This window comes from Pseudomonas sp. ASL7 (genome assembly GCF_056680375.1).
On record NZ_CM155279.1, the window covers coordinates 2,633,089 to 2,690,046 of the forward strand.

Consider the following 56,958-nt stretch of genomic DNA (forward strand, 5'->3'; position numbering starts at 1 on the left):
TCCCAGCTGCGTGGCATAACCTCGATCCAGACGTTCGATGAACGGCGCGGCCATGCCCTCCACCGCGGCTTCCTGCCAGCGTTGTTCATCGTTGAACGCCAGGGTATCGCCCACGCCAATGTTCTCGCCGACCGAGAACTGGTAGCGGATGTAATCCTGAAAAATCACGCCGATGCGCTGCCGCAGCGTATCTTCCTCCCACGCCTGCAAATCGCTGCCATCCAGCAGGATGCGGCCTTGATCGGGGCGATACAGCCGAGTCAGCAATTTGATGAGCGTGGTCTTGCCCGAGCCATTCTCCCCCACCAACGCAACACTATGGCCCGGCACAAGGTGCAGATCGATGCCCTCCAGCGCGGCGCGGCTCGCGCCTGGATAACTGAAACCGACGTTTTCAAAACGCAAACCGTCGCCAGGTACCGCCCCCACGGTCAGCTGTCCGCAGTCGGCAACAACCGGTTCGGCCAGGTATTCATAGAGGCTGGACAGATAGAGACCATCCTCATAAAGACCGCTGATCGCGCTCAGGCTGCTGCTCACCGCCGTCTGCCCCTGCTTGAACAGCACCAGATACATGGTCATCTGGCCCAGGCTGATGTTGCCGTAAACGGTATCAACCACGACCCAGGTATAGGCCAGATAGAACGCCCCCGTACCCAACAGACCGAGAGCAAATCCCCAGCCATCCCGACGCAACGTCAGCCGGCGATCTTCAGCGTAAAGACGGTCGAAGATCTCGCGATAGCGCTTCAACAGCAGCGGCGCGAAGCCGAACAGCTTGACCTCTTTGATGTAACCTTCATTGGAGAGCAGTGTCTCGATGTAACTCTGCTGCCGACTCTCCGGTGCGCGCCGGGTGAACAGCCGAAAGGCATCCCCGGAAAAATGCGCTTCGGCGAAAAACACCGGCAACGCGCCGACCACCAACAGCACCAGCGCCCAGGGCGAAAAATGGACCAGCAACACGCCGAAGCTGATCAACACGATCAGGTTCTGGATCAGCCCCAGCGACTTCATTACCAGCGCCAACGGCCGGGTCGACGCCTCGCGCCGTACCCGAACCAGCTTGTCGTAGAACTCGGAATTCTCGAACTGCACCAGCGACAAGGTCTGGGCTTTCTCCAGAATCATCGTATTGACCTGCTGCCCTAACTGCACCCGCAACAGCGATTGCTGAACCGACAGCGCACGCTGGGTCCCGGACAGCAAGGCAAGCACGCCCGCCTCGAATAAAACGTAACGCACAACCGGCCACAACGGCGCACTGCCCTGCTGCGCGTGCAACTGCATGGCGAAGACCACCGCATCGACGATGCGTTGACCCAACCACGCCGCCAACGCAGGGAGGACACCGGCGATCAGCGTTGCCAGCACCAGGCCGAGGAACAAACCGCGCGATGTGCCCCAGACCAGCAGAAGGGCACGCCTCGCCTGATCGAGCAATGATGAGAAGCGGGTAAGGACAGCGGGCATATTTATCTGTTGCGCCGACGCGGTCTCTCAGACTCTTTTCTTGAGGGCGGAGGACCGATTGGAAACACCAACCCGGGGGGAGGAGGACCGCCATTATCCCAGTCCTCCATTAACCGCCTAAGTTCTGGCGGCATTTCGTTCGGTGCTTTGCATGTCATGGGATCACCCTATCGATTTTGCGAATTCGACCAACTGAACTTTTGAAGCATCAATGACAACAACTCCCACCCTGCTAGGTAATGGTTTACCTTCATTATCAATCCAACGAGGGAATTCGAGTACAAATTGCCCTTTTTCAGGCTCCGATGGCCATGCAGTCGGCCAATCAAATAATCGCTTCCCATCAATTAAATTCAAGATGACGAATCCAGGTCTCGATGAAAAAGCACCGTACCACTCACAAGGGAATGAGTTTTGCGTGGTGATTTTCAGCCTTCTGAGCAAGGAGTGAAACTTGTCATTACTCGCGACGTGACAGGAGAGAAAACCCAGAACCACCGCAATCACCGCAGACCACAAAGCCTCCGATTTCTTGTCCCACAAGCCGACCGAAAAAAAGCGCTCTCCCGTCAAAAGCAACAACGCCCCCAAACCGGCTACAAGCGACTGAATCACAAAAGTAAAAATAAGGGCCTGGACTATCTGTCCAAATGTGTCTGGCCGCTTGAATGCTGTAAGGGAATAAAAAATCCAGGCAGCTAAAAACCCCGGGATCAAATACTGAAGCAACGGAATCACTTCCTTAACCAAATCATCCATGCAGTTTCAATCCATTGAACGCTTCAATCTGGAACAAACAAATACCTCATCACAACGCCGTATGTCATCCGCTGATGCGTCGCTGTCGTCACAAGAAATTTCAAGGTTAAACGCAGAGATTTTTCGTGCAAGCGACAGAGAATAATCGGACAAACACTCGACTAGAATCCCACGCTATTTACTCCTGAAACCGCGCCCGATACCGCCCCGGGCTCTCCCCCGTCCACTTCTTGAACGCCCGATGAAACGCACTCGGTTCCTGAAACCCCAGCTGCTCGGCAATGTCGCTGATGCTCGCCCGGCTCTCGCGCAGTTGCTCGAATGCGACGCCCCGCCGTACTTCGTCCTTGATCTCCTGATATGAACAACCCTCACGTTCCAGTTTTCGGCGAAAGGTGCTGGGGCTCAGGTGTTGTTCCAGGGCGAAAGCCTGCAAGGTCGGCCATTCGCTGTAGTGGCTGCGACGCAGGCGCTGATGGACTTGCGAGGCCAGACCATGCTGGTTGCGGAAGCGGATCACCAGCCACTGAGGGGCGGTGCGCAAAAACACTTTCAGCGATGCCAGGTCCTGAACCACCGGCAGGCGCAAGTAATGACTGGCAAATTCGATTTCGGTGCGCTCGGCACCAAAGGTCAGGTTGGGCCCCCAGAGCAATCGGTCATCGCTGAGAGACACGCGCTCATGCCGAAAATGCGCACGGTCGATGGGGATTCGCCGCCCGCCCAGCCAGCACAGCAAACTGATCATCAACACCAGAAACGTCTCTTCGCCAAACCGGCTGGCGTCGCTGTTCTGCGCGTGGGTTTCCAGGCTGATCACCGCTCGTTTGCCGCGCACGGCCAGCGTGCCGCGAAAATCCCGCAGGAACAGGGCAAAGTTGGCCAGGCATTGGCGCATGGCTTTGTGCAGATCAGGTTCCTGAATCAACGCCCGGCAGATCAGGGCGAAACTGCCGGGCGGCATGCCGTGGGAGTCGAGCCCGAAGAACTCGTCGTTCAGTTCGCGGATCTGAATCAACCACAGTGCGGCAAATGCGCTGGCCGGTATGCGCGCGGAGGGCTGCGCGATCAACGCCGGGTCAATGCCTGCCTGCTCAAGCGCAGCCCGCAGACGCTGAGGATTTTCCTCCTGCCCATGGATCATTGCCTGCACGAAGTAGGCGGCCACCGAGTCCTTTTCCCGCATGTGAACGTTTCTCTCCTCATCACCTGAAATGGCAAAAAACACCAGTGCCGTTGAACAGTTTCGGCATAGGACAACCTTCCGGCCGGCTCTAGACTCACGGCCAATAGTACGCCTTCGACCGTTGCGGCGGCCAAGGTATCGCAGGGTTTGACCGGAAGGACGGGAACATGAAGCTGCAAAACATTGGCGTGATCGGCGCGGGCACCATGGGTAATGGCATTGCGCAAGTGTGCGCCCTGGCCGGCTTCAACGTTACCCTGCTCGACATCTCCGAGAGCGCCTTGCAAAAAGCGGTCGCGACCGTCAGCAAAAACCTCGATCGGCAGGTCGCCAAGGAAACACTGACGCAAGAGCAAAAGCTCGGGGCCCTGGACAAGATTCGCACCAGCACTGACTACAGCAGCCTGCAGAGCGTGCAACTGGTGATCGAAGCCGCCACCGAAAACCTCGACTTGAAACTGCGGGTGCTGCAACAGATCGCCGCACAGGTCAGCGCTGAGTGCGTGATCGCCTCCAACACGTCATCGCTGTCGATCACCCAGCTTGCTGCCAGTGTCAGCCAGCCTGAGCGTTTCATCGGCCTGCACTTCTTCAACCCGGTGCCGGTGATGGGACTGATTGAAGTGATTCGCGGCCTGCAAACCAGCGACGCCACCCACACGCTGGCGCTGGAGATGGCAACCACGCTCGGCAAAACCGCCATCACCGCCGGCAACCGCCCGGGTTTTGTGGTGAACAGGATTCTGGTACCGATGATCAACGAAGCGATCTTTGTTTTGCAGGAAGGCCTGGCCAGCGCCGAAGACATCGACGCTGGCATGCGCCTGGGCTGCAACCAGCCTATCGGCCCGTTGGCCCTGGCGGACCTGATCGGTCTGGACACCTTGCTGTCGATTATGGAAGCCTTCCATGACGGCTTCAACGACAGCAAATACCGCCCCGCGCCACTGCTCAAGGAAATGGTCGCCGCCGGTTACCTGGGACGTAAAACGGGGCGCGGCTTCCATGCCTATGCCTGAGCGTTGCTCACGTTTCGCCGAATACCGGGACAAAGTGCTGGAATTGTTCGCCAGCAAGGGCTTCGGCCAGGTCGGCATGCGTGAGCTCGCGACGTGCCTGGGGCTCTCCTCGGGCTCGCTGTATCACCATTACCCCAGCAAGCAGCACTTGCTGCTCGACTTGATCGAGGAGTTCTACGAAGAGCTGCTGGCGACCCTCGGACGCATCGAACAAAAAGCTCCGGCGAAACGCGACAGACTCAACAGCCTTATTCGCGCGCATTTGAATCTGCATCAGGATATGCCCTGGCATTTTCGCCTGGTGGAACGTGACAGCGGCTGCCTGAATGAAGAGCAACAGGCACGGGTCCAGCAGTTGCGTGAGCAGTACGAACGCAAGGTGCTACAGATACTGGGCGTGCGCCCCCGCGTCAGTGAGCAGCGTTTGCTGGCCACTGGACACGCCATTACCTCCCTGCTCAACAGCGCTCCCGGTTGGTTGGCGCAACATTCGCTGGATGAACACGAACGCGATGACCTGCTGGAGAGTCTGGTGAGTGGCGCCATCGAGCGCTTGCTGGCGCCGCGGCGGGCGCTGGAAGCAATAAGCCTTGCCCACCCTATAGGAAAATCATCTAAAAATACGCCGACACCTACCACGATTTAGCGCTTTGCTACCCGGGTCAACACTCATCGGAATTCACTGACGGCCCCGACGTCAAACCGGTGTGTACCCTCAATGACTGGGAGCGCAACCATGAAAATCAATCCCTACCTCATCTTCAACGGCGACTGCAAAGCCGCCTTCACGTTCTACGCCCAAAGCCTGCCAGGCCAGATCGAAGTCATGATGACCTTCGGCGAAAGCCCTGCTCGCGAGCACGTTCCGGCAGACCTCCACAACCTGATCATCCACACCCGCCTGCTGGTGGGCGACCAGGCGATCATGGGCTCGGACACCACACCCGATCGTCCCACGGACGAGATGAGCGGCTGTTCAATTTCGTTGAATGTCGACAGCATTGCCGAGGCTGAACGAGTCTTCGCGGCACTGTCGGAAGATGGCAGCGTGCAAATGCCCCTGGAAGCGACCTTTTGGGCCGCGCGCTTCGGCATGCTGGTCGATCGGTTTGGTGTGTCGTGGATGGTGAATTGCGAGAAAGATCAGTGAAACTGACTATTTCAACGCGTTAAAAAGCCCAGCCCCGACAGGTTGGGCTTTCTGGCAACTCCCGGACCGTCTGCTAACGTCAACAAACCATTCTAGAACAGCTGTTCAGGAGGAAGCGCACCATGCCTGTCCATGACGTGTCTTGGTCCACCCGTTTCAAACTATTAGTGCTGGCGGGAGGGCTCACTGGCGCCTTGCTCGCCGTCAGTGGTTGCGCGACTGTCAATGCGCAGACCACCGCCTATGTTGGCGTCGAGCATTCCGCGCCGACGCTAGCCAGCGAGGTGGTTGTGCTACGCACCGAGCCCACCCGCCCCTATGTCCGCCTGGGTGAAGTGGTGATCGACGCCAGCGTCGACCCCGTCCCGCCCATCACCCAGGTAGAACAAAAACTGCGAGAAGAGGCAGCCAAGCTCGGCGGCGATGCCGTGGTGGTGGTCTACGACCATATCCAGCCGGTAGCCACTTATGTCGTCGGGCCGATGTGGAATCGTGACATCGAAACCATCCAGGGCCGGAAACTCAAAGGGATTGTGATCAAGTATCAGTGATCCAAGGCACAGAGTGATCTTGCGTGGGTTTGCGCGGACCTGAAACGAGAAAACGGACCAAGCCGTTAAGTGCTTGGTCCCCTTATGAATATGTTCATGACGAAGTGATTCGAACTACCAAACAGCCCTCAGCTTTCGATAGTCGACGCGAGCGATAACCAGACGCACACTTCGCATCCCTCCCATCGACCTGTTGCAGGGGATAGCAATTTCATTCTCGCGTTGCCCCCCTGCACAATGGTTTGGGCAATCGCCAGCCCCAATCCTGAACCGCTTACTTCACTGTGACCTCGCACAAACCGCTCGGTCAGGTGCTGCAATACCGACGCCGGCACCGCCGGGCCGCCATTGACGACCCGCAGCTGTGCCTGTTCGGTGAGGCTGACTTCGATCGGTTGATCCGTTGTGCCGTACTTCAACGTCGTGGCCATTGAAAAGCCCTGCCGGGGCGCACGTGAAGTCATGGGTGTAATGGAACTCAGCGATGCCGCCATCGCCACGTCCGGCGACTACCGACACTGGGTCGATGTGAGGGGGCAGTCCTATGCCCACACCATGAACCCGGCCTCCGGCGCACCACTGTGCAACCCACTCGCGGCCGTCACTGTGGTCGCGGCCTCGTGCATGCTCGCCGATGCCTGGGCCACGGCACTGATGGTATTGGGCGAAACCGAAGGCCCACGCCTGGCGCAGGAGCGCGGGATGGATGCATTGTTCGTGCTGAGCGACGGTGAACAGTTCAATGAAATATCGATTGTCGGCGGCCAGTTGCAAGCGCAGATTGAAACGCGCTGACGCCGATTGCCCGCAACGTGAAACGTTGAAGCGCCTAATGACAGTGAGTCCCGCTAAACAATGAAATTCATGCACAGGCACACCGAGTCCCACCGAAACGATCGTATTGGGTGGTTGCGTGCTGCCGTCCTGGGGGCCAATGACGGGATCGTCTCCACTGCCAGCCTGCTGATCGGCGTGGCCGCCGCCAACGCCAGCCACGCGACCCTCCTGGTCACAGGAATGGCTGGGCTGATGGCCGGCGCCATGTCCATGGCCGCTGGTGAATACATCTCCGTACACTCCCAGGCCGATACCGAACAGGCAGACCTGTCCCGCGAACGGGCAGAACTGGCCAGTGACCCGAAAGCCGAACACCTCGAACTCGCCAACATCTACATGCATCGTGGCGTATCGCCCGAACTGGCCCATCAGGTGGCCGATCAATTAATGGCCCATGACGCGCTGGGCTCTCACGCCCGGGACGAACTGGGTATCAGCGACACCCTGAGCGCCAAACCCTTGCAGGCCGCCCTGGCCTCGGCCGCCAGTTTCGTGGTGGGTGCGGCGTTGCCTCTGGCGGTGACGTTTGTAGCACCGGAGCACAGCGTGGCGGCCTGGATCTCGGGCATGTCATTGGTGTTTCTCGGGACACTGGGCGCCATTGCCGCCAGGGCCGGCGGTGCCAAGGTGATCACCGGTGCCTGGCGAGTGACATTCTGGGGCGCTCTGGCCATGGGGATCACCGCATTGGTGGGGCACTTATTTGGCGCCGTGGTCTAGAGCCAGACGCTTGCCGTTGCTCATAGCTGAACCCGTTAGAGCCCGGCCAAGTGCCGGTATTTTTCGTCTCTGCGACATCCTTTTCACCAAACACTGACAGGGCAGAGCGCAGTCTGACCCTGCTCCTTAAAGAATTCCCATTAGGCCCGTCCGCATACGGGCCATTTTTTTGTCGCGGCTACGCTGTCCCCTCTAGCGGTAGGTCAGGCCATGCCTGACCCTCCAACCGAAGATCCGGAAGATCTGATCCCGATCCGACTCAATGCCCCCCGCCCAGGCTTTCGAGTCAGTCCAGTCACATGTTTGTAACATCCCACACGCATACTGCAGTCAGCCAAAAGGATTTGGCCCCGTCTACAGAAAGCCCGGCCTAGCGCCGGGCTTTTTCGTTCTGGGACAGGCAAGAAAGGATCAGTCGTCTCTATCGTCACGATCGCGACCGTGATTGCGATCATATCGCTGATCATTGTCACGACGATCATATCCGCGGTCATGCCCTCGATCATCGTCATACCCTCGGTCGTATCCACGACCGTGATCATGGTCTCGACCGTACCCGCCTCCTTCGTCCCAGATAGGTACGCAGCCTCCCAGCAGGAAAGAACTCGACATGGCCAAGAGCATTAATACTGCGCGCTTCATTTGAATATCCTGATCGAAAAGGTCAGGCCTGTGACCGCGAGTTAGATCAATGATTCATTGGCGAAATACGGCAAGCCAAAAAGCCAAATCCAAAGCCTGAATTAACAACGCCCCCCTTCCCCACAGACATCCCCTGCAGGCACTCGCCTCCCCCGCCCGACGCAACCGGCCCTAAAAATTACGGCATAAAAACACGGCTGATGCGGCAACCACCTTGCAAAAAGATGGCCTACTGCTACCGTCCATGACAGCAGAACTTGATAGTCGTTCCGCAAGCAACATGACCTGTCTCCTGTCTTGATTAAAACGCTGGAATTGCAACGGTTCGGCTGCAAACACAGGGGCAGATCCCTCCGCCATCGGTGAAATGTTTGGCCGCTCGATTGGAACAATTTGATTAAGGACCGCCTCTTGTCTTCCTACGACATTAACCATAATTATTCCTCCGTTCGCCCTGATTTCACCGCCTTGGTCTGGCCCGTCCTCTCAATTGCCTCGGGCGGTGCTGTGTTGCTCCTGGCTTTGGCCGGGGTGGCGGCACTGCAGGTGGCGGCCGCCCTCATTCTGCTCGCCTGCGGCGGCGGTGCCAGCGCCTGGAGTGTCCACTGCCAGCGCAAGCTGTTTGACCAGGCGTTGAGCCAAGTCCATGCGAATAGCCTGAGCCAACACCAGGCCTCAAGTGCGGCGGCCGCAGCCAATGGTCTGGAGGCGGTGTGCCTGGAGGCGGTGCCCATTTGGACCAAGCAGATAGAGAACTCCCGCAGCCAGACCGAGCAGGCCATCATCACCCTGAGCCAGCGCTTTTCCGGCATCTACAGCAAGCTGGAAGACGCCGTGCAGACCTCGCAACAAGCGGCGGATGGCCTGGCCGGCGATGCCCAGAACGGCGCATTGGTAGTGCTTGCGCAAAGCGAAACCGAACTCACGCATGTGGTCAATTCCCTCAAGGCTACGCAACTGAGCCGCGACGAGATGCTGGAACAAGTCCGCGGCCTCACGGGCTACACCGGCGAACTGCTCAGCATGGCCAAAGAGGTTGCGGCGATTGCCGCGCAAACCAACCTGCTGGCGCTGAACGCCGCGATTGAAGCCGCTCGCGCCGGCGAAACCGGCCGTGGTTTCGCCGTGGTGGCCGATGCCGTGCGCAGCTTGTCGAGTCTCTCGAGCGAAACCGGGAAAAAGATGTCGGCCACCGTCGGCATCATCAATAGCGCCATCACCCGTCTGGTCGAAGTCGCCGACAACACTGCTGCGAATGACCAGCACTCGGTCTCCGCCTCCGAAGCCAGCATTCAGCATGTGCTGGATCGTTTTCACAGCATTACCCAGCGCCTGTCAGGTTCCACCGAGCTGCTGCAGCAAGAGAGCGTTGGCATCCGTGACGAAATCAGCGAAGTACTGATCAGCTTGCAATTCCAGGATCGCGTCAGCCAGATCCTGTCCCATGTTCGCGACAACATGCAGGCCTTGCATCAGCACTTGCAGGACGGCCGTCACAATCCCGATCAATTGGAGCAGATCGATGCCCAAGCCTGGTTGGCGAGTATGGAATTGACCTACGCCACCGATGAACAGCGGCAAATCCATCATGGACACAGTTCAAGCTCAACCAAGGAACAGGAAATCACCTTCTTCTAGTAGGAGAGCAATATGGCTAAAACCGTAATGGTCGTCGACGACTCCAGCAGCGTACGCCAGGTGGTCAGCATCGCCCTGAAGGGGGCTGGCTACGACGTGATCGAGGCCAGCGATGGCAAGGACGCGCTGACCAAGCTGAACGGACAGAAAATTCACCTGATGATCAGCGATGTGAACATGCCCAACATGGATGGCATCACCCTGGTCAAGGAGGTGAAGAAGCTGGCCAATTACAAGTTCACCCCGATCATCATGCTGACCACCGAATCCCAGGAAGTGAAGAAGCAGGAGGGCCAGGCGGCCGGAGCCAAGGCCTGGGTGGTCAAACCCTTCCAGCCGGCGCAGATGCTGGCCGCCGTATCCAAACTGATCCTGCCTTGATCGGAAGAGCCTGGGGGCAAGCATGAAGATCCGCGCTGCAACAAAGAATGGCCTGTGCCAGCTGCATATCGAAGGCGAGATGAGCATCTATACCGCGGCCGAGTTCCAGGCACAGTTATTGCCCCACCTGACCCAACCTGGCGAGCTTGAAATCGACCTATCCCAGGTCAGCGAGCTGGACGGCGCCGGCTTGCAGCAGCTGCTGCTGGCCAAACGCGAAGCCACGCGCGTCGGCATTACCTTGCGCCTGGCCAGTCACAGCCGCGCGGTATTGGAAGTCTTCGACCTGTGCAACCTCGCCGCCTTCTTTGGCGATCCTCTGGTTATTTCCCATTCGGCCACTAGCTGACCCCAGCGTAAAAGGAATTCAGTGTGAGTATAAATCTCGATCAAGCCCTGCAAACCTTTATCGCCGAAGCCCGCGAACTGCTACAGGATATGGAAGAGTCGCTGCTGCGACTGGAGAGCGAACCGGACGACAGCGACACCCTGGCCGCCATATTTCGTGCCGCGCACACCATCAAGGGCTCGGCCGGCATGTTCGGCCTGGAGCCTGTCGTTGGCTTCACCCATATAATCGAAGACGTGCTCGATCGCGTACGTGACGGCGCGGTTGTCATCAACAGCGAACTGGTGGCGCTGTTGTTGGAATGCGGCGACCATATGCAAGAGCTGGTCGACGTAGTTGCGGCCCAAGGTGGTCAACTGGACACCCCTGCCCTGGCTCGGGAAAGCGGCCTGCGCCAACGCCTGAAAACCTATCAGGGCAGCTCGCTGGAACTACCCGCCACATCCGTTGCACCGCTCAATACGGATTTTCTGACCCACGTATGCGCCGATGCAGGCGTGGCCTCCGACCTCTGGCACATCTCCCTGCGCTTTGGCCAGGAAGTGCTGCGCAACGGCATGGACCCACTGTCATTTTTGCGCTATCTCAACAACCTGGGCGAGATCGTCCGCATTACCACCATTGCCGATGGTATGCCACAGGCCAATGCAATGGATGCCGAAGCCTGTTACCTGGGCTTTGAGATTGATTACCAGTCGACAGCGGACAAAGCGACCATCGCCGAAGCCTTCGACTTCGTGCGCGACGATTGCCTTATCCACATACTTGCGCCGCACAGCAAGATCACCGAATACATCGAGCTGATTGATCGGCTGCCGGAAGATGCGCTCCGCCTGGGTGAGCTACTGGTCAGCAGCGGAGCTCTTACGCCGCAAGAGCTGGAAAAAGCCCTGCGCGAACAACGAGCCCCTACTGAACCCACTAGCCTGGCGACACCCCTGGGCGAAATTTTGGTCGAGCAGCGTTCGGTGACGCCCGCACTGGTTCAGGCCGCCCTGAACAAGCAAAGCCAGATCCAGGAGAGCAAGAGCAAGGAGAACCGCTACGTTCGCGTGGATGCGGACAAGCTGGACGAACTGATCAACCTGGTCGGCGAGCTGGTGATCGCGGGGGCCGGCGCCAACTTGCTGGCTCAGCGCAGCCACAACGACGCCCTGCAGGAAGCCAGCTCCAGGGTCTCAGGCTTGGTCGAGGAAATCCGCGACAGCGCCTTGCGCCTGCGCATGGTGCCGATCGGCGACACCTTTAACCGTTTCCAGCGGGTGGTGCGCGATGTCAGCCTGGAACTGGGTAAGGATATAGATTTGCAGATCAGTGGTGCCGACACCGAGCTGGACAAGACCGTGGTGGAAAAAATCGGCGACCCCCTGATGCACTTACTACGCAACGCCATGGATCACGGCATTGAGTCGCCCGAGGTACGCCAGGCGGCGGGCAAACCGCTAAAGGGCAGACTGAGCCTCAACGCCTACCACGACTCCGGCAGCATTGTCATCGAGATCGTCGACGACGGCGCCGGACTCGACCGCGAGCGCATCCTGCATAAGGCCCGAGAGCGCGGCCTTATCGCCGCCACTGCCACACCGTCCGATCAGGACATTTACAACCTGATTTTCGAGCCGGGCTTCTCCACCGCAGCGGCAGTCACCAACCTCTCCGGCCGAGGCGTCGGCATGGATGTGGTCAAGCGCAACATCAACGCGCTGCGCGGCAGCGTGGACCTCGAGAGCCAGGCTGGCCAGGGCACCAGGGTGCGCATCCGCCTGCCACTCACCTTGGCGATCATCGATGGCTTTTTGGTTGGCGTCGGTCAGGCCACTTACGTAGTGCCCCTGGACATGGTGCAAGAGTGCATCGAGCTGACCGAAGAAGATCGTCAAGCGACCCGCGAGCGTACTTACCTGAACTTGCGTGGCGAGGTACTGCCGCTGGTGTACTTGCGTGAGCAGTTCAACGCGGGAGGCAGCTCGGGCCGGCGCGAGAACGTGGTGGTGGTGCGTTGCGGCGAGCAGAAAGCCGGTTTGGTAGTGGACGAACTGCAGGGTGAGTTCCAGACCGTGATCAAGCCCTTGGGCAAGCTGTTCAGCGCTCTGCGCGGAATCGGCGGCTCGACCATTCTGGGCAGTGGCGAGGTGGCGTTGATTCTCGATGTACCGAACCTGCTGCAGCAGGTGACCCAGCAGCAGGCGCACAACCAAATGCAACCGGCGTTGGCTGAAGCACATGACTGAACGCCGGTGCAAAGCAATTGATGCTGATTGAAAGGTCAATAATACGTGTCACAAGGGGCGCATAACTGACGTATTCGATAAAACTTGAAGCAATGTAATAGGCCAGAGATAAAAAAATTAAATTCCATTGGGAGTTGTCATGAATCAGGCTAATCAATCATTGATCAATCGCTTTATTAATCGGTTCAGCTATAACCAAGAAGAACGCCTTAAAGAGCAAGAGCTTTTATCTGATTTAAGAGGGCAAATCGACGCCATCAACAAAGTGCAAGCCGTCATTGAGTTCTCGCTCGATGGCAAGATTTTGCACGCCAACGACAATTTCTTGGACACGCTGGGCTATACCCTGGCCGAGATCAAGGGGCAACATCACGGCATGTTTGCCGATCCAGTCTACCGCGCGTCTCCTGAATACCGTCTGTTCTGGGACAAGCTCGGGCGCGGTGAATTCGATACCGGCGAGTACAAGCGCATCGGCAAAGGCGGCAAGGAAATCTGGATACAAGCCTCGTACAACCCGATCATGGACATGAACGGCAAGCCATTTAAAGTCGTCAAGTATGCAACCGACATTACCGAGAGCAAGTTGCAGGCGGCCGATTTCGCGGGTCAGCTCAGCGCCATCGGCAAGGCGCAAGCGGTGATTGAATTCTCGCTCGATGGCAAGATTTTGCACGCCAACGACAATTTCTTGAACACGCTGGGCTATACCCTGGCCGAGATCAAGGGGCAACATCACAGTATGTTTGCCGATCCAGTCTACCGCGCGTCTCCTGAATACCGTCTGTTCTGGGACAAGCTCGGGCGCGGTGAATTCGATACCGGCGAGTACAAGCGCATCGGCAAAGGCGGCAAGGAAATCTGGATACAAGCCTCGTACAACCCGATCATGGACATGAATGGCAAGCCATTTAAAGTCGTCAAGTATGCAACCGACATTACCGAGAGCAAGTTGCAGGCGGCCGATTTCGCGGGTCAGCTCAGCGCCATCGGCAAGGCGCAAGCGGTGATTGAATTCTCGCTCGATGGCAAGATTTTGCACGCCAACGACAATTTCTTGAACACGCTGGGCTATACCCTGGCCGAGATCAAGGGGCAACATCACAGTATGTTTGCCGATCCAGCCTACCGCGCGTCTCCTGAATACCGCCTGTTCTGGGACAAGCTCGGGCGCGGTGAATTCGACGCCGGCGAGTACAAGCGCATCGGCAAAGGCGGCAAGGAAATCTGGATACAAGCCTCGTACAACCCGATCATGGACATGAATGGCCAGCCATTTAAAGTCGTCAAATATGCAACCGACGTTACTGCGCAGGTCAATGCCAATAACATGCTGGTGCAGGCGGTAGAGCAAGCGCAGCAAGTGACGTCGGCAGCGAAGGATGGCGATTTGAGCCAACGCATACCACTGGAAGGCAAGAGCGGCCCGATTCTGGTGCTGTGCGCCGGTGTCAACACGCTGATGGAAACCACTGGCGTTATTTTCTCCGACGTGGGACGACTGTTTGGCGCCATGTCAATGGGCGACCTGGGACAACGCATCACGCGCGAGTATTCGGGCGTATTTGGACAGGTCAAAGACGATGCGAATGCCAGCAGTGATGCATTATCGAACGTTATTGAGGACGTAAGTCGTGTCTTTAGTGGGCTTGCGAATGGCGACCTGGGGCAGCGCATCACGCGAGAATCGACCGGTGTCTTCGCTCAGGTTAAAGACGATGCGAATACTACTGCAGAGAAATTAACCACGATTATTGACGACGTCATTGCAGCTGCAGATGCGTTGGTCACCGCTTCCGAACAGGTCAGCGCCACCGCCCAGTCCATGAGTCAGGCGACCAGCGAACAGGCCGCCAGCGTCGAGGAAACCAGCGCGTCTATCGAGCAGATGAGTGCGAGCATCAACCAGAACACCGAAAATGCCAAGGTCACCGACGGTATGGCCAGCAAGGCCTCCAAGGAAGCTACCGAGGGTGGCGAATCGGTACAACAGACGGTCGCCGCGATGAAGCAGATCGCTCAGCGCATCGGTATCATCGACGACATTGCCTATCAGACCAACCTGCTGGCGCTCAACGCCGCCATCGAAGCGGCGCGGGCTGGCGAGCATGGCAAGGGCTTTGCGGTCGTGGCTGCAGAGGTGCGCAAGTTGGCCGAGCGCAGCCAGGTGGCGGCTCAGGAGATCGGCCAGCTGTCCTCCAGCAGCGTGGAAATGGCCGAAAAGGCTGGCAAACTGCTAAACGAAATGCTGCCTTCGATCAACAAGACCTCCGACCTGGTGCAGGAAATCAGCGCCGCCTCGGAAGAACAATCCACTGGGGTGGCGCAGATCAACACGGCCATGACCCAACTGAACCAGATCACCCAGCAGAATGCCTCCAGCAGTGAGGAGCTGGCTGCCACCGCCGAGGAGATGAGCAGCCAGGCTGAGCAACTGCAGCAGGCGATGAGCTTCTTTTCCCGCGCGGCCGATGTTAACGACAGCCAGCCTAAGGCGGTCGCGCACAGGACACAGGCGTTTGGCAAAAAACTGGCACAGCCCCCCAAGCACCTGCCCCACAGGGCTGCCACTTATCAGGCTGCAAGCAGCGCCGCAGAAGCCGAATTCACTCGGTTTTAACTGGAGGTCAGCATGGGTGCACTGATTAGTACAAATCGATCCGAGGCCGTCCACCAGGAGGAGGCGCAATACCTGACCTTTATGCTGGGCGGCGAGATGTTTGCTATCGGCATCCTCGGGATCAAGGAGATCCTCGAGTACGGCAACATCACCAGCGTGCCGATGATGCCCGCCTTCGTCCGTGGGGTGATCAACCTGCGCGGTGCGGTGGTGCCGGTGGTGGATCTGTCGGCGCGTTTCGGCCGGCACAACTCCGATGTTACCCGGCGCTCGTGCATCGTCATTATCGAGGCAGACTCCGAGGCGGACACTCAGGATGTGGGACTGATGGTGGATGCGGTCTCGGCGGTACTGGAAATCCCCGCCAGCGAGATCGAACCGGCGCCCAGTTTCGGCGCGAGGATACGTTCCGACTTCATCAGCGGCATGGCCAAGGTGGCGGGCAAGTTCGTCATCGTCCTCAACGCCGACCGCGTGTTGTCGGTCGACGAGATGGCTAGCTTGTCCGAGGTCAACGCACTGGCGGACGCCGCGTCGGGCTAGCTGCTCGGTCGGCTGATAATCGCTCCCCTTGGTCGAGGCGCCTGGTGCGCCTCGGTCAGGATTGGTTTCCTTTGCAGCGCCGTTCCTGCACCTGGCAAGGATGTTTGATCGTGAATGCAGAAGCACTTAAGGATAGCGAGTTCAAGCTGTTCCAGGCTTGGCTTTATCGTGCCGCCGGCATCAACCTGACCCCCGCGAAAAAGGCACTGGTTGCCGGGCGCCTGTCCAAACGGTTGAAACACCATCAACTGAACAGCTACGGCGAGTATTTCCAGTTGATCATGGGCCGCGAGGCCACTGCGGAGCTGCAGATTGCCCTGGATCTGCTCACCACCAACGAAACCTATTTTTTCCGCGAACCCAAACATTTCGACTTCCTGCGCCAGCAGGTATTGCCCAAGGCTACACCGGCCAAAACCTTCAGGCTGTGGAGCGCCGCCAGCTCCTCTGGCGAGGAACCCTACAGCCTGGCCATGACCCTGGCCGATGGCCTGGGCAGTACGCCTTGGGAAATCATCGGTTCCGACATCAGTAGTCAGATGCTGGACAAAGCCCGCACGGGTCACTACCCGATCGAGCGCGCCAGCAACATTGCGCATCCCTTGCTGGCCAAACATTGCCTGAAAGGCACGGGCCGCCAGGAAGGCACTTTCCTGATCGAGCGAGGCCTGCGCAGCCGGGTGCACTTCATGCCCATCAATCTCAACGAAACGCTACCCAATATCGGCGAGTTCGAAGTGATCTTCTTGCGCAACGTGATGATCTATTTCGATCAGGAGACCAAGCGCAAGGTGGTCGCACGCATGCTGCCACTGCTCAAGCCAGGCGGCTATTTCATCGTCAGCCATTCGGAAAGCCTGAACGGCATCACCGATTCCTTGAAACTGATCTCACCCTCGATTTACCGCAAACCGTGAGTATGCCCACCGGCACCACAGAGATTTTCTTGCAACCCGGCGAGTTCTATTTCGGCGGTGCTGCCACACGTATCCATACCCTGCTGGGTTCCTGCGTCGCCATCACCCTATGGCACCCGACGCGCATGATCGGCGGCATGTGTCACTACATGCTGCCGACTCGGCAGAAGCCCGGCAGGTCTCTGGACGGCAAATATGCCGACGAGGCCATGGCGCTTTTTCTGCTGGAGGCGACCCACCACCACACGCGGCTGGAGGAATACCAGGTCAAGCTGTTCGGGGGCGGCACCATGTTCCCCGGCTACAGCGAGGAAACCAGCATCGCCCACAGCAATATCAACGCCGCGCGCTTGTTGGTCACGCGACACCATTTGAGACTGAGCGCTGAGGATTTGGGGCGCAACGGGCACCGCAATGTGATCTTCGATATCAGTAGCGGCCATGTCTGGGTCCGCCATCAAGACTTAATCGAGAACTAAAAACGCCTATGAAAAAAATCAAGGTTCTACTGGTCGACGACTCTGCCGTGGTACGCCAGGTAGTGCTGGCGCTGCTGCAACGCGAGCCGGATATCCAGGTGATAGGCGCAGCCTCCGACCCCCTCTTCGCCATGGACAAAATGGCCAAGGAGTGGCCTGACGTGATTGTGCTGGACGTGGAAATGCCACGCATGGACGGCATCACGTTCCTGAAGAAAATCATGACCGAGCGACCGACTCCGGTGGTGATCTGCTCCTCGCTCACGGAAAAAGGCGCGGAAACCACGCTCCAGGCACTGGCCGCCGGGGCGGTGGAAATCATTACCAAGCCCAAGGTCGGTCTGAAAGGCTTCCTGGAACAATCATCCGCCGAACTGGTGGCGGCGGTAAGAGCCGCCGCGCAGGCCAACGTCAAGCAACTGGTCAGGAATGCGGCGTCGATTGAGCCGGTGGAGGTCAAGTTGAATGCCGACGCCATTCTGCCACCCTCCAGCGGCCAGGCCATGGCGCAAACCACGGAACGGATTGTCGCCATCGGCACCTCTACCGGCGGCACCCAAGCGCTGGAGCTGGTGCTGACAGCGCTGCCGCGCGTTTCCCCGGGCATCGTCATCGTGCAACACATGCCGGAAAAGTTCACCGCCTCATTCGCTGAGCGCCTGAACACGCTGTCGCAGATAGAAGTGCGCGAAGCCAAGAACAATGACCGGGTGATTCCCGGCCTGGCCCTTATCGCCCCCGGCGGCAAGCACATGCTGCTCAAGCGCAGCGGAGCCTACTACCACGTCGAAGTCGTCGATGGCCCACTGGTCAACCGCCATCGCCCTTCCGTGGACGTGCTGTTTCGTTCGGTGGCCAAGTTCGCCGGGAAAAATGCCACCGGCATCATCATGACCGGTATGGGCGATGACGGCGCCCGTGGCTTAAAGGAATTGCATGAGACCGGGGCACGCACCTACGCTCAGGATGAAGCAAGTTGTGTGGTGTTTGGCATGCCGAAAGAGGCCATCAAATTGGGTGGAGTGGATCGGGTGATAACCCTGGGCGACATCCCCAGAGCGGTCATCAATGGAAGGTAACGGAGGCTGTTATGGTTGAACATCAAGGACAGTCCATCAGAACAATGACTTCCTGAGCGACGAGTGCTGGATCACAGCGTATGCACGCGGAGTAGTAGCTCACCTCAGCCCCCAAAAATCCAGACGCCGTTCTTATGTACAAACCGCTCTAGTCCGAACTTTTTCGTGACATCCCTCTTTGTTGCATTTAGTATCAAAAAAGTGATGGTGTCCTTTAGCCATCAATCAGGACTCAATCCTGCCTACCGTGGAAAAGGACTTCGCTTGAACAAGATCACCCTCTTTGTGTCGGCCACACCTCCCTCTGGCCCGCCACGCGGATTAAAAAAATTCGCCGATACTTGTTCATTTATACCCTTCCCAGCAGCACGCACCCATTGATAAACGCTGGAGACCTCTAACCGCGGTTTCCACGTGACCTCGCCCCCAATACGGACTTCCGGAACGCATTTCGTTTTGCCTGACTGCTGAGTTCTTTTCAGCATTTCGGTGTAACAGCGTTTTGTACAACAGCATTGAAATGGACTTGAGATGACCAACGCATTTCGTTTCACGACGCTTGCCAGTGCATTGCTGCTGGCTGCCGGGTGCTCTACTGCCCAACTCGATCAACTGGGCAAAAACTATGGCACGGCGATCCTGTGTGGTGCCGGACTGGTTGCCGGAGGCGCAGCGGGTTACGCCATCAATGGCAAGAAAGGCGCACTCATTGGTGCGGCGGCGGGCACAGCAGCAGGTTGCTACGCCGGGTCGGTCTGGCAAAGCCGGATGCAAGAGCTGGATCGCATCGCCAAAGAGGAAAACCTGAAGATCCGTTCAGAACAACTTCAGACCGCGTCGGCCACCTCCAGTGCAGCGCCAGTGGATGCCGGAATCGTGACGCAAATCGAAGACTCCGGCATGTTTGACACTGGCTCCGATCAACTCACCGTCAGTGGCCAGCGAAGCATCGCCAAAGTGGCCGCGGCCTATGCCAATGTCGATCCTAAAGCGGCGAACACTCGGCGTTTACTGGTGGTGGGCCACACCGATGCTACAGGCAGCAGCGCCACTAATCAGAAGCTGTCTGAACGCCGTGCGCGGACCGTTGGCAAAGTCTTGATGGCCGCAGGTATTCCTTCCACCTCGATTTTCTACCAGGGCGCTGGCGCTTCGCGGCCACTTGCCGACAACAGCACCTTCGAAGGTCGGACCGAGAACCGCCGGGTTGAAATCGCGGAGCTGACCTCCCAGGAGATGTTGGTGATGCGCGCCAAGGCCGAGCAATCGAACGCCAAATACCTGGCCCACGGCGCGTCCACAGCCAAGCCGGTGACCAAGCCCGCCGCCCCCGCGGTAGCCAAAAATTCGGCCTCACCTACTCCTGCACCCGTCACCCCAATGGAGAACACCAGCACCAAAAACAGTAACGGCGCGAAACCAGCAGTGGACTTTGGTGGCGTGCCAACCTCCAGCATGCATTGGAACCTGGGCCAGAACATCACCCCGAAAACCGGGGGCTTCAGCTTTATCAGCACGGCGAATGCCAGCGAAATTCCGGTCGGCAGTTGCCAGGACGACATGCCACGGGAAAGCGGCGAAGTCATGAGCCTGGCCACTGACAAACCGCTCGAAGACGTGAAAACCCACGACTACCTACCGGGCTACAACAACCGGGTCTGGGCCAATACCGTCAACGGAAACCTAGTCACCATCTCCCCGGTTTCCATCCTGCGCGAGGGCGCCGAAGTCGGCAAACAACCCTTCATTCAAGTGGTGAAAGGTTATGGCGAAGGCAACCGCAAGCCGCTTCCGAAAATGAACGCTGTCGCCAACACCTACGAAGGCGAGAAAGAAGTGCTGTACCGCGTATTCATCAGCGAGCCCAAGGCACCCGTGGCCTGCATGGACGTTGTTTTCAGCAAGGGCAATGCAACCGCAGAACGCGGCGCGCTTTTCTACCCCGTCGGCGAGCAGAGTTACACCGTCGCCTATGCCCCTGTCAGCACTCAGTAGTAGATAAACGGAGAAATCGAACGTGCAAGAATCCGCGATGGCTGCATTCAAAGCCTTTATGGCTGCAAACGAGATGGCAATAATCAGCATCACTGCCCTCCTCGTCCTACTATGCCTGCTGAAGTATTACTGGGATAAAGTCGGCTACTTCACCATGCGTATCTGGCACGGTATGCCGCTGATTGGCACGGTATCGCGCTCGGCCAGCAAAGAACCCACCATTCGCCCAGATGGCTGGACCAACTCCGAGTACGACCTGTGCAACGACTACTACGAGGCGTACGGCCAGGTCGACAAAAGCCCGGAGTTCTTTCGCCAGTGCCAGGATTATTTGAAAAAGATCGGCGAAGCCGGCCGTAAACCACGTCCGGCCTGGGTGTTTATCCTGGCCGCAGTCCTGTTGGTGGTCGAAGCAGTCGGCTTTGGTTACGTACTGTCGGGGTGGTTGAGCCTCGACGCGTCAGCCAGTGACAAACGCTATCAGGCGATCGGCGTGGCCATTCTGCTGGCCGTCATTTCCTGCGGTTTTGCCGAGGCGGCCGGTCACGCTATCCATCACAACAGCCTGATCAAGAAGGCCCGTGCCTGGTGGCGTGGCGACGCGTCCGATTCGCGCTCGAACCACCTCAAGCAAATCGACTCGATCAACATCGAAGACAGCTTCAGTGACAGCAACGACAAAGACTACAACCGCATCCTGTCGCGCATCGCCACCTCGGTCGACGTCACACCCAAGTACCTGCTGATCGGTGCCTTTGTCGGAATCATCATGATTATGTCGGTCGCCGCATTCGTGGTTCGCGCCAAGACCCTCGACAGCATTCAGGACGAGATGGTCAATTCGCTGCGTGCCGAAAGCGCACACAGCACCGGCTCAACCAAAGCCAGCCCGTTTGAACTGCCGGACGAATCCAAAGCGGTCAACAACTCCGCCGACGACAAGACCATTGACGACAAAATGCAGGCGATCCGAGAAGCATCGCTGACCACTTACCTGATCCTTTCTGTCATCTACATCGCCATCCAGTGCATCACCTGTTGGCTCGCGAGCATCTTTGGTTTCGCGGGTGTCCACTCGCGTCGCGCCTACGACTACACACACAAATTCAACAGTGCGGACGAAATGGTTCGCTGGCTGGAACGCGAGCGCACAAAAATCTCCGGCCATGCCGACCATAAGTTGAGCATGTTGCAGCAGAAGCTATCCACCCGTGTGACCAACAATGCCGAGCACCTCAATGCGATGAAAGGCTCGGCCATTCAAAAGCGCGACTTCAATGCCTATGTGATGGTGCGTCGTACCGCGGAGAAAGCGCTGAAACATGACCAAGAGCGCATCAACGCGACGCCAGCTCCAGCTCCAGCTCCAGCGATTGAAGCGGCACGGGGGGTCCCCGTCCCGGCCTTGCAAGCAGCCATTGCTGCGGTGTCCGAACCTGTGGCATCGGCACCTGTGGCGCGATTGGCAGACATCGATGCCAACACCTTTCACGACCTCACGAGCGTTACCGATGAGCAATTGCCAACCCTGGCAAAGGCCCTTAAGCACGACGAAGCCACGCTCAAGAGTGTTCGCGAACAACAGCAGTTGCTGAAACAGTTGGGCATTTTCAAGGTCGGTGGAGTCAGCGCATGAAGGCCCTCAAGGCACTGATGCTCGCAACCTTGGTGATGCCTTGCATCGCCTTGGCCAACGAGCGTAATGACCTGCAAAGCTGCTACGAAACGGCCCAGTTGTCCGAACTCAAGCCTGCCTCGTCAGGCCGTGAACTCATTGTCGTGGTCGATGAAACCGTGCCCGTTCCGGAAGACATCCAGAAGCAGGCCTGGGGTCAGATCACCCGCTTCGTGCAACCCGGTGACAACGTCAAGCTTTACAGCTTCTCGGCGTTCCTGCCGGGCGAATACCTGCGTTTGATCTACGCCGGCAAGCTCGACAAAAACATCGGAGAAGACGCCCGCGACGACGCCAGCGCACGCAAGCTACACACTCTGGACCAGTGCCTCGCCCGTCAGCCGCAAGACTTCGAAACCGGTTTCGGCAAACTGTTCGTGAAGAGCCTGCGTGACGCCCGTCAAGACATCCCGAGAAGCGAAATCATGAACGCTTTGCGCAAAATCGGCGACGACATCAAGACCGCCGAGAACACCCACGACCACGTGGTGTTCCTGATCAGCGACATGCTGGAAAACAGTGACTACACCAGCTTTTACGCCAAAAATCAGATCAAGAACCTGGTGGTCGCCGACGAGCTGAAAAAAGCCCAAGCCCACAACCTGTTCGCCGACCTGTCCGGCGCTCGAATCTACGTCACGGGCGCCGGCCTGATCACCGATGGCATCAAACAAAGCTATCGCTCAGGCAAGACCATGGACGCGCTGAATGAGTTCTGGGCGGGCTACTTCAGCAACTCCAATGCATCGTTGGAGGGCTTCGGCACGCCGAGCCTGGGTGGAGATTTGAAGTAAATCGGGGGCCGCATACAGGCGAACAACCTGAAACACCGAAACCCACAAATGACAAAGCCCAACCTCAAGAGGTTGGGCTTTGTCATTGAATAATAGGGTCGGGACGGAGTGATTCGAACACTCGTCCCCCTGGCACCCCTTGCATGCTGAACCCTCTACAGGCCGCTAGACACAAGGCTTCGCGCTTGGCGCTCGCTGCAACGATGCCCAATAGTGCGGAACAGCGAATTACAAAGTCACTCGGAAAGTCACCAGGCCTTTTTCAGCCCCGGCGGCACACTTCGCGATCTGGTTAAGGAGTTCCGGGATTACATCAGACCCGGTGCCCCCCTGCACCCTGGCTATCTCGGGCCTGAACGATTCAATGACAGCAACATCTGGGGTTACGACGAAGTGCGCATGAAGCTGTGCGGGAGCAGGCCAGTGCCCTTCCTGTCTTTCGCCAGCCAGTTGCGGTGGCAGCATGAAGCGCATCTACCTAAGCGGGCCAATGATCACCTGACCCGAGCAGTCTCCGCTTAAGCGTCAATCAGACGACCCGCCTGGTGCGAATCGATGATTGGAATCGTTCCCGAGACCTGCTGTTCCTCAAGCCACTTCCGGGTCAGCGCCACGTCAAATCGCCAGCCATGGGCTTTCATCAGTACAAGCGCCGCACCGGTGATTCTATAGCGTCCGCACTTCGGGCAGGCTCTTTCCAGGTATTCCTCATCAGCATCAATTGCCACAGCAGGCTCATTGCAAATGAAACAAGTCATGAATTTCTCCTTTCAGCTTTTCGCTCAACTGTAGCTGATCGCTCCCCCTCCACCGCCCGAGCTGACCTGGCATGAGGCGCGCATTGGAACGGAGGCCTTTGCCGGTTGACTCATGGAAACCACAACGGCTACGGAAAGGCGTTGAGCCGGTCGATTGCGTAGTGAATTTGTTTCACCATCAGATGGTCGCCAGGCGACATCGCGCTGCTTGCAACAGCAGTGCATTGACATGACTGCTACCGCTTGAAAATATAACAATTGTTATTATATTAAACGATATTATATCAGGCATTCTGAGATCGCTTGTCTTGTCGACCAGTAGAGGAAATCATCGCCCCATGGATCGTTTACGCAATTTCGGTTTCTTGCTCAAGGAAGTTACTCGCAGATACGTACTGCGCTTTGAGCAACATGCAGGCGAGATGTCTTTGACGCTTGCGTCATGCAAGGTGCTGGGCCACCTGGAACGAAACCAGGGTGTCAACCAAGCCAAGCTTGCCGAACTGACCAGCCTGGAGCCAATGGCGATGGTGCGCATTATCGACCGCATGGAAGCGGACGGGCTGCTTGAGCGGCGGCCAGACCCTGCCGATCGGCGGGCGCGCAGCCTTCACCTCACGCCTAAGTCAAAGCCTGCGCTGAACGAGATATGGCGCCTCGCCGATTTGACCCGCGCCGAGGTGTTTGCCGGCGTCAGCGACACGGAGCGCGACGTGTTTCTCGACGTGCTGGAGCGTTTGTACGGCAATCTGTGCCAGCTCAACGCATCGCCGGACGAGGCGGCCGCATGCTCCCTCGCGAGCACGCCAGAGCCGAAAGCCCGCACTCAGCGGCGTTCCACCGGACCTAACCGCGAATGACCATCATGGACCAAGCTAACCAAGACACACCAGCTGCTAGCGCGCCGCAAACGCAATCAGTGCGGGATTTACGCACACGCTTGCGCCTGCCGCTGATGCTGCTGGCGCCGGTAGTCGTGCTGGCGGGCGCTGCTTATTTCTACCTCAGCGGCGGGCGCTTTGAAACGACGGATGACGCCTATGTGCAAACCGCACGCGTGGCAATCAGCGCCGACGTCGCCGGTCGCGTAAAGGAAGTCGCCGTGCATGACAACCAGCTGGTGCACAAGGGCGACCTACTGTTCCGGCTGGACGACGCACCGTTTCGCATTGCACTCGAAGAGGCCAATGCGCAGCTTGCCGCCGCACATTTGAAGATCGATATGCTGAAGGCGAATTACCGCCAGCGACAGGCGGAATTGGCTGCGGCGCAAAATACGTTGAAGTTCAGGCAAACCGAACATGACAGGCAGCGACGCCTGTTCGCATCCGGCATCGCGTCACAGGCCCAGGTCGACCAGGCTGCTCATGCACTCGATGAAGCGCGTGCGCAATCTGATGGCGCAAGGCAGCAGATCGGCGCCGTGCTCGCCAATCTGGCCGGCAACCCCAATATCGCCGCAGAGCAACACCCCGAGGTGCAACAGGCACAGACGCTGCTCGACCGGGCCAAGCTCAATCTCTCCTATACGGTAGTCAAGGCACCGGCCGATGGCGTGGTAACACGGGTAGAAGAATTGCAGGTCGGTAGCTATATTGCCGCTGCGGCTCCGGTATTCGCGCTGGTATCCACTCACGATATTTGGATCGAGGCGAATTTCAAGGAAGACCAGTTGGCGCATATGCGCCCCGGCCAGACGGCCAGCGTGCAGATTGACAGCTATCGCGGCAAGTCCTTTGCCGGCCGGGTGGTCAGCGTCAGCCCAGGCACCGGTTCGCAATTCTCGGTGCTGCCACCGGAGAATTCGACCGGTAACTGGGTCAAGGTAGTGCAACGCGTACCCGTACGTATCGAGCTTGACGAGCTTGACCCCGCCTCCCCTCTGCCGGGCGGCTTGAGCGCCACCGTGAGCGTCGATACACGCTACCAGCGCCATCTGATTGCCAGCGAGGAGACGGGCCAAGCCAATCTCGCGACGAGTGCAGGCAAGTGAATAGCGCAGCGACAACTGCCGGGGAGCACGGCGCGATAAGGCATCGCGGCCTTATCACGCTGTCGGTGATGTTGGCATCCATCATGCAGGCGCTTGACAACACCATCGCCAATGTCGCGTTGCCGCGCATCCAAGGCTCGCTGTCGGCGACGCAGGATCAGATGACCTGGGTGCTCACTTCCTATATCGTCGCGGCCGCCATCATGACGCCCTTGAGCGGTTGGCTGGCTGGGCAGATCGGTCGTCGCCGCGTATTCCTGTTTTCCATTGTCGGCTTTACCGTGGCCTCGGCCCTGTGCGGCCTGGCACAATCGCTGCCGGAAATTGTGCTCGCTCGTTTGTTTCAGGGCCTGTGTGGCGCAGCACTGATCCCGATGTCGCAAGCCGTGTTGCTCGACATCAACCCGCCGGAAAAGCACGCCAGCGCCATGGCGCTGTGGGTGATGGGCGTGACCATCGGCCCGATCCTTGGGCCGGCGCTGGGTGGCTGGCTGACTGAGAACTACAACTGGCGCTGGGTGTTTTACATCAATGTGCCGTTTGGGATTCTCTCCTACTTAGGCATTGTCTCGTTCATGCCGGAATCGCAAATTAGCAAATCGCGCTTCGATTTCTTTGGCTTCGCCGCACTGAGCATTGCCGTCGGCACCTTCCAGCTAATGCTGGATCGTGGTCAAAACCAGGATTGGTTCGATTCGACTGAAATCTGGGTCGAGGCAATCGTCTCCGCGCTGGCGCTCTATCTGTTCGTGGTCCATATGCTGACCACGAAAGAGGTGCCATTCGTCAGCCCTGCACTGTTCAAGGACCGTAATTTTCTTACCGGCAATGTGTTCATCTTTATCGTTGGCGTCGTACTGTTCGCCACGTTGGCCCTGTTGCCGCCGTTATTGCAAGATCTGCTGAACTATCCCGTCGTGCTGACTGGCTTGGTGACGGCGCCGCGTGGCGCGGGCACGCTGGTGGCGATGTTTATCGTCAGCCGCATCATGGGCAAGATCGATACGCGCCTGATCATCGCCGGCGGCTTCTTGCTCACGGCTTATTCACTGTGGCAGATGAGCGCCTTCTATCTGCAGATGTACAGCCCCCAGGTCGTCTGGTCGGGTTTTATCCAGGGCCTCGGTACCGGCTTCGTCTATGTGCCGCTGGCAGCGATCACCTTTGCCACGCTGTCGCCGCGGTTTCGCAATGAAGGGACCGCCATGTTCAGCCTGGTGCGCAATGTCGGCAGCAGCGTGGGCATCTCGGTCGTGGTGACGCTACTCACGCGTAACACGCAGCTGATGCATTCACGCCTTGCCGAACATGTCACGCCCTATGCCAACGGGTTGCATGCGCTGCCGCATGAGGCGTTGTCCACCGCGGGTGGCCTGGCCCGACTCAATGAAATGGTCAGCGGCCAGGCGGCCATGATTGCCTACAACAATGACTTCAAATTGATGATGGTGCTCACGCTATGCGCGATTCCGCTGATCGCACTATTGAAAACGGGGCAGGTAAAGAAGGACGAAGCACCCATGGTGATGGAATGAAGCTCACAAACTTATCAACGCTGCCTGCTCTGGCCGCAATGGCAACGATCCTTGCCGGATGCGCGGTCGGCCCCGATTTCCAGCATCCTGAGACCCCGACGACGGATCGCTATACTGCGCAGCCGCTACAAATGGAAACGCCGCGTGCAGGCGAAGAAACGGCGCAGCAGACCGTCATGGGTGAGCAGTTGGATAAGGCGTGGTGGCTGCTGTTTCAGTCGGACGTGCTCGATGGCGTGGTAAAGCAAGCATTAGTGCACAATCGCACCATCGTCGCCGCCAGCTACACATTGGCGCAGGCACAGGAACTCTCGGCCGCGCAGGCTGGCGCCCTCTATCCACAAGTTTCCATGGCAGGCGGCGCTGGTCGAGAAAAATACGGTGCCGCGTTTCTCGGCACCTCGACTAAACAACCGGCTTTCAACTATTTCTCCGTCGGGCCGACAATCAGCTATTCGCTTGACTACACGGGCGGCGTAGCTCGCTCGGTGGAACAGCAGCAAGCGCTGGCGGACTACCAGCAGCAGCAGCTTGATGCGGCCTACTTGGCGGTTACCGGTAACGCTGTCATGCAGTCGCTCAAGATTGCCTCCCTACGCGCGCAGGTCGCAACCGTGCAAACCCTGCTCGATCAAGACCGTGAAAATCTGACGCTGGTGCATGAGGCCTTCGCTGCCGGCTCTGTTTCACGTCTCGATATCGTTAGCGCCGAGAGCCAACTGGCCAGCGATACGACGCTATTGCCGCCGTTGCATCAGGAATTGAGCGTCGCCCAGCACGCCTTGTCCATTGTGCTCGGGCAGGCACCGGCCAATGGCTCCTTGCCCGAATTAGACCTTGCGGAGCTGACATTGCCGCACCGCCTCCCGGTGAGCTTGCCATCCGAGTTGGCACATCGGCGACCTGACATTCTAGCGGCCGAAACACAGCTGCACGCGGCCACCGCCTCCGTGGGCGTGGCTACGGCAAATCTCTATCCGCAGATCAACCTCAGTGCATCCTTCTCGCAGCAGTCTACCCAGGCTGGACAGCTTTTTGCCGGTGGCAACAATGGCTGGAGCCTGGTGAGCGGGCTGGTCGCGCCGCTATTCGACGGCGGCACGCTGCATGCGCAGCGGCGAGCTGCCGTAGATGCGATGCAGGCCAGCGCGGCCAAGTATCAGCAAACTGTGCTGACGGCGTTTGGTCAGGTCGCCGATTCGTTGCAGGCGCTGGATCATGATGCCGAGGAGCTCGCTGCACAGACACATGCGCAGGAAGCAGCACGCGACAATCTTGAACTGACGCGCATGAGTTATCGCGAAGGCAATGTCGGTGTACTACAGGTGCTCGATGCCCAACGGCACTATCAGCAGGCGAGTCTCGACTACGTGCGGGTACGCGCCCAGCGCTATATGGACACGGCACAGTTGTTCCTGGCACTGGGAGGCTCCGGATCGGAGGTCGCAATTGCCACGACACGATAACTCTTCGCGGTGCTCATACTTACACGCACGCGGCGCTAACCAGCGATGTGTGAATACCCAAGTCATCGAACACTTGCTCAATGCGCAAACATGAACGAGCCATCGCTAAATACCGTTGTTCGTGTTCTACCTTGAACACGCATCCGATCCGTGTAAGCGCCTTCGCCGGGACCGATCTTGAGATGATCTTTCGGGCAAACAGCATCGACACGCTATTGCTCACTGACATCCTGACAAGTGGTGTGGTGCTCTCGACGCTATGCGACGCAGCGGACGCAGACTACCGCCTTTTCGTTGTCAGGGACTGCTGCTCGGACAGTGATACGGAAGTCCACCGCGTCCTGCTCGACAAGGTCTTTCCACGACTGGCCTTTGTGACCGTAGCCAGCGCGATCATCTCAATGCTCGCCTGAATGCAGCGGGCAATGCCGGCCAGACGGCATCCCGTCATCACCGTTCGACGATCCTCCCTGTTGGCTCACGCCCCAGGCCGTCCGCGCGAACTCTCAGTAGCGGTTGTCCTCGCGATGCTCGTTGACCCACTGCATCGCCCACTGTATTACATGCCCGGTCGATCTTCCGGCCTGTCAAAACTCTCTGCTGTAGAACTCCGACTGACCACGACCGCACCCCAGACTTCCGGTATGCCTGAGCAACGCTCAAACTTCGTCTTGGCGGGATCCTTTAGAAGCGCATCCACCATTCGCCCAAGCTTGAGAAGCACAAACGCTTCCACTTGCACTTCACCCCGACTTCCAGTTCGTGGATGAACATGGTTGAGCGCTTCTGTCGCGACATCACGGTGTAAGGATAGGGCATATTGAACAAAATCCAACACGCCCGTGAGGCAATGGCCTCACAGGCTAATGGGTAGATTATTTCGAGAATAGCACGCTAGAATGCCGGCGAGGCGTTTAAGCATGCAAGTATATTTATTTGAAAAAGCCTAATATTTCTTGTTTCAAACTAGTTACTTTTTTAGTTGGATTTGCCTTGCACAGCTTTACGACCTGAGGAAGAACAGTTGCATCAACTGTTGTTTTATCGAAAGAACCACCATTTGAATTTACTGTATTGTCGGTTACGACCCAAAGCAGGACTGGGGACGAGGCACTTGGGGTCATATCGAGAAAATCCTGACACGTCATATTATCGGGCGTAGTTGGGGACGCAGCGGCATAAACACCGCCAACGGAGGAGAACATCAAGCCAGCTAGGGCCATATTGCAAAAAACTTTATAGGTCATTTTAAGCTGCTCCCAATATTTGGATAATACCTCTTTACATAAAGAGGTAAAACGGTACATTGATATGCGCCAAAGATAAAGAATCTTGAATTTATCCGTACTACAAGCGCTTCCCGATTGAGTATAGACTGTTTGGCGGCGTGTCAATGTCTATTTTTACTACATGGCGCCCCTCTCAGACCAGCCCAATGGCGTTCGTATATAGGACGGTAATGAGTGTTGATTGCGCGCGGAGTTAAAGCCGCACTGCTTAATTGTTATTTTGAATAACTAAAAACTTTAAACCTCACTACTTGCCATTCTGAGCCTTATTCCCGCAACATTTTCTAGTGTGCTGCTCTCGAAATTATCTACTTATTAGCCTGTGAAACCATTGCCTCATGGGCGTGTTGGATTTTGTTCAAAATTCCTCTCCTTTCGCATTCCAGACGTAGCCAGCGACTTCGTTGAAAGCGAAGATCTGGGCGAGGACGCTGCCCGCGAGAAAATAAATATCTTGGTCAGCTATGCGATGGCCCAGGCCAAGCTCGGCGAACCGATCGCGCTCGACGAATTGTCCGAAAAGCGATATCGCCCTGCCTACCGAGACTTTTGGCTATGAATCCACCGAGGGAGTTGCTTGGGATACCACCACGGCAACCTGCTAAAGCGGCATAAAGCACCATGACCGGAGAAGCCCTACCATGATGTATTGAGACTGGCCGGTACAGGCATCTAAAGCTCACCCCAGATGCTTGTGAATCACGCAACGATTACCGTAACCAAGTCGCGCGCCTCGATCCTGGCCATGACCCAGCCCATGACTTCGCTTTCAACCCAGCCGACAGCCCTGTCGCCCAACGACACTGGCTTCGGAAGGCTCCCCTCGCTGATGTACTTGTAGATCGTGGACCGACCCAGGCCGGTGGAATGCTTGACATCTTTCAGGCGAATGATCCTCATGAGCTGGTTTTCCTCTGTATTCCGTTCAGAGGATTGGGACACTCTGTAGAAAAACACCTACGCCGCCGTTTTCTCGCAGCCTGGCTGAGTCAGCAAGCCGTAACGGGCTGGCCAATCTGAAGTTAGCCAAGCGACTTTTGCAACGTGCGGCGGTGAAATATGGGATTGCCCGGCTAATCGGCGATAGAGGGGCTGAAACCTGCTTGGGAAAGCAAATAAGGCCGGCAGGCTGATAGCGCTGGTTTGAATAGGGTGCAAGGCGCGAACCAGGAATTGTTCAGCACCTCCCTAGATCCAGCAACACAATACGCCGGAAGGCTCCTGTCCGGCACTTCTGCCCAGCTCTTTCAGAAACCAGCCGTGCTCGCGCGAGCCGCCGCCTCTGCCAAGTCGTCGTCGGTATCTGTATAGCATTCGGCAATTGCCCGGCATTGCTCCTGTATGGCCGTAAATGCATCGACAATATCCGGATCGAAATGCTTGCCGCGCCCCTCGTTGATGATGGCAAGCGCTTTTTCATGGGAAAAAGCCGGTTTGTAGACCCGGCGGCTGATCAATACATCGTAAACGTCGGCAACGGCCATGAGACGTGCGGAAATTGGAATCGCATCGCCCTTCAGGCCCAGCGGATAACCGCTGCCATCCCATTTCTCCTGATGGGCGTAGGCAATTTCCTTCGCGCATTGCAAAAAGGCGATGTTTTTATCCAGACGTTGCTCTGCGCTGGCGATGGCATCGCGACCCAGCGTGGTATGTGTCTTCATGATTTCGAACTCATCGGCGTCCAGCTTGCCTGGCTTGAGCAAGATCCGATCTGGAATGCCGACCTTGCCGATGTCGTGCAGAGGCGCCGACTTGTAGAGGCACTCAATCGCCGCATCGCTGAGATAATCGGAGAATCGCGGATGCTGTTGCAGTTTGACCGCGAGGGCCTTCACGTAACACTGGGTACGCAGGATGTGGTTGCCGGTCTCGTTGTCACGCGTTTCGGCCAGCGAGGCGACTGCAAGAACGGTGGCATCCTGGGCCCGATGGATTTCCAGCGTGCGCTGCGCGATTTCTCGTTCAAGGAAACGCACCTTATCGCGCAACATATCGCTCGATGCCTTCAGAAGAAGGTGGGTTTTCACCCGCGCCAGCAGGATCGGCGGGCTGATGGGTTTGGTGATGTAATCGACGCCCCCCAATTCAAAGCCGACTTGCTCACTTTGCGTATCGGCTTTCGCCGTGAGAAAGATCACCGGAATGCCCGCTGTTTCAGAATTCGCCTTGAGTTGCCGACAGACTTCATAGCCATCCATGTCGAGCATCATGATATCGAGCAAAATCAGATCCGGTGGGGTATCGGAGCAGGCAATTTTCAACGCGCCGGTACCGTGCGACGCGACTTTTAGTTGGTAGTCGTTTTCCAATAAATCGCAGATCATGCGAAGATTTTGCGGCGTATCGTCGACCACCAGGATCGTCGGCTTGCGGCTCGGATTATCATTGCAACTCATTGCACGACTCGCTCTGTTTTTTTGTCGATGCTCATGTGGCTACTGTGGTTGCCTCGGTCAGGACCCGTAGCGCCTGTTCAAAATCATACTGTTCGATGGCTTCGTTCAACTGACGGAAATGTCCAGGGAATGCGGCGGTCAGCAGCGTCCTATGTTCGTGCAACAGTTGCTCCGCTTTCGGATTGTCCTCATGCAGCAGGGTGTCCAATAGAGGAATCACGGTGTCGCACAGCGTCAAATCAACAGGCTCGTCCATCCTCGTCACAGGTTCGGGCAACGCCGTCGTGATGCTGGCGATTTGTCGCGCCAGCAAGACCTGCAGCGCCTGCAGTGTCTGCGGCGATGCCGTGCCGTGGCGCCCGCTGGCATCCTGCTGCAGTTCCTTTTCGAGGTCGCCGGCGTGTTGCTGCAACTCGCGCGCGCCGATCGTACCGGCCAGGCCCTTTAACGTATGCGCCAAGCGCTCCGCTGTCGGGGCATCGTCGCGCGCCAGCGCTTCGCGTATGCCCTGCATCGTGAGTGATTGGCTCTTCGCAAAGCTGCGCAGCATGGCGATGTAGCGCGCCGGTTTGCCCAGCACTGCGCGCAAGCCCGCTTCGAGATCGAGACCTGGGATGGCTGCAGGCAGCGTCTCATCAGGGGCGGCGGCACCGACAGCCTCATGCGTCTGCAGAGAGGGCATTGCGCCGGTCGGTTTGACCCAGCGCAGCAGAGCCCGGAACAACTCATCGGGGTCGATCGGCTTGGCGACGAAATCCACCATGCCCGCCTCCAGGCAGCGTTCGCGGTCGGCCTGCATGGCGTTGGCGGTCATGGCGACGATGGGCAGATCGCCCTTGCCCGGTAAGGCGCGTATGGCACGCGTCGCGCTCACGCCATCGAGTACCGGCATCTGCATATCCATCAGCACCAGGTCGTAGTCGCCCGCTTGCACCCTGGCGACGGCAATTTGCCCATTGTCGGCGATATCGACCAGCAATCCGGCGTCGGCCAGCAATTCGCTCGCCACCTGCTGGTTCAGTACATTGTCTTCGGCCAGGAGGATCCGCGCGCCGAAAATCACCGCCATGGCTTCCATCAGATCATCCACGGCCGATTCCGCGACCCTGACTTTCTTGGGTCCGTCACCCAGCAGTCTGCTCATGGCATCGAATAGCGTGGACGGGCTGACCGGTTTGACCAGCACCGCCTCCAGGCCGGTATCGCTCGCGTCGGCCAGCAGGTTGTCGTGTCCGTAAGCCGTCACCAGCGCCATGCGCGGCACCTTGCCGGCATCGCCACGCTGGATGAGTTTCGCTGTCTCGATGCCGTCCATGTCGGGCATCTGCCAATCCAGCAAAGCAATATCGAATGGCGCCCCGGCAACATCGGCGTCGCGCAGCGCTTCTATGGCCGCTAATCCTGATTCCGTTGACTGCACTGCAAACCCCATCTCGATCAGCATTTCCGAAAGGGTGTGACGCGCGTTGTTATTGTCATCCACCACCAGCACCCGGCAGCCATGCGGGTTCAGGGGCTGCAGTTTTCTGCACGCGGTTGACGCGATGCCGACACGGGCCGTGAACCAGAAGGTCGAGCCCTGACCGACGACGCTGTCCACGCCGACCGCGCCGCCCATCAATTCGGCCAGGTTCTTGGCAATCGCCAGACCCAGACCGGTGCCGCCGTATTGGCGGGTCGTCGAGGTGTCCGCCTGTTGGAAGCTTTGGAACAGACGGCCCATCTGTTCTTCGGACAGGCCGATGCCAGTGTCCCGGACCGCAAAATACAGCAGCGCTTCGGACTCGCTGCGCTCATGCAGACGAACCACGATCGCGATCTCGCCCTGCTCGGTGAACTTGACCGCATTGCCGGCAAAATTGACCAGGATTTGCCCCAGGCGTAACGCATCGCCCACCAACGTGGTCGGGACGTCGCTCGTCACATCGACGATCAATTCCAGGTTGCGTTGTATGGCGCGTGTACCGACCAGGTTCACCACATTGTCGAGCAGTTCCTCGAGGGTGAATTTGGTCTGTTCGACACGCAGCATGCCGGCTTCGATCTTGGAAAAGTCGAGCACGTCGTTGATGATGCCCAGCAAGTGTTTGCCGGACTGCTGGATTTTTTCGATGTAGTCTCGCTGGCGCGAGTTCAATTCGGTTTTCAACGCCAGGTAACTCATGCCGATGATGGCGTTCATTGGCGTGCGGATTTCATGGCTCATGTTGGCCACGAAGTCGCTTTTGTGTTGGTCGGCTATTTCAAGTTGACGATTCTTTTCCTGGATTTCAGTGAAAAAATAACGCAACTGCTCACTGGCCTGGGTCGTCGCATCGATCAGAGTGCTTAACTTGTCGGCCATCACCCGCACACGGCCTAGGGCACTATTGTCAGGCGCATCAGGAATCGATACCTCCAGATTGCCGGTAGCAAGCTCACTCAACACCCGAGTAAGCTCGGCGGGGGCACCTCCCAATAGCTCCAGGATCTGCCGGCGCCCAAAGTAAATCAGTAAGCCAAACTCAACAATTAGTATCAGTAATATTGCCACGAACAAGTTCTGCACAAAGTTCAACGCGTTGTTCGCCGAGGTCACTTCCTGCGAGGTGCGAGCGTCCATTAGCTCAAAGAAGTCGTCTATCGGCTTCATGATTTGTGCCTTGAAGACATGGTATTGCGGGCTGAACAGCAGTGTGCGGGCAAAGGCTAGATCGGGCTCCGCATTCACCGTGTAATTGCCCCGGGCATCAACAAACTTGCCCTTGACCGCGTTCATCGCCTTGACTTCGAGTTGGGCCAGATTGTCGGAATTGGCCTGAGCCTCCTTGAGCTTCACAAACTCCTGATCCGAAACTCCCTCCTGTTTCATCAGCGTTTGCAACGCCACCGCCTCCCCATCGGGGCGAGGCTGTGCATTGCCCGCCGCGCCAAAATCCCAGTAAGTACGGTGATACTCTTTCGTGCGCGGTGCCTTGCCGTTGCGAATATCAATGATATTCAGGTATTCGCGTTCATACTCCGGGTTCGCCGTCACCACATAAGTACGTGCTAAGCGCGTCAAATCATCGGAACTTCCACGCACTTCATCGGCAAGTAAATAAGACCGGTGGCGCTTCTCGCTGGCCTCCCGTGCATCGTATGCCGCTTGCTTGATGCTTATGAAGGCATAAAACAGACCTGCGAACGTTGCAGCTATCGCAACCAGCACGTACTGGATAAATTTAGAACTTTTGACTGTTCTCATTTTTATAGTATTCCTGACGCTGCCACACGGGCATTACCTTATAAACAAGGCAGGGAAAAGGCATATGAGCGTTGACCCGGAACTTGGTCGAAGCAGCCATAAAAGCCTGCAAGCTGCTTTGTAGTGGTCAACTAATTCCAGACACCTCGCATACTCCGTTCGTAAACGGTCGGTGGCAGATATCCCAGGATCGGCGAATGAATTGGCCCAGCACTGGCTGGCCATCAGGTTCAGCGCTTAGCGTGGTAGAGCGACACTGACGACCGTGCGATTGTCATCATCGAAGGTTTCCAAACTAATGGTTCCGCCTTGCGCTTCGATCAGCAGCTTGGCCGAATAGGTTCCCAGTCCACTACCGCCGCGCTTGCTGGTGGCCCCCTTGGTGAACAGCAAATCGCGCATGCCCAGTGGCACCGTGCCCTTGTTCTCGATCGTTACCACCAACGGGCTGCGATCATGTAGCTTCACGTCGACCCTGCTGCCACTCGGCGCTGCCTCGCAGGCATTTTTTATCAGGTTGTGTAAGGCGGAAAGACACAGCTTGGGGTCACCCTGGGCCATCGGCTGCTCGGTGCCCGGCCCGGTATCCGTATCGACTGACAGCGCGACGTTCCTGGAGGCGAAGGTAGCGCGAGCCAGGTCGGCGACTTGATGCAACAGATCGCCCAGCGGCACCGGTTGCGGTTGTGGCTGGTAACGACCGGTTTCGATCTTGAACATTTCGGCCGAAAGATCGATGGTGCCGAGGACTTGCGCAACGGTGTCTTCGATCAGGGTCAACTTTTCTTTTTGCGAGTTGGTCAGCAACTGGCCGTCGAGCATTTGGCGCGTCAGGCCGATAACGCCTGCCAGCGGCCCTTTGATGTCATGCCGAAGCATGCGGTCGATGTCTTCACGCAGGCGTGCGGCGCTCAACATGTCGTCGTAATGGGCCTGGCGCTGCTTGTGCAGTTCGATGTAACGCATGAAATTGCGCACCCGCAACTGCAGTTCGTTCGGGTCAATCGGCTTGCGGACGAAATCCATCGCGCCCAAATCGAGGCCGCGATGCCGGGACTTCAGGTCGTCAAGTGCGGTGACAAATATGATGGGGATCGTTTCACTGGTCGGATGCTCGCGCATACGTTGCGCCACCTCGAAGCCGTCCATGTCCGGCATCATCACGTCCAGCAGGACCAGGTCCGGCGGATCGTCCGAGGTGCAGATCGTCAAAGCCTTTTGACCGTTGTGGGCAATGCGCACCCGGTACTGATCGTCGAACAGCCCCGACATCAAGCGCAGGTTGTCCGGCGTGTCGTCCACCACCAGAATAGTGGGCTGCCTTGCACTACCGGTTGGGCGCTTGAGCGGTGCGGGAGATACAACTGGCGCAACTGCCTGTACTGCATCCGGCGTCGGCGCATTTGCCGACTCGCCAAGGCGCCGCGCACGCAATAAGGCCCTGATGATTTTTTCGCGCAATTTTTGCGGACTGTAAGGCTTGAGCAGCAGTTCGGAAACGCCGGCGGCGATAGCCTGTTCAACCTGCTCGCGGTCGGATTCCCCCGTCACCATGATAAGCGGCAGGTGCGCGAGTTTTGCGTCACCGCGCACGGCCTGTAGCAAATCCAGTCCGGTCATGACCGGCATGTTCCAATCCGACAGCACCAGATCCAGGCGCAGGCCTTTCAAGCGCCGGTTGCGTATATAGTCCAGCGCCTCCTTGCCGTTGTTGACCGTATCAACGTTAGTCACGCCGAACGTACGCAATTGGCCGACGTTAGCCAGGCGCATAACCGCCATGTCATCGACCACCAGGACGTGCATGTCTTTGAGTTCCATTTTGCGCCTATTTGGTATTCGTCGAGTGTGAGAGGAAGGGTTGGAGTCGTATGCGCTCCCGTTGCAGATCGTCGTCGGTGTCGGCATAGCGCTCGGCAATGGCACAACACGTATCCTGAATGTCGACAAAGGCCTCTAACATGTCAGGATCGAAATGGGTGCCGTGGCCTTCCTGTAGTTGCGCCATCGCTTGCTCGTGCGTCATTGCTGGCGTGTAAAGGTCACGACGACTGATCAGTCCGTCGTAGGCATCCGCCACCGCCATCAGCCGTGCGGATACCGGAATGGCGTCGCCTTGCAGACCGTCCGGGTACCCGCTGCCGTCCCATTTTTCTTGATGCGAGTAGGCGATTTCCTTGGCGAGTTGCAGAAACGGTACGGTCGCCCCAAGCCGGCGTTCGGCTTGTTCGATCGCATCCCGGCCGAGCGTGGTATGCGTTTTCATCACCTCGAATTCATCCGGGGAGAGTCGATCCGCATTGAGCAGAATGTGGTCCGGGAGACCGACCTTGCCGATGTCGTGCAGCGGTGCGGACTTATATAATTGCTCGATGTTTTGCGTGTTGAGTACGGCGGCGAAGCGCGGATGGGTTTGCAGCTTCTCGGCCAATGCCTTGACGTAGAGCTGGGTGCGCAGGATATGGTTCGCGGTTTCGTTGTCGCGGGTTCCCGCCAGCGAGGTCACCACAAGAATGGCGACATCCTGGACGACCTGCATCTCTGCGGTGCGGTTCGCCACTTCCTGCTCCAGGAAGTCGTTTTGCTCGCGCAGAAAGTCGGCTGCAGCCTTCAGGGTCAGGTGGGTCTCAAGGCGCGCCAGCAGGATCGGCGGACTGATAGGTTTGGTGATGTAATCGACCGCCCCCAATTCAAATCCAATTTGCTCACTGCCCGTATCGGTTTTCGCCGTGAGAAAGATCACCGGGATAGAGCAACTTCGCGGATCGGCCTTGAGTTGTCGACAGACGTCATAGCCGTCCATGCCCGGCATCATGATATCGAGCAAGATCAGGTCAGGCGGGGCGCTCGACTGCGCGATGGCAATGGCACGAGCACCGTTTGATGCGACCCTGACGGTATAGGCGTGTTCCAACACGTCATTCATGAGTCTGAGATTCAGCGGCGCATCGTCCACCACCAGCACAACAGCCTTGGCAGTAACATCGAGATTATTGCTCATGACCACTCTTGGTTCGAATCGGTGCGCTAGTTGGCGGAAGGAAGGTCATGGTGAGTAGCCCCTGACAGCGTTGACATATGCGGGGAGCATCACGACAAGCGATTTGATCGATGAAACAAAATCTGAATGCCGCAGTCGCAAAAGCGCTCAAACGACTGCAAGACCCAAGCGATGTGATCCCACCACCCCGAAGCGGAATGTGGTCAAAGCCCCACTGGACGATCACGCGCGTCAGCGCACAACAATTTTCGCCATGCACAGTCGATCCGCGGGCATTTATATCGAGGTTCTCACTCGCACGCTTCTCATTGAACGACAGCAGATTTTCATTTCATGACAGCCGATCCAAGTCCGGGATCAGTAGATTCACTAAATGAGGCACCGCTGCGGTAAGGAATTGTCCACTCACCGCTGCCTCGTTTAACTCCGAAGCCTCACTCACGGCGAAAAGCCCCAACCCGACGATCAATAGACAGAAGAAGCCGAAGCACAGCGCCGAACGAGTAGCGAGGTGAGCACCCAGCCGATCAGGATCGGTATCAAAGATGACGTCGCTGCGGGAAGGCACGTTCTGGCTGCAGCGGCGATGCGGTCGCTCAGTCCCTGCTGCAACCAAATGCCCGGCATCGACTGCCGTAGTCCTTGGTAGCCGCCTTGCAGATAACTGACGCGATGGAAGTACCGATCCATCTCCTCTGAATTATCCTGAGAGAGGTGGAATGTGGCGTTTGCAGAGATGTGCACCTTGCGAGTGGCTGCAAAAAAATCGGTTATCCCCACTTTCTCTACGGGACCCTATTAGCAGCAACCACCAAGAACTACTTATGTTTGCGCTCTCGAAAACAGTGATTAGCCTGCTCGATGAACTCCCGGAGAAGCACCAGCTGACACGACCTCAAGTCCTAGAGCTCCTGATAACGATGGGAGTCTGAGCGAGGCATGATAGAAAGGCAGTATCAGCAACCGATTCGCGTGGACCGGCACTGACCATCTTGAGGAGAAAAACGGGATGATCCCCCGCAAAAGTCCCTACGCGTAAAAAAGCCGAACTGGCTAGAGTTCGGCTAAGTTACTGATAAATATGGTCGGGACGGAGTGATTCGAACACTCGACCCCTAGCACCCCATGCTGGGGCCTGTAGCGACCTAACCCGTTGTTTTAAAAAGAATATAAACCATTTTCAGGTTGCCAAAACACCCGCTTTTTTGTGTTTATGCAAACGGTAAACCGTGGCCTGGCGCGGAGGTTTTGCGCACAACATGCCACTGACACAGAGGCCCGGCTAGGACAGCAGGGATGCTTGGCCGTCGGTTGCGCCAACTTTAAGAGCGCGCTACCGTTCGTTTCTATATACTTCAATGCATTCTGTACCCCAGCATCACACCAAAATTAAAGCCAGGAGCGGCTGATGGCGGTAGCAAAGACAATCTGCGACACGGTGTTGGAAGAGCTCAACGTATTTTCCCTGTCGAGCACCCAGCCCGATCCATTCACAGCCAGTCGACTACGCCGAGAAATTGGAAAGCTTGAGAAGGTTGATTCGATGGCTGCATTGCTTTGCAATGGGATCCTCTACACCATCGAGAAAAATGCTCAAAAAGCTATCGAAACTTTTGAGCAGATTCTCGCTTACGCTCCAAACGACGCAAATATGCACCACAATTACGGCCATTCACTTGCAAAGTTTCGAATGACCAATGCAGCTCATCAACATTACCTTATAGCCGCTGATTATGGCGATGAGTGCACTAGCGTTATGATTGATTTGGCCGAAACGGCGCAAATGATTTTCCGTCCTAGCGATTTCACTAACGCACTGGATAGAAACTCACAAAAAGTTGATCTTGAGTTTCTGAACAAAAACGTTGACGTCATTAGAACCCTTAAACTCTCTGAACTATTTATTGAGCTAGGGATAGCAGATGATGACGCCAACAAGTTACATCGTACCGCAGAAAGTATCTTTATAGAAAACGATCTACTTATTAAGTCCGGATACTTTAAGCGCACTGGCATGTATGGAGGCTCGCAGCTTACCTTTTATGCTGAAATATCGGGGGAAAGTGATTTTATCTCAGAAATGAACTTGACTTTCTGTGATAGAGTCATTGACGTCGATGCGGGTCACGTATTGAGGGACATTGCTTTTATATTTGTACCTTATACAGGCCAAGACGAACAAGATTCGGAAATATCTGTAGTGAAAAAGGACTACGCACATGCCAATAACCAGTAGTTGTTTTTTGGAATGGTCGGATGTACTACTTAACAATACGGAACTTGGCGAAACCGAGCACCGCATAATAATCAGTCGATCCTACTACAGTGCGTTTCACGAAGTTCTATTCCTGGCTGACGAGACTCTGTCTCTTGGCGTTGCGAATATGAAAGGTGGTACGCATATAAATCTGTCAGACACTCTTAGCCGTTTCATTTGCGACGATAAAGACAAGCAGAAAACCATTCGTAGGATAGGTGCTCGGATGCACGCCCTACATGCAATGAGAGTTCGCTCCGATTACTTCTTCCATTTGCATGTGACTGCTGCCGAAGCTGAGGCGCAAGTCAAAAATGTCAAAGACGTTTTCAAAGTAATCGAAACCGAACTCCAACAGGACGCTGCATAGAAAGCGTCATTATCGTTTTAAATGAGATTTGGCGTCCATCTTTCGATCCAGTGAAAACAGCTATTAGGACAGTAATGCCAAACTCAGACCTGCTCCCTTCCCTGCTCTTCAAGATCAACGAAAACCAGCTCGCCCTAGAGGCTGCCATCATGGAGCTTACGCTTTGGGTCGAGCAACGTGGAGCAACCGAGGTCGGTGGCAATGTGCGTGGTGCCTTGGAAACGATCGACAAGAACGAAGAGTTCGTCAAGATGGCGCTCGCGGTACTGCTGACGCCGGAATGACTTTGCGGTGTCAAAGCCTGGATGCCGTATAAAAACTAAACAAGGCCTTTATTATCAAGGCCTTGAGCTACAAACCAGACACCAAAAACACTGTCTTTTGCGACTCTTTTAAACCTAATCAACGTTGGTCCAAACGGTTGCGTTTTGGGGAAGAAATTCCCGTAGTAACTCTCACCTCCGGCGTCCTGCCGACCAAAATCACTCCATCAATGAAGCGTTTCTAAGTCACCGCCAAGAGCCCGCAGCTGATACTGGTGAACGGCATCCATCAGCTAATCAGCCCCTAGGCGAAGGCACTCGACTGCCTAGACTGAGGTCAATGAATCACAGGCAAGCCCGGCTATTAGGGCGCGGCCATACATTTTCTCCAGCTCGAAGTTGAAAAAGCGGCCGATTGCCACCATGTTCGAAGCTCGGCCCAACCAAAGGAAAGTAACATGCCCCAAGAGTCCATCAAGAAACAGGTAAATGACGCTGAATATTGGTTTAGCGTCGAGCTGGATGTGGACAAAAGCATCAACGACAAAGTGAAGATTGCAATCTGCCGGGAAATCACGAAGCGGGCTCAGAGCACTCGCCCAGAGCCAGTATTTACGGCTCTGCTGGCGCTGGCGTTGGCAGGAAAAGTTACCAGCCCGCTGTCCTTCACGGAGGATGATATCGAGAATGCACTGTGGTTGGTCAGAGACCTGCGGCTAGGATTTGACGACGCTGCTCCGATCACTAAGCTCTTAAACTAGCGATCATTTACACGCGCTGACCGCGGCCGCCAGCTGTTTTTCGTAACCTATTCGCTGCCGACGCTCCGCCAATAACGCCCGCACCTTCACCTCCAGCGGATCGGCCCTCTTCAGGCTGGCCGCTGCCCAAGGCGGCACCGCCACCTCCTGAGTCTTGCATGGCACCAGCACCGGCACCTCCATTCGCACACTGCGCACCTCGGGCGCCTTGGTCGTGCACCCTGCCAGCAACGCCACCAACCCCATCAGCAGCAACCTCATAACCCCAACTCCTGATCGATGATTGATGCAACCGCCTGAGCCGGATCGCCGCCGGTCCGCTCCCCCATCAGGCGATTGGCTGCAGCGTAATCTGGCTGGGCCTCTTTCTTGGCCTGGGCCTGCGCCAAAGTTGCTTCTCGCTCCCGCAACTCACCGGCCAACACCAACTCGCCGAGCTTCCTGCCCTGCTCGCCTGCCAGTGCCTCCAGGTTGGAGCGGGCGGCCTTGGCGGTGGATAGTTCATTATTCGCGGTATCGAGTAGCGGCCGATAGTGACCAGCAGCGAACCAAGCACCGCCGCCGACGCCAGCGGCTAACAGCAGGAGCAGCGCGAAACCTATACCGGCGAGCCGCCACGCGGCGGAACTCATGGCACATCCTTAAAGAACACATGGCGCCCGAGCTTCAGCGTCTGTTTGGCCTTTGCCGCCCAGTCCGGAGCCTTCGGCATGGTGGTCGCATAGTAGTGCGTGGCACCGCCGGTGGGATCTGAGATTTTTCCAGCCATCACCTGGTCAGCAGCGATCTGTGCTTGGGCCAGCTCGCGGAACGGGATCGACTTCGCGCCACTCAGGTAGGCGAAGTTCGGATCGTTCTTGTTCCAACAGCTGAACTGGTACGGCTTCTGGCACACACCAGAATAGCCCTCGCCCCACCACGATTTGGTTTTTCCATCATCCACGCGATTGCGAATGGTCCAGGCTACGGCGATCTGGCCGGCAAGACTTTCTCCGCGAGCTTCCCCCCACAAAGTGCGGGCGAGAATGTCTCGATCTTTTTCGGTGACAGGCATACTTTTCTCCAGGCAAAAATAAACCCGCACTTGGCGGGCATTGGAGTTGTGGTCTCGGTTAGGTCAGGGTCGGCCAGTCAATAGTGGTCGGGTAGCCTGACTGCTGGGCGATCTTGCTCAGCGCCAGCTTATAGACCGCATAAGCCTTGAAGGTCGCCATGTCGGCCGCATCCAACAAGCCAGCAATGTAGGCATCTGCCATGCCAGCAGTAGCTTGATTGGCTTCCGCCATCAGCAAATTGCACTGAGCCTGAGCGACCGCAGCGGCATCCAGCAGCCACTCGGTGCCACTCCAGACGTAGTGCGCGCCAGGGCAAGGAATCAACGTGTATCCGCTGGGGATCTCGCCAGGCTCGCGCCACTCATCCGCGGCCCCGGTGGCCGTGCTGTAGACCGTGCCGCGGTGATCGGCAAGCTGTGCAGGCGATCCGTTAACGAGCACCCATACATTGCCCGGATCGGCGGCCGGCAACAGGTCGGCCAACTCAATGGCATTGCTTGGCAACTGACAGCCCAGCCCAGGCACTTCAGGCAGCGATACCGGCCCGAACAAAATGCCCAGCGTATCGAACATATAAATGGACATAAAACACCTCAGATTAGTTTGAGTCGGCCAGGGTAGGCCATACCGCGAGGACGGGCATCAGAGCCGCCAGTTAGCCCTGTATTGCCATTAGACCAGGCGGCCACTGTAGTGGACCCGCCGCCAGTTGCTGTAGTGAAGAAGGTCGCAGAGCCATACGAGTGGGAGTGCGCCTTGTTATCGGAAGCCTTCCAGCTACCCGCAGCGCGACTCGGATCAACTCCGCGACCCTCATCCAGAACCTGCCAGAACTCGCCGCGCGCTTCAGGGCCGCGGAAGTTTGTCGAGCCATCGCCCGTGGTCCATCCACCCTCCATGCCGGCGCGAGCAGCTTCCGTGGTCAGCATTCCCGACTGCTGGGCGTGGTCCCACAACCACGGCCATTCTGCCCGGAGCCATAGCGCACCGCTTACAGCGCCGTAACCGCCCGGATTAAACACGGTCGTGGTTTCAAGCAGCGGCCGTCCAAGCGGTGTGCTGTCGAAGCGACCGACAGGCCACCAGCCACCCGCCCCATCACTGCGCAAATGCCACCAGTCCCCCGCTCCCATGAGGACTAGGAAGGGGTAGCCCGCGGTATTCAAGTGCGTGTGGAACTTGATTTTGTCGGTCCCTGACGCTTGGACGACAAGGCGGTTACCGGTGTTATCAACGCGGCGAACAATGAAGTCAGTCACGCCTAGGGCCGCGTTAGACGCCGGTAGCGTAAAGGTCCGGTTTCCGGCGCTGGCGTCAAATAACACCAGTCCGCGCTGGCTGAAGGTCAGCGTGGCATTCGCGGTAAGCGGGGTGCCGTTGATGAGGTTGCCAGTTGCCTGGCGCACTCGCAGCGCTGTCATTGGCAGGACGTTGTCGGTGCCTGCTTCCGCTTGCGCCTGGGTCGCGATAGTGAGCCCCAGGTCAGCCAAGGTAGCCGCTGCTGAGTCAAGCGGCCCACGGTCGATCCATAACGTGTTGGCGATGTTTCGCTGCCATAGTCGGTTAGTGCCAGTATCCGCCCACTCCTGGCACGGGTATGTGGGGTTTGGCATTGCTGGCCCACTACTCAGCGATACGAGCGCCTTCAATGCGGCGTTCATGTCCGCTCGAAACGTCAATCCGGGGCCGTTTGCAATTTCCATATCATGTTGCGACATATCAGTATCCTTTTGCGATGTAGTCAATCGAGCGGCCCGACTGGGCTACTCCGCTGGCATTGCGGATGAACACAGTGAATCCGGCTGCGCTCTTGCCTGAAACGTCGAGCCAGTCACCAGGCGACAACCCTTGCGCCGTCAGGCTGATAGCTGGAGGCGCGGCAAACGGTGGTGAATAGCTGATAATCAGGCCCCCAGCAGGCACGGCAAGGTCATTGCCGCTATCAATGCGATCGGGCATGTCGATAACGACCTCAAGCTTGGAAACGTCGATCCAGTTGGTGGTCTGCGGTACTGACCCGCGCAGCTCAAAATCGAACTGGCGAGCGCGATAGTCGCCAACCACAAAAGGTTTCCATGCCGACCACACTGCTGGGGAAACGTCTGATGTACGCACCCACAGCGACAGCGATGCGCCGTTTGGCGGGTCGCCATCGATGCTGATCAGCGAATCAAAATCCAGTACCGGATCGATGTAGGTGCCGTCGTCGTAGATCGCAGCCTCTACATCAGCGGTCAGTCGGCAGTCATAGACGTGGCCAAGGTCAGCCGGTGCCGCAAAACGATAGGACGCGGACAGCAGCGAGCCGCCGAATTTATCGACTTCCGAGATCAGCGCATCGATATCCGTCATGTCGTCCAGAAGTCCGGCGCCAGAGAGTTTAAGGAGCCCGCTGGTGGCTACTGCATTGACTGCTACCCCCGTGAAATCAGGCGACTCGGTGATGGTCAGCATCACGTTGGCCGGTAGAGGCACCTGAGCATCTGACCAGACCTCGGTGATAGGACCGCCAATGCCCGACGAATCGACTGCTCTTGCCAGGTACTTGCCCGGCAGCAATGCAACTACTGACGACGTAGAGCGCCCCGCCACCTCGATTAGGGGCAAAGCAGCGTCCCAGGTAGCAGCGGTGTTGCGCGCATGACGAACTTCGATGCTGCCGCCAAGCTTCACGTCCAGCTCTGGAACGGGATCCCACGCCAGCGTTGCTACGCTACTGATGACGTCCAACCTCAGCCCAGCCAGAGCCGATGGCGGCGCCAGCAGTGCCTGAGCGGTATAGGTTTGAATGGAAGCCGGACCGGAAAGGCCAAGGGCCGATTTCGGCGTAACGCGAACCGACCACAGGCCCGATGATGCAGAGTCGAAGTCGATACTGGGCGTCGAGACCTCCCCGACATACTCCCAGTTTCCTCCCGGCCTCATTACCTCGATCTGATAGCGCATCGCCCGCGCCGGCTGGGTCCAGCTGACCGACAGTCGTGCGGCAGCCAGACCAGTACCGGTGTCATAGAGCGACTCGAAGAATGTCAGCTGACCAACTGGATCAGGCTTGGCCAGGTTAACGATACTGGTCGGGTTGTCGACGTCCGGCGTGCCGTACTCGACCTCATTGAACTTGTCCGGGTCGAACGCTACGGCGCTGATCGCATACGTTCCGTCGTCGCCCTCGCTGATGCTGACGACGCGAAACTTCTGCGTATCCAGCGCCGCTGTTGAGAACACCCATGGAGCAGAGGCCAGAGGTGCAGAGGCCAGCGGTGGCGATACTTTGATCTGTGTCGCGCCGACCGACACCGTGACATTCGCACTGGCATAACTGCCATCACGCATGACCACGCCAACAACGCCCGCACCCGCCATACCGATAGGAGCATCCAACAGCAGGGTTGAAGCCGTGCTCCCTGCCAGCAGTCGCCCGCCATTACGTGCACCGGCCCGATTGGCATCAGCGACGTCGATGATGTCGCCCGGAAGCGGAATTGCGCCGTCCGCACCTACGGCAAACGTTACGGCCTCAGACTCAGCGTACAGCAGCCAGCGCCCCAGGCGTCGCGCCTGACCACGCGAGCTGCAACCGATGGCAACAACGTCGCTCTGCTGGATACGCCCCCACTTCACGATGAGCTCGGGGCGCTCGACCACTTCGACCGTCTGCTTATATTGCTGGTTTGGGTCGTTCCAGGTGACGGCGGCGACGTTAAATCGCTGGTCGGAGGAAACGGACTGGTAGCTGAAGTCGCCACCGACTACGTTGGCGTTATTGAACAGGTATCGGCTGGAGCGCGGCGCGTCCTGCACCGCTGTTAGCGTGCCGCCTGCCCAAAAGCAAATAGCGCGGAACACGGAAACCATGTCGTTTACCAACTTCCAGGCGTCCTGCTGAGTGGTCAGCGCGAGGTTGCAGGTAAAGCGCGGCTCCCAGCCGCCGTATCCATTCGGAACCATCGCGTCGCAATACTGAGCGATGTTGTACAGCGACCACTTATCGACCAGCGCCGTGTCGAGCAATCCACCCAACCCATAGCGGGTATTGGTCAGCATGTCGTACCAGACCCAGGCCGGATTATCAGACCATGCGCGCTTAAACGAGCCATTCCATGAGCCGCTGTACGTGCGCGTTGCAGGGTTGTAGTTGCTTGGAACTAGAACCTTTAGGCCGCGCACCATGAACGCCATGCGCGGAATACTGGAGAACTGCTGCGCATCGATACTGACGCCACACAGCGCGGTATTCGGATAGCGCAGCTTCTCATCCCACAGCAGGGTCATGCTGTCGAAGAAGGTGCGATTTTGGATCGCCGCGCTGGGCGAATCGCCAGACAGTCGAGTGAGCCGGACATAACGCGGTAGGCCGCCGGATGCAGGAAGGCGCAGGTAGTAGGAAAACTGCGTGCGAGACATCGTCTTGCCACTAATCCAAATGTCGGTGCACAGCAGATACCATCCGCCCGATCCTAGCTTGCCCTCAACGCGGAACACGGCGGAAGAACCATTGGTGTCGCCGGTCGACGTGTTCTGCTCAGTCAGCTGCGGCACGCTGACCGTCAGCCGCACCGCATCAGCGTCTGTATCGGTGATGGCGCGCTCGATGGCGACCCATGCCTTCAGCTCGACACCAACCGACTGCTCAGCCTCAAGTCCGGTGATCGGCATATAGCCCTGCCACTGGGTACCGGTGCGCGTATCGATGCTAACGCTGGAAAAGTTGTAGCTGCTATCGGAGTTCTGCAGTGGAACATCGTCGAAGAAAATCCCTTGGTTGCCGCCGACGATGCCATCAATCTCCCCCTCGCAGATTGCATGCAGTACCCGCACATGCTGACGCGAGCGCAGGCTATCCGGCGCCTCTACGGCGGCACGTACGGAGCTGCCGCCGCTACTGCTTCCGCCGCCCTTCCCGCCCCCCTTACTACCGATAATTACTTCGCTCATACCGGTAGAGCCTCCGACCAGGTGCCGACTGCGATAACGCTGGAGCCGACCAGCATCTGGCCGTAAACAACAGGCACAGGGAGCCCCTGCTGCGTCGAGTTGAATGCGCCGTTGAACAGGTAGCTCGGTTTGTTTTCGGTGCTGGCCTGCTCTTGCTGACTTCCTGCCTTCGATGACGGTGTTGGCGTCAGCATCTGGGCGACCCCGCCAAGCGTCATGGCGATGCCGACCTGCATCATTGGCGTACCAATCCACGCCAGGGCGCCGCCGGAGAAGTAGTTGATCGCGGCGCCAACCACGATCAGTGCAACTCCCATTACAGTCTGGAACAAGCCGCTATTCTTACTGCCTGCAATGATGGGAACAATGCGAATTTCCCTCGTACCGCTCAAGGCGAACTCACCCGCCCCGATATTCTCGCGGTTACGGAAGATGGCGAAACGTATGCCCAGGCGCGACAGTCGCATGATCTCATCCGTAAAACCTTCAACGGTGTTCCTTAGCGCGCCGAACACCTCATTGGCGGTGCCACCTTCGAGCAATTTCTCATGCTTTCTGCCAAATTTCTGAGCCAGGCTGCCGGACAGTTTGATGGTGGTAATTGGTTGGTTATTGGGAGCAGACATGCTTTTCTCCGGGCAATAAAAAACCGCCCGGGGGCGGTTTGTAAGCTATCTGAGTTAAAAAGAGCTGGGCCTGATATCCAGCCCTGCCTGTGAGTCGCCGCCGATACGAAATCGCTTGGTCTGGCTATTTGTCAAACTGACTGATTGCTCTTTGAGCATGTCTGTCCAGCTACACATTCCGCCGCCACTTTTGTCGCCCCCCATGCCAACAAGGTGGTCGCCAACAGGAACAAAAAAGCTTACTACCTCGCCAGTATCGATCCTCGCTGCAAGTTGCCCATCAACATGGACAGCCAGGAAGCATCCTCCACCCAAGAAGCCGGTATCGCGTGTTACGAGTATCGTTCCATACGGCACAGTTGGCTTGTTCTGGAGCAATAAAGCACGATCGGCCGGCACTGGCTTTGCTTTTTCCGCTGGGACTGGCGATGTAACGCACCCAGCCAGCGCGATCAACCCCAAAGCCCCAATGAACAGTTTCATGTCACTCCCTCCCTGTATTTTGGCGACTCTAACAGGCCGGATGCGCACAAATACAGAGCCTATCGCTGGTAGCGCATGATATGCGTCGTGCACTCACGGTAGGCGCGGCCGTAGACCTCGCGGCAACTCAGGCGCCCATATAGATGGTGAAGCAGGACATCACCGTCCAGCCAGATCGCGCCATGGCACGGAGTCGGGCTGCCGATCGCCATGACGATTAGATCACCGCGCTCCGGCGTATCGACCGGAACGAAACCGGCCTTGGCGAAGTTGTCGACGTACAGATTCTCGCCGTTGTGCCACCAATCATCCTTGCGGTAGAAATCCATCAGCTCGATGTCGAGTTCCTGTCGGTAGTAGTCGCGAACTAGGGTGTAACAGTCGATCACGCCGTGGACGAAGACCCGGCCTTCGAGCGGCATTTCACCGGCGGGCGGCATTACGTGCCAGGTAGCGGCGCCATCCTGGAGCCCGACAATCCACCAAGCCATGCGGCTGGCCGCGTGACTGGCGATGTCATGCAGGCTCGGCTCGGGACCGGCATCCGGGTGCGAATGCACGACGGCAATGATGTCGCCCAGGTCTTCGGCGGCGGCGTAGTCTTCTGGGTGCAGGATGAAATGGTCGGGCTCTTCGGACTGATTGCGGCACGGCACATACGACGGCTTGCCGCGCACGCTGACGACCAGGCCCACGGCTTCACGCGGGCACTCGGCACGGGCATGCGCTTCGGCGTCAGCCCGGCACTTGCTGAATAGTTCGATCATGGTTAAAGCCTCGGAACGCGGGCGATGCCTGGGAAGCCACCGAAAGGAAGCTCACCATTTTCGCCGAAGCGCAGCTTGCAGCCGATCATGGAACGACTGCACTGATCCTTGCTGATATCGCTGGTCGGCCGGTTGGCATAGTCGGCCACCGGGCCGCCACCATATCCGCACTCCCCCGATCGGTAAGCCCACAGGCAAGTGCCGGCGACCACTTGCCGGCGCGGCAGTTTCACACCCTGCAGGTCGAGCGGCGAGCCGAGTTCGAACTCAATCGCAGCCGGTGTTTCGTTGGCCTTGCGCGTGATGATCCACGTTTCAACCGGATACTCCTCGGCCGGGTTTGCAGATGGGTTCCAGCTGGCACCGGTCTTCTGGTAAGCCAGCAATCCACGCGACCTGGTTACCTGCATGCTTGAGACGTATACGCCGCTAGCCCCATCGCCCGCATATGTTTCACTTCCTGAAGAGTCGCGCGGTATGACTCGGAAATCGAACGAGATTGCCGCGGGGTCTAAAAGGCCAGAGCACCAGATCAGATAAGATCCGCCGCCAAGATCCAGCAGGCCCCGGTCTTGGCTTGCTGCGGCTAGCGTCAGCCCAGTTTGCAGATTCATGTAGTTATCAGCACGGAAGCCAATGTTATCAGCCAGGCGAATACGCACTTGGGGCCGGTTTGCGTCGCGCAGTTTGACCACGGCCGACACGGTGTAATACTCGCCAGGGAAGGCCGTTCCAACTTGTCGAAGTTGGTGAGTGGTGCCCGCCCCTTCGACCAGCTGGCTGACCTGCGATCCATATGGATCAGTCAGCGCTGGCAGCGATGCGGTGACGCCCGACTTCGTCCACACCGCTTGCGTTGCATCTTCCGACCACAACAGATAGTTGCGCTGAGCGAAGTTCACCGAATCCAGGTACTTGACCATTGTGCGGCGGCGCTTGAGCTTCACGCCGAGTAGGTCTTCGTACTGCCTGCACAGCGCCGAAACGTTCCCGCCAAAATTGCCGACCTGAAGTTTTGGCCGGGCCGGCGACCCCTGACTGGGCGTGGCGAACTCCTGAGCCTTGATAGGCCATGGCGTGTAGACGTTCCCCTGCCAGATGACCGACCCCAACAGTTCGTTGGTCCCGGCGTGAAAACGGAGCGTCTGGTCAGGCAGCACCAGCTCGAAGCCTTCCCAGATCGTCAGCCCGGTCGCCAGCGACAGCTGGCCCTGTAGAGCACTCATTCGAATACCTCATCGAAGTTGGCTGCCAGCCCATGCACACCGAAGGAAATATCGGTGCGCTTCCACTCACGGCAAACAAAAACCCCGGCAGATTGGCCGGGGTGGATGTATTTAAAGGCCTCGACGGCCCCTCTGGCGGATAGGAATCCTTCGATGGCGTCGATTTCAACGATCTTGCGTGTGAAGGTAAGTGAAAACTGCCGAGGCTTGCGGTTGATGCCGGATGCCTGTCGTTGCTCGTAGCCGTCACCAAACTTGATGACCTTGGCGTTCGGAGTAACGGTTTTGGCGGCGTCATAGCTGGCCAGCCATGTGAACTCCAGCATGATTCCTCCTTATTTACTAAGTTGCCCGCCATTACGGCGCTCTTGAGCGATTACCTGCCTCGTTACGGTTTCGACGGCTTTTGCCAATTTCGCTGGATCGGGCAGAGCTCCCTCACTGGCGTCCACGTAGAACGTCATGTTGTATTGGGCAACTGTGCCGTTACGTGTTGTTGACTGACTTTGCGCAGACCCGCCATCGCTCGTAGGTCCCGAGCCAGCAGCAAGTCCGACATACCCGCCATCGGCATAGCCACGCTTGTTCAAGCTCACCAGGTAGTCTTTCATCCCCGGCCGATCAACCACATCCTTACGGATGACCACCTCGCCACCGTGGACGATGCCGGCCGGTTCGTGCTTGCCACCGTTGCCGGTATACCCGCCATCATCGAAGCCATAAGCACCGGCGTAGCCAGTGGTGGAGTACCCGCTGGTCGATGCTGCAGAGCCGACGTTCTGGGCGCCACCACCGAAGTAAGAACCTGCAGCAGAAGCAGCCACTCCGAAGATCCCACTCAACGCAGACGAGCTAGCCTGCCGCACCGCGATACGAGCCATGTCAGACAGAACTGATTTGGCGAAATCAGCAAACGACAACTTCCCGGTCATGGCGAAGTTGACGATCGCATCTTCCATCGAGCTGAACGCGTTGGTGAACAGGCTTTTGCTCTGCGCCGCGACGTTGCTGGCACTGTCCATATAGTTTTGATACGCCGAGCTCGCACCCAGCGACCAATCAGACTGCGCTGCATCCAGATCGTCGTAGTACTTGGTTTGCATGGTCATGCGCTGATCAAGTGCAGATTGCAAAGCACTCGTTTCCTGCGAGTACAGGCTGTCGCTGATCTGACCCTTGTTGTGCTGCGACTCCAGACGATCCAGCTGCGACTGGTAGGACTGCTGAATACTCAGCTGCTCTTGCAGGCGCTGCTTTTGTTGATCGCCGAGACCCTGGCCCGCCAGGCTGTTGCTGAGGCCGGTTTGCGCGCTGGAAAGCTGGCTGCTCAAATTCTCCTGGAACGCCAGCAGCTTCTTCGCCTCTTCGGTGGCCTTTTTCCGAAGGTCCACTTCCGTTTCGAGTGTGGCATTTCGTTTGAGTTGCGCGGTTATCAGCGCCTCATTGGACAACAACGACTTTTGATCAGCCGTCAAAACCTGCTTGGTCTTGATGTCGGCGATCTGTTGTTCCCATTTCGCCAGCGCCTGCTGGGACTGGTTCAACTTTTGAGAGGTGGCATCCTGAGCCTGCAGAGCGGCGTTCTGCTCGCGGAGACTGTCGAGCATGCGCATGCCGGCATCTTCGGTGTACGCCTTTTCCTTTGGCGGCTTTGGCGCCTTCGGATCTGCGTACTGCTTGGCTGCCGCGTCGCGTAACTGATTGACCTGCTCCTCGGAATAAAACTTTCCCTTCTGCCGGGCTGACTCAACCTGCTTTTCGATCTCGGCATAGCGGAGCCTCAGCTTTTCAGCATTCGGCGCGGTGTCCTTGAGCGATTGGTTGAGCGCCTCCTGGGAGTCGATGGACTGTTTGTCGAGCACAAGCATCTGCGCCTTGGCTTTCGCCCGGCGTTCGTCTTCTGCCTTCTGAACCAGAATATTCGTGGTGTCTTTGACGTTTTGATCGTAGCGAAAAGGATCCTCAACGGCAGCGTTTCGGCCGTCGCGCGTCATGTCCTGCATCTGCTCGCGCAGGGTCTTCAGCTTTTGATCAAGCGTCGACTCACGACCGATATCGAGGATGGAATCCCACCCCTCCTTCGCGGCCTGTTTCACCAGGTGCCAAGCAGATTCGACCAGGCCAAGGTTGTCGATGATCTTGTCGGCCCGGGATTTCAGTGCCTCAGCGTAGGTCGACTCCGCAAGGTTCGCGGCCGCCTGGCGGTCTCCCTGCTGTTCCAGCGCGGCAATTTGCGCGTAGGTACTGGCGGTGAGGTAACCGAGTTGGTCATTCAGATCTTTTGACGCTTTGGCCGGATCCTTGGCCAGCTTTTCGAAGTCGGCAACAGTGTCAGTGGCTGCCTTGCCGGTGGCTTCCTGCATCCTCAGCGCGGCGACGGCAATGCTGTCGAAGCTTTCGACCGGGATTTTGCCCGAGGCTGCCAGTCGCGCCAGAACTTCAGCGGCAGCACTGACGGTGCCAGTGGTGACGCTAACTGTCCTCGCGAGGCTACCCAGTGAATCGACGGTCGCACCTGACGCCCCACCAGTCAGGATCAACGAGGTGCGAAAAGCGGTCGCCTCATCAGAGCCTTGCTTGTATGCCAGAGCCAGTACCGCGCCCGCCACGGCGGCGACAGTGAACGGATTCACCAGCCCGAGCACATACCCGCCCAAGGCCTTGGCCGCCGGACCAATACCGCCGAACATGTCCTTGAGCTGACCGCCTTGTTGCAGGAATACCGTCAGCGGGCTCTGGCCGGCTTGCAACGAAACAGCGATGTCCGTGAACTGCGCCGGAACGTTACGCAAGTTTGCAGCAAAGGCTTTCGCCGACTGTCCGCCCTTCTGCATGATCGCGTCGGTTTGGGTCAGGGCATTACGCTGCTCTGCCAGCTTGGAGAGATAATCTTTGAAGTCGGCATCATCCAAGCGCCCGGCCGCGCGGTGTGCGCGCAACTGGTCTTCCATTTTGTCCAGACGACCGTAGGCCGCAACCACTGGGTCAATCTGGCCGACCAACTTATCCAGCTGGCCAGCCTGATAGGCAGCTTCCTTGGTCGCTGACTTGAGCGCGCGTTGCGCCCGGTCCATACCTTTTTCGAAGCCGCCGGTGTTCGCTACCAGGTCGACCGTCAGTTGGCCAAGTGAATCAACCGCCATAAATCACCTCTTAACCGACTGCAGCAGCCGCATGATGTCGTCCGCCGTTGCTTCAGCCGGTTCAGGCCTGGGCTCTCGATCGGGTAGGAAGTCGGAAAACTCAGCCGAACCGCCATTGACCCGGTTGAGGATCGTCGCAAGCAAGGCAAAACCCTGCTCTATGCGCTTGCCGAGATTCAGCGAGCCGGTTTGTCTGACGTACGCCATCCACGAAATAGCCTCGGGATACGTGAGGCTGGCCTTCGCTTCAGCTATTGATCGCCCGCCAATGCCGTTGAGCACCAGCTCATGCCAGAACTCATCGGCGGGCTCTATTTTTTTTCTGCGTCATCCTTGCCAACACCGTTCGCTTGCTGAATAGCGGCCAGCAAAACGATGGTCAGCTCAGCTGTGAGCGGGCCATGGCCGGATGCTTCGGAGCCGAGGATGTCCTCAAGCGTGAAGACCGGCTCGCCGGCTTGATTGCAGACACTGGCGGCAATGCGAATCGCCGTGGCTTCCGCGCCTTCACGCTGTTCCTCCCAACGCTTTGTCAGCGTATGGAAAGAGTCCTGGCGGACGTAGATCGTCGCCTCCTGCAGCTTTCCGTCGGCGTGCCAGGCGATGTCTTTCTTTACCGGCGCCGCGACAAAGGCGCCGGCGGCTTTCAGTGCGTTGATACTGAGGTCCATGGGGCTTCCTTACGGGGTGATGACTTTCGGTACCAGAACAGGATCGCCAGACACTTGAATGCCGACGGTCGACTTCACCACGTCGTTCAGCGCGAAACTGAACGGGAAGCTGTTCATGTAGCCCTCGAAGGTGATCCAGGTGCGAGTAGTTGGCAGGTTGAAATCGACTTCGTTATTTACCACTGCTGTTGCCGCTGCACCGGTACCGCCACCACCGGTGAACGCGACAGTTGGAGCGCTGGTGTAGCCGGATCCTGCGTTGGTGATGGTGAGGCCCGTGACCTTGCCAGCGGATACGGTGGCGGTCGCCGTTGCGCCAGTACCGCCGCCGCCGGTGAGGGCCACGGTTGGAGCAGTGGTGTAGCCGGTGCCGGGATTGGTGAGATTCAACGCAGAGAGCCCGCCGATGGCGCTTACGGTTGGCGGAATACCAACTTCCTCGCCCGCACTGTTGATGACTCGACCATCCGAAAGACCAACAGCCCAGACCAAGCTGGTACCGGCGGTCTTCAGTTGATGCAAACGGATGTGGGCAGGATTCTGCGGGTCGATGTTGATGCCGAACGACGCCGAACCTGGCTCAGCCAAACCAGCCTCGTAGGTACGGGCCTTGGAGTTCAGGCAGGTCGTTTCAATCTGCGCGATCGTGGTGTCGATGCCGTCCAGCGAGGTGAAACAGCCGACCTCGAGGATGGTTTTGGTCGCCGGATCGATCGCATACAGATCGGTGCCTTGGGTTTTAATGGTCAATTGATACTCCCCGATTTTCTTGGAAAATCACTGTTGGACGGGCATAAAAAAACCCGCCGAAGCGGGTAGTTCTTTCTGGTTTCCGGCTACAGACTCACCAGCCAGGCAACATCGAAACTCTTGCGATAGTTTTTCGTGGCTGGGTCTCGGCCATCGGCATTGAATCCGGTGACATGGGCCTGTGGTTCGATCGCGCTGCGGATCGCAGCAGCGACTTGCTCGGCCACGGCGCCGGTATCGGCGTACACATCGACCTGCAGCCCGTATCGGTCGGTATCGGGCCGGCCGCTGACGTAGTTGATCGGTGAACCGCTGATGACCTGCCAGACCGCATAGGGCTTGGCCACGCCTTGAGGCGCCTCACCAAATGGATAGATTCGCGTGGGTAATGCGCCGAGTAAGGCGGTCACCGCCGGTGCCGCAGCGCAAACTTTGAAGATTGGTGCAGCCATCAGTTCGCCCCCAACTTGATCAACTGGTATTTGGCCGAGCTGAGGAACTCCTTGAAAACTTCCTCGCGCTTGCTCGCCAATGCACCGCGCATGAAGGGAAAGGCCGCCGAATGCTCAGTGCCAAGCTCGACATACCACCAGTAGAAGGTGTTGCCGCCGCGCTGGCCTGACCTCGACTTCTTCACCCCGACCGAGACGATGGCCGCCCCCAGCTCCTCACCGAGCTTCTTCTGTTCGATCATCGCAATGTTGCTGGAGATTTGGTTTCTGGTTTCCGGGTCGTCGATTCGGTCAGCGCGATCCTTTGCGTCGATCATGACCAATGCCATCGCATCTTTTGCCGCCGGCACCGCCACCTTGGTGCGCATGCCCTGGGACAACTCCCGGAACTTGGCCGACAACTCATCGGCGCCGGTCAGCTTGTAGCTCACCCAGTCAGCCATCGTTCACCTCCGCCGATACCGGGATCACCAGGTAATCCAAGCCAGAGTCGT

General features: G+C 57.6%; 53 protein-coding genes and 7 pseudogenes (2 of these 60 cut by a window edge). 30 read left to right on the forward strand and 30 right to left on the reverse strand.

All coding sequences use genetic code 11. The features are described 5' to 3' along the window. The 3 genes from AC1MDT_RS11955 to AC1MDT_RS11965 form a co-directional block, all read right to left on the reverse strand. A protein-coding gene (locus tag AC1MDT_RS11955) for an ABC transporter ATP-binding protein (RefSeq protein ID WP_480422202.1) crosses the window boundary here: on the reverse strand, window positions 1-1,473 show its 5' portion. It extends 342 nt beyond the left edge of the window; the window shows 1,473 of its 1,815 coding nt (coding positions 1-1,473); its start codon is at window positions 1,471-1,473; the stop codon falls past the left edge of the window. 162 nt (window positions 1,474-1,635) lie between these two features. Continuing rightward, window positions 1,636-2,232 carry a DUF6338 family protein gene (locus tag AC1MDT_RS11960; protein WP_480422203.1) on the reverse strand — a complete coding sequence of 199 codons (597 nt, stop codon included), beginning with the start codon at window positions 2,230-2,232 and terminating at the stop codon, window positions 1,636-1,638. A gap of 178 nt (window positions 2,233-2,410) precedes the next feature. Then, complete coding sequence (locus tag AC1MDT_RS11965) at window positions 2,411-3,418, reverse strand: AraC family transcriptional regulator (protein ID WP_480422204.1); 1,008 nt, start codon at window positions 3,416-3,418, stop codon at window positions 2,411-2,413. A 167-nt stretch (window positions 3,419-3,585) separates the two neighbouring features. On the opposite strand from AC1MDT_RS11965, the gene AC1MDT_RS11970 reads away from it, so the two are divergent. The 4 genes from AC1MDT_RS11970 (at window position 3,586) to AC1MDT_RS11985 (ending at window position 6,138) form a co-directional block, all read left to right on the forward strand. Next, the gene (locus tag AC1MDT_RS11970) at window positions 3,586-4,437 is read left to right on the forward strand and encodes a 3-hydroxybutyryl-CoA dehydrogenase (protein WP_480422205.1); all 852 of its coding nucleotides are present in this window, start codon (window positions 3,586-3,588) and stop codon (window positions 4,435-4,437) included. Continuing rightward, window positions 4,424-5,083: a TetR/AcrR family transcriptional regulator gene (locus AC1MDT_RS11975; RefSeq protein WP_480422206.1), complete on the forward strand. Its 660-nt coding sequence runs from the start codon at window positions 4,424-4,426 to the stop codon at window positions 5,081-5,083. The genes AC1MDT_RS11970 and AC1MDT_RS11975 overlap by 14 nt, the downstream gene beginning before the upstream one ends. A gap of 90 nt (window positions 5,084-5,173) precedes the next feature. Then, on the forward strand, window positions 5,174-5,587 hold the full coding sequence (locus tag AC1MDT_RS11980; RefSeq protein ID WP_480422207.1) for a VOC family protein: 414 nt from the start codon (window positions 5,174-5,176) through the stop codon (window positions 5,585-5,587). Window positions 5,588-5,709: 122 nt separating this feature from the next. Beyond that, window positions 5,710-6,138 (forward strand): hypothetical protein, encoded by a 429-nt coding sequence (locus AC1MDT_RS11985; RefSeq protein WP_480422208.1) that lies wholly within the window; start codon window positions 5,710-5,712, stop codon window positions 6,136-6,138. A gap of 128 nt (window positions 6,139-6,266) precedes the next feature. On the opposite strand, the pseudogene AC1MDT_RS11990 reads toward AC1MDT_RS11985, so the two are convergent. Continuing rightward, a pseudogene (locus tag AC1MDT_RS11990) lies at window positions 6,267-6,557 on the reverse strand (ATP-binding protein); the annotation flags it as partial. 1 nt (window position 6,558) lies between these two features. Between AC1MDT_RS11990 and AC1MDT_RS11995 the strand changes: the two are divergent. The 16 genes and pseudogenes from AC1MDT_RS11995 to AC1MDT_RS12070 all read left to right on the forward strand — a co-directional run. Further along, window positions 6,559-6,933, forward strand: a pseudogene (locus AC1MDT_RS11995) (FAD:protein FMN transferase); the annotation flags it as partial. Window positions 6,934-6,993: 60 nt separating this feature from the next. Then, window positions 6,994-7,695, forward strand: coding sequence for a VIT1/CCC1 transporter family protein (locus AC1MDT_RS12000; RefSeq protein WP_480422209.1), 702 nt, complete (start codon window positions 6,994-6,996; stop codon window positions 7,693-7,695). Window positions 7,696-9,309: 1,614 nt separating this feature from the next. After that, a complete protein-coding gene (locus AC1MDT_RS12005) occupies window positions 9,310-9,975 on the forward strand; it encodes a methyl-accepting chemotaxis protein (RefSeq protein WP_480422771.1) in 666 nt (221 codons plus the stop codon). A gap of 12 nt (window positions 9,976-9,987) precedes the next feature. After that, window positions 9,988-10,356, forward strand: coding sequence for a response regulator (locus AC1MDT_RS12010; protein ID WP_480422210.1), 369 nt, complete (start codon window positions 9,988-9,990; stop codon window positions 10,354-10,356). A gap of 22 nt (window positions 10,357-10,378) precedes the next feature. After that, window positions 10,379-10,705, forward strand: a complete 327-nt coding sequence (locus AC1MDT_RS12015) for an STAS domain-containing protein (protein WP_480422211.1) — start codon at window positions 10,379-10,381, stop codon at window positions 10,703-10,705. Between the two features lie 23 nt (window positions 10,706-10,728). Further along, on the forward strand, window positions 10,729-12,936 hold the full coding sequence (locus AC1MDT_RS12020; protein ID WP_480422212.1) for a chemotaxis protein CheA: 2,208 nt from the start codon (window positions 10,729-10,731) through the stop codon (window positions 12,934-12,936). Between the two features lie 253 nt (window positions 12,937-13,189). Further along, window positions 13,190-13,879 (forward strand): annotated as a pseudogene (locus tag AC1MDT_RS12025) (PAS domain-containing protein); the annotation flags it as partial. A gap of 69 nt (window positions 13,880-13,948) precedes the next feature. Then, window positions 13,949-14,260, forward strand: a pseudogene (locus tag AC1MDT_RS12030) (PAS domain-containing protein); the annotation flags it as partial. A gap of 414 nt (window positions 14,261-14,674) precedes the next feature. After that, window positions 14,675-15,556 (forward strand): annotated as a pseudogene (locus AC1MDT_RS12035) (methyl-accepting chemotaxis protein); the annotation flags it as partial. Between the two features lie 12 nt (window positions 15,557-15,568). Next, window positions 15,569-16,099 (forward strand): chemotaxis protein CheW, encoded by a 531-nt coding sequence (locus tag AC1MDT_RS12040; protein ID WP_480422213.1) that lies wholly within the window; start codon window positions 15,569-15,571, stop codon window positions 16,097-16,099. Between the two features lie 110 nt (window positions 16,100-16,209). After that, window positions 16,210-17,016, forward strand: coding sequence for a CheR family methyltransferase (locus AC1MDT_RS12045; RefSeq protein WP_480422214.1), 807 nt, complete (start codon window positions 16,210-16,212; stop codon window positions 17,014-17,016). Beyond that, window positions 17,013-17,532, forward strand: a pseudogene (locus AC1MDT_RS12050) (chemotaxis protein CheD); the annotation flags it as partial. The gene AC1MDT_RS12045 and the pseudogene AC1MDT_RS12050, both read left to right, overlap by 4 nt. Continuing rightward, window positions 17,504-18,574, forward strand: coding sequence for a protein-glutamate methylesterase/protein-glutamine glutaminase (locus AC1MDT_RS12055; RefSeq protein ID WP_480422215.1), 1,071 nt, complete (start codon window positions 17,504-17,506; stop codon window positions 18,572-18,574). The pseudogene AC1MDT_RS12050 and the gene AC1MDT_RS12055, both read left to right, overlap by 29 nt. Window positions 18,575-19,105: 531 nt before the next feature. Then, window positions 19,106-20,569 carry an OmpA family protein gene (locus AC1MDT_RS12060; protein WP_480422216.1) on the forward strand — a complete coding sequence of 488 codons (1,464 nt, stop codon included), beginning with the start codon at window positions 19,106-19,108 and terminating at the stop codon, window positions 20,567-20,569. A 37-nt stretch (window positions 20,570-20,606) separates the two neighbouring features. Next, complete coding sequence (locus tag AC1MDT_RS12065; protein WP_480422217.1) at window positions 20,607-22,205, forward strand: hypothetical protein; 1,599 nt, start codon at window positions 20,607-20,609, stop codon at window positions 22,203-22,205. Continuing rightward, on the forward strand, window positions 22,202-23,038 hold the full coding sequence (locus AC1MDT_RS12070; protein ID WP_480422218.1) for a hypothetical protein: 837 nt from the start codon (window positions 22,202-22,204) through the stop codon (window positions 23,036-23,038). The genes AC1MDT_RS12065 and AC1MDT_RS12070 overlap by 4 nt, the downstream gene beginning before the upstream one ends. A 518-nt stretch (window positions 23,039-23,556) precedes the next feature. Here AC1MDT_RS12070 and AC1MDT_RS12075 read toward each other — a convergent pair. After that, on the reverse strand, window positions 23,557-23,796 hold the full coding sequence (locus AC1MDT_RS12075) for a hypothetical protein (RefSeq protein ID WP_480422219.1): 240 nt from the start codon (window positions 23,794-23,796) through the stop codon (window positions 23,557-23,559). Between the two features lie 338 nt (window positions 23,797-24,134). On the opposite strand from AC1MDT_RS12075, the gene AC1MDT_RS12080 reads away from it, so the two are divergent. The 5 genes from AC1MDT_RS12080 (at window position 24,135) to AC1MDT_RS12100 (ending at window position 29,203) form a co-directional block, all read left to right on the forward strand. Then, window positions 24,135-24,656 (forward strand): MarR family winged helix-turn-helix transcriptional regulator, encoded by a 522-nt coding sequence (locus tag AC1MDT_RS12080; protein ID WP_480422220.1) that lies wholly within the window; start codon window positions 24,135-24,137, stop codon window positions 24,654-24,656. Then, window positions 24,653-25,789, forward strand: coding sequence for an HlyD family secretion protein (locus tag AC1MDT_RS12085; protein ID WP_480422221.1), 1,137 nt, complete (start codon window positions 24,653-24,655; stop codon window positions 25,787-25,789). Before AC1MDT_RS12080 ends, AC1MDT_RS12085 begins: the two co-directional genes overlap by 4 nt. Before the next feature lie 68 nt (window positions 25,790-25,857). Continuing rightward, a complete protein-coding gene (locus AC1MDT_RS12090; RefSeq protein WP_480422222.1) occupies window positions 25,858-27,324 on the forward strand; it encodes an MDR family MFS transporter in 1,467 nt (488 codons plus the stop codon). Continuing rightward, window positions 27,249-28,790, forward strand: coding sequence for an efflux transporter outer membrane subunit (locus AC1MDT_RS12095; RefSeq protein ID WP_480422223.1), 1,542 nt, complete (start codon window positions 27,249-27,251; stop codon window positions 28,788-28,790). Before AC1MDT_RS12090 ends, AC1MDT_RS12095 begins: the two co-directional genes overlap by 76 nt. A 131-nt stretch (window positions 28,791-28,921) precedes the next feature. Then, window positions 28,922-29,203 (forward strand): isochorismatase family protein, encoded by a 282-nt coding sequence (locus tag AC1MDT_RS12100; RefSeq protein ID WP_480422224.1) that lies wholly within the window; start codon window positions 28,922-28,924, stop codon window positions 29,201-29,203. Between the two features lie 271 nt (window positions 29,204-29,474). Here the strand turns inward: AC1MDT_RS12100 and AC1MDT_RS12105 are convergent, their stop codons facing one another. Both AC1MDT_RS12105 and AC1MDT_RS12110 read right to left on the reverse strand, forming a co-directional pair. After that, window positions 29,475-29,609: a hypothetical protein gene (locus tag AC1MDT_RS12105; RefSeq protein WP_480422225.1), complete on the reverse strand. Its 135-nt coding sequence runs from the start codon at window positions 29,607-29,609 to the stop codon at window positions 29,475-29,477. 113 nt (window positions 29,610-29,722) lie between these two features. Beyond that, complete coding sequence (locus AC1MDT_RS12110; RefSeq protein WP_480422226.1) at window positions 29,723-30,037, reverse strand: HdeA/HdeB family chaperone; 315 nt, start codon at window positions 30,035-30,037, stop codon at window positions 29,723-29,725. A gap of 436 nt (window positions 30,038-30,473) precedes the next feature. On the opposite strand from AC1MDT_RS12110, the pseudogene AC1MDT_RS12115 reads away from it, so the two are divergent. Next, window positions 30,474-30,599: pseudogene (locus AC1MDT_RS12115) on the forward strand (nucleoid-associated protein YejK); the annotation flags it as partial. Between the two features lie 179 nt (window positions 30,600-30,778). Here the strand turns inward: AC1MDT_RS12115 and AC1MDT_RS12120 are convergent. From AC1MDT_RS12120 to AC1MDT_RS12140, 5 genes are all read right to left on the reverse strand, one after another. Next, the gene (locus AC1MDT_RS12120) at window positions 30,779-30,979 is read right to left on the reverse strand and encodes a helix-turn-helix transcriptional regulator (protein ID WP_480422227.1); all 201 of its coding nucleotides are present in this window, start codon (window positions 30,977-30,979) and stop codon (window positions 30,779-30,781) included. Window positions 30,980-31,326: 347 nt separating this feature from the next. After that, complete coding sequence (locus AC1MDT_RS12125; protein ID WP_480422228.1) at window positions 31,327-32,478, reverse strand: response regulator; 1,152 nt, start codon at window positions 32,476-32,478, stop codon at window positions 31,327-31,329. 31 nt (window positions 32,479-32,509) lie between these two features. Then, window positions 32,510-35,704, reverse strand: coding sequence for a response regulator (locus tag AC1MDT_RS12130; RefSeq protein WP_480422229.1), 3,195 nt, complete (start codon window positions 35,702-35,704; stop codon window positions 32,510-32,512). Between the two features lie 237 nt (window positions 35,705-35,941). Beyond that, on the reverse strand, window positions 35,942-37,525 hold the full coding sequence (locus AC1MDT_RS12135) for an ATP-binding response regulator (protein ID WP_480422230.1): 1,584 nt from the start codon (window positions 37,523-37,525) through the stop codon (window positions 35,942-35,944). Between the two features lie 7 nt (window positions 37,526-37,532). Continuing rightward, window positions 37,533-38,705 carry a response regulator gene (locus AC1MDT_RS12140; RefSeq protein ID WP_480422231.1) on the reverse strand — a complete coding sequence of 391 codons (1,173 nt, stop codon included), beginning with the start codon at window positions 38,703-38,705 and terminating at the stop codon, window positions 37,533-37,535. A 1,408-nt stretch (window positions 38,706-40,113) separates the two neighbouring features. On the opposite strand from AC1MDT_RS12140, the gene AC1MDT_RS12145 reads away from it, so the two are divergent. The 4 genes from AC1MDT_RS12145 (at window position 40,114) to AC1MDT_RS12160 (ending at window position 42,356) form a co-directional block, all read left to right on the forward strand. Further along, window positions 40,114-40,941 (forward strand): tetratricopeptide repeat protein, encoded by an 828-nt coding sequence (locus AC1MDT_RS12145; protein ID WP_480422232.1) that lies wholly within the window; start codon window positions 40,114-40,116, stop codon window positions 40,939-40,941. Beyond that, entirely contained in the window at window positions 40,925-41,332 is a 408-nt protein-coding gene (locus tag AC1MDT_RS12150) for a hypothetical protein (RefSeq protein WP_480422233.1), read from the forward strand. Before AC1MDT_RS12145 ends, AC1MDT_RS12150 begins: the two co-directional genes overlap by 17 nt. A 74-nt stretch (window positions 41,333-41,406) precedes the next feature. Beyond that, entirely contained in the window at window positions 41,407-41,616 is a 210-nt protein-coding gene (locus tag AC1MDT_RS12155) for a hypothetical protein (RefSeq protein ID WP_480422234.1), read from the forward strand. Window positions 41,617-42,053: 437 nt separating this feature from the next. After that, the gene (locus AC1MDT_RS12160; RefSeq protein ID WP_480422235.1) at window positions 42,054-42,356 is read left to right on the forward strand and encodes a hypothetical protein; all 303 of its coding nucleotides are present in this window, start codon (window positions 42,054-42,056) and stop codon (window positions 42,354-42,356) included. Between the two features lie 3 nt (window positions 42,357-42,359). Here AC1MDT_RS12160 and AC1MDT_RS12165 read toward each other — a convergent pair whose 3' ends face one another. The 18 genes from AC1MDT_RS12165 to AC1MDT_RS12250 all read right to left on the reverse strand — a co-directional run. After that, the gene (locus tag AC1MDT_RS12165; protein ID WP_480422236.1) at window positions 42,360-42,617 is read right to left on the reverse strand and encodes a hypothetical protein; all 258 of its coding nucleotides are present in this window, start codon (window positions 42,615-42,617) and stop codon (window positions 42,360-42,362) included. After that, window positions 42,614-42,988: a hypothetical protein gene (locus AC1MDT_RS12170; protein ID WP_480422237.1), complete on the reverse strand. Its 375-nt coding sequence runs from the start codon at window positions 42,986-42,988 to the stop codon at window positions 42,614-42,616. The genes AC1MDT_RS12165 and AC1MDT_RS12170 overlap by 4 nt, the downstream gene beginning before the upstream one ends. Continuing rightward, entirely contained in the window at window positions 42,985-43,410 is a 426-nt protein-coding gene (locus AC1MDT_RS12175) for a cell wall hydrolase (RefSeq protein WP_480422238.1), read from the reverse strand. The genes AC1MDT_RS12170 and AC1MDT_RS12175 overlap by 4 nt, the downstream gene beginning before the upstream one ends. A 58-nt stretch (window positions 43,411-43,468) precedes the next feature. After that, a complete protein-coding gene (locus AC1MDT_RS12180) occupies window positions 43,469-43,996 on the reverse strand; it encodes a tail fiber assembly protein (RefSeq protein WP_480422239.1) in 528 nt (175 codons plus the stop codon). A gap of 8 nt (window positions 43,997-44,004) precedes the next feature. Next, window positions 44,005-45,024, reverse strand: coding sequence for a phage tail protein (locus AC1MDT_RS12185; RefSeq protein WP_480422240.1), 1,020 nt, complete (start codon window positions 45,022-45,024; stop codon window positions 44,005-44,007). A gap of 106 nt (window positions 45,025-45,130) precedes the next feature. Beyond that, complete coding sequence (locus AC1MDT_RS12190; protein WP_480422241.1) at window positions 45,131-48,346, reverse strand: TipJ family phage tail tip protein; 3,216 nt, start codon at window positions 48,344-48,346, stop codon at window positions 45,131-45,133. Beyond that, window positions 48,343-48,972, reverse strand: coding sequence for a tail assembly protein (locus tag AC1MDT_RS12195; protein WP_480422242.1), 630 nt, complete (start codon window positions 48,970-48,972; stop codon window positions 48,343-48,345). Before AC1MDT_RS12195 ends, AC1MDT_RS12190 begins: the two co-directional genes overlap by 4 nt. A 54-nt stretch (window positions 48,973-49,026) precedes the next feature. Continuing rightward, window positions 49,027-49,455, reverse strand: a complete 429-nt coding sequence (locus tag AC1MDT_RS12200) for a hypothetical protein (RefSeq protein WP_480422243.1) — start codon at window positions 49,453-49,455, stop codon at window positions 49,027-49,029. A 59-nt stretch (window positions 49,456-49,514) separates the two neighbouring features. Beyond that, window positions 49,515-50,222, reverse strand: a complete 708-nt coding sequence (locus tag AC1MDT_RS12205; RefSeq protein WP_480422244.1) for a C40 family peptidase — start codon at window positions 50,220-50,222, stop codon at window positions 49,515-49,517. A 2-nt stretch (window positions 50,223-50,224) separates the two neighbouring features. Continuing rightward, entirely contained in the window at window positions 50,225-51,448 is a 1,224-nt protein-coding gene (locus AC1MDT_RS12210; protein ID WP_480422245.1) for a phage minor tail protein L, read from the reverse strand. Beyond that, complete coding sequence (locus AC1MDT_RS12215) at window positions 51,445-51,774, reverse strand: phage tail protein (protein WP_480422246.1); 330 nt, start codon at window positions 51,772-51,774, stop codon at window positions 51,445-51,447. Before AC1MDT_RS12215 ends, AC1MDT_RS12210 begins: the two co-directional genes overlap by 4 nt. A 9-nt stretch (window positions 51,775-51,783) precedes the next feature. Continuing rightward, the gene (locus AC1MDT_RS12220; RefSeq protein WP_480422247.1) at window positions 51,784-54,399 is read right to left on the reverse strand and encodes a phage tail tape measure protein; all 2,616 of its coding nucleotides are present in this window, start codon (window positions 54,397-54,399) and stop codon (window positions 51,784-51,786) included. A gap of 195 nt (window positions 54,400-54,594) precedes the next feature. Continuing rightward, window positions 54,595-54,873 (reverse strand): phage tail assembly protein T, encoded by a 279-nt coding sequence (locus tag AC1MDT_RS12225; protein ID WP_480422248.1) that lies wholly within the window; start codon window positions 54,871-54,873, stop codon window positions 54,595-54,597. Between the two features lie 29 nt (window positions 54,874-54,902). Further along, window positions 54,903-55,262, reverse strand: coding sequence for a phage tail assembly chaperone family protein, TAC (locus AC1MDT_RS12230; protein WP_480422249.1), 360 nt, complete (start codon window positions 55,260-55,262; stop codon window positions 54,903-54,905). A 9-nt stretch (window positions 55,263-55,271) separates the two neighbouring features. Then, window positions 55,272-56,012: a phage tail tube protein gene (locus AC1MDT_RS12235; protein WP_480422250.1), complete on the reverse strand. Its 741-nt coding sequence runs from the start codon at window positions 56,010-56,012 to the stop codon at window positions 55,272-55,274. Between the two features lie 86 nt (window positions 56,013-56,098). Further along, window positions 56,099-56,464, reverse strand: a complete 366-nt coding sequence (locus AC1MDT_RS12240) for a DUF3168 domain-containing protein (protein WP_480422251.1) — start codon at window positions 56,462-56,464, stop codon at window positions 56,099-56,101. Beyond that, on the reverse strand, window positions 56,464-56,907 hold the full coding sequence (locus AC1MDT_RS12245) for an HK97-gp10 family putative phage morphogenesis protein (RefSeq protein ID WP_480422252.1): 444 nt from the start codon (window positions 56,905-56,907) through the stop codon (window positions 56,464-56,466). Before AC1MDT_RS12245 ends, AC1MDT_RS12240 begins: the two co-directional genes overlap by 1 nt. After that, on the reverse strand, window positions 56,900-56,958 hold the final stretch of the coding sequence (locus AC1MDT_RS12250) for a phage head closure protein (RefSeq protein ID WP_480422253.1). The gene runs 277 nt beyond the window's last position; the window shows 59 of its 336 coding nt (coding positions 278-336); the start codon falls outside the window, past its right edge; its stop codon occupies window positions 56,900-56,902. The genes AC1MDT_RS12245 and AC1MDT_RS12250 overlap by 8 nt, the downstream gene beginning before the upstream one ends.

Coding starts and splice junctions, on each gene's coding strand:
- AC1MDT_RS12105 (WP_480422225.1), bottom strand. CDS start 29,609: ATGCCCTATCCTTACACCGTGATGTCGCGACAGAAGCGCTCAACCATG.
- AC1MDT_RS12220 (WP_480422247.1), bottom strand. CDS start 54,399: ATGGAAGACCAGTTGCGCGCACACCGCGCGGCCGGGCGCTTGGATGAT.
- AC1MDT_RS12065 (WP_480422217.1), top strand. CDS start 20,607: ATGGCTGCATTCAAAGCCTTTATGGCTGCAAACGAGATGGCAATAATC.
- AC1MDT_RS12010 (WP_480422210.1), top strand. CDS start 9,988: ATGGCTAAAACCGTAATGGTCGTCGACGACTCCAGCAGCGTACGCCAG.
- AC1MDT_RS12000 (WP_480422209.1), top strand. CDS start 6,994: ATGAAATTCATGCACAGGCACACCGAGTCCCACCGAAACGATCGTATT.
- AC1MDT_RS11975 (WP_480422206.1), top strand. CDS start 4,424: ATGCCTATGCCTGAGCGTTGCTCACGTTTCGCCGAATACCGGGACAAA.
- AC1MDT_RS12125 (WP_480422228.1), bottom strand. CDS start 32,478: ATGAGTTGCAATGATAATCCGAGCCGCAAGCCGACGATCCTGGTGGTC.
- AC1MDT_RS11965 (WP_480422204.1), bottom strand. CDS start 3,418: ATGCGGGAAAAGGACTCGGTGGCCGCCTACTTCGTGCAGGCAATGATC.
- AC1MDT_RS12165 (WP_480422236.1), bottom strand. CDS start 42,617: ATGAGGTTGCTGCTGATGGGGTTGGTGGCGTTGCTGGCAGGGTGCACG.
- AC1MDT_RS12185 (WP_480422240.1), bottom strand. CDS start 45,024: ATGCCAAACCCCACATACCCGTGCCAGGAGTGGGCGGATACTGGCACT.
- AC1MDT_RS12195 (WP_480422242.1), bottom strand. CDS start 48,972: ATGTCTGCTCCCAATAACCAACCAATTACCACCATCAAACTGTCCGGC.
- AC1MDT_RS12135 (WP_480422230.1), bottom strand. CDS start 37,525: ATGGAACTCAAAGACATGCACGTCCTGGTGGTCGATGACATGGCGGTT.
- AC1MDT_RS12070 (WP_480422218.1), top strand. CDS start 22,202: ATGAAGGCCCTCAAGGCACTGATGCTCGCAACCTTGGTGATGCCTTGC.
- AC1MDT_RS12040 (WP_480422213.1), top strand. CDS start 15,569: ATGGGTGCACTGATTAGTACAAATCGATCCGAGGCCGTCCACCAGGAG.
- AC1MDT_RS11960 (WP_480422203.1), bottom strand. CDS start 2,232: ATGGATGATTTGGTTAAGGAAGTGATTCCGTTGCTTCAGTATTTGATC.
- AC1MDT_RS12060 (WP_480422216.1), top strand. CDS start 19,106: ATGACCAACGCATTTCGTTTCACGACGCTTGCCAGTGCATTGCTGCTG.
- AC1MDT_RS12140 (WP_480422231.1), bottom strand. CDS start 38,705: ATGAGCAATAATCTCGATGTTACTGCCAAGGCTGTTGTGCTGGTGGTG.
- AC1MDT_RS12090 (WP_480422222.1), top strand. CDS start 25,858: ATGTTGGCATCCATCATGCAGGCGCTTGACAACACCATCGCCAATGTC.
- AC1MDT_RS12230 (WP_480422249.1), bottom strand. CDS start 55,262: ATGGACCTCAGTATCAACGCACTGAAAGCCGCCGGCGCCTTTGTCGCG.
- AC1MDT_RS12240 (WP_480422251.1), bottom strand. CDS start 56,464: ATGGCTGCACCAATCTTCAAAGTTTGCGCTGCGGCACCGGCGGTGACC.
- AC1MDT_RS12245 (WP_480422252.1), bottom strand. CDS start 56,907: ATGGCTGACTGGGTGAGCTACAAGCTGACCGGCGCCGATGAGTTGTCG.
- AC1MDT_RS12095 (WP_480422223.1), top strand. CDS start 27,249: ATGCGCGATTCCGCTGATCGCACTATTGAAAACGGGGCAGGTAAAGAA.
- AC1MDT_RS12130 (WP_480422229.1), bottom strand. CDS start 35,704: ATGAGAACAGTCAAAAGTTCTAAATTTATCCAGTACGTGCTGGTTGCG.
- AC1MDT_RS12210 (WP_480422245.1), bottom strand. CDS start 51,448: ATGAGTGCTCTACAGGGCCAGCTGTCGCTGGCGACCGGGCTGACGATC.
- AC1MDT_RS12145 (WP_480422232.1), top strand. CDS start 40,114: ATGGCGGTAGCAAAGACAATCTGCGACACGGTGTTGGAAGAGCTCAAC.
- AC1MDT_RS12180 (WP_480422239.1), bottom strand. CDS start 43,996: ATGTCCATTTATATGTTCGATACGCTGGGCATTTTGTTCGGGCCGGTA.
- AC1MDT_RS12190 (WP_480422241.1), bottom strand. CDS start 48,346: ATGAGCGAAGTAATTATCGGTAGTAAGGGGGGCGGGAAGGGCGGCGGA.
- AC1MDT_RS12110 (WP_480422226.1), bottom strand. CDS start 30,037: ATGACCTATAAAGTTTTTTGCAATATGGCCCTAGCTGGCTTGATGTTC.
- AC1MDT_RS12155 (WP_480422234.1), top strand. CDS start 41,407: ATGCCAAACTCAGACCTGCTCCCTTCCCTGCTCTTCAAGATCAACGAA.
- AC1MDT_RS12205 (WP_480422244.1), bottom strand. CDS start 50,222: ATGATCGAACTATTCAGCAAGTGCCGGGCTGACGCCGAAGCGCATGCC.
- AC1MDT_RS11970 (WP_480422205.1), top strand. CDS start 3,586: ATGAAGCTGCAAAACATTGGCGTGATCGGCGCGGGCACCATGGGTAAT.
- AC1MDT_RS11980 (WP_480422207.1), top strand. CDS start 5,174: ATGAAAATCAATCCCTACCTCATCTTCAACGGCGACTGCAAAGCCGCC.
- AC1MDT_RS12015 (WP_480422211.1), top strand. CDS start 10,379: ATGAAGATCCGCGCTGCAACAAAGAATGGCCTGTGCCAGCTGCATATC.
- AC1MDT_RS12215 (WP_480422246.1), bottom strand. CDS start 51,774: ATGCTGGAGTTCACATGGCTGGCCAGCTATGACGCCGCCAAAACCGTT.
- AC1MDT_RS12120 (WP_480422227.1), bottom strand. CDS start 30,979: ATGAGGATCATTCGCCTGAAAGATGTCAAGCATTCCACCGGCCTGGGT.
- AC1MDT_RS12175 (WP_480422238.1), bottom strand. CDS start 43,410: ATGCCTGTCACCGAAAAAGATCGAGACATTCTCGCCCGCACTTTGTGG.
- AC1MDT_RS12150 (WP_480422233.1), top strand. CDS start 40,925: ATGCCAATAACCAGTAGTTGTTTTTTGGAATGGTCGGATGTACTACTT.
- AC1MDT_RS12075 (WP_480422219.1), bottom strand. CDS start 23,796: ATGACTTGTTTCATTTGCAATGAGCCTGCTGTGGCAATTGATGCTGAT.
- AC1MDT_RS12170 (WP_480422237.1), bottom strand. CDS start 42,988: ATGAGTTCCGCCGCGTGGCGGCTCGCCGGTATAGGTTTCGCGCTGCTC.
- AC1MDT_RS12200 (WP_480422243.1), bottom strand. CDS start 49,455: ATGAAACTGTTCATTGGGGCTTTGGGGTTGATCGCGCTGGCTGGGTGC.
- AC1MDT_RS12055 (WP_480422215.1), top strand. CDS start 17,504: ATGAAAAAAATCAAGGTTCTACTGGTCGACGACTCTGCCGTGGTACGC.
- AC1MDT_RS12085 (WP_480422221.1), top strand. CDS start 24,653: ATGACCATCATGGACCAAGCTAACCAAGACACACCAGCTGCTAGCGCG.
- AC1MDT_RS11985 (WP_480422208.1), top strand. CDS start 5,710: ATGCCTGTCCATGACGTGTCTTGGTCCACCCGTTTCAAACTATTAGTG.
- AC1MDT_RS12160 (WP_480422235.1), top strand. CDS start 42,054: ATGCCCCAAGAGTCCATCAAGAAACAGGTAAATGACGCTGAATATTGG.
- AC1MDT_RS12080 (WP_480422220.1), top strand. CDS start 24,135: ATGGATCGTTTACGCAATTTCGGTTTCTTGCTCAAGGAAGTTACTCGC.
- AC1MDT_RS12005 (WP_480422771.1), top strand. CDS start 9,310: ATGCTGGAACAAGTCCGCGGCCTCACGGGCTACACCGGCGAACTGCTC.